At 64.7% G+C, this 54,935-nt stretch carries 61 protein-coding genes (1 of these 61 running past the window's edge); 21 read left to right on the forward strand and 40 right to left on the reverse strand.

The window, feature by feature from the left end; all coding sequences use genetic code 11:
- The coding region (locus BLS91_RS02260) for a hypothetical protein (RefSeq protein WP_139165806.1) at positions 1–331 on the reverse strand (331 nt) is incomplete at its 3' end.
- Between the two features lie 282 nt (positions 332–613).
- Between BLS91_RS02260 and BLS91_RS21105 the strand changes: the two genes are divergently transcribed.
- Positions 614–670 (forward strand): excalibur calcium-binding domain-containing protein, encoded by a 57-nt coding sequence (locus tag BLS91_RS21105; RefSeq protein ID WP_134505180.1) that lies wholly within the window; start codon positions 614–616, stop codon positions 668–670.
- Positions 671–680: 10 nt separating this feature from the next.
- Here the strand turns inward: BLS91_RS21105 and BLS91_RS02265 are convergent, their stop codons facing one another.
- From BLS91_RS02265 to BLS91_RS02285, 5 genes are all read right to left on the reverse strand, one after another.
- Positions 681–2,330 (reverse strand): ABC1 kinase family protein, encoded by a 1,650-nt coding sequence (locus tag BLS91_RS02265; protein ID WP_092338835.1) that lies wholly within the window; start codon positions 2,328–2,330, stop codon positions 681–683.
- A 55-nt stretch (positions 2,331–2,385) separates the two neighbouring features.
- The gene (locus BLS91_RS02270) at positions 2,386–2,928 is read right to left on the reverse strand and encodes a PadR family transcriptional regulator (RefSeq protein WP_092338837.1); all 543 of its coding nucleotides are present in this window, start codon (positions 2,926–2,928) and stop codon (positions 2,386–2,388) included.
- 139 nt (positions 2,929–3,067) lie between these two features.
- Complete coding sequence (locus tag BLS91_RS20280) at positions 3,068–3,508, reverse strand: hypothetical protein (protein WP_198412725.1); 441 nt, start codon at positions 3,506–3,508, stop codon at positions 3,068–3,070.
- Between the two features lie 77 nt (positions 3,509–3,585).
- On the reverse strand, positions 3,586–3,774 hold the full coding sequence (locus tag BLS91_RS19485) for a hypothetical protein (protein ID WP_174774959.1): 189 nt from the start codon (positions 3,772–3,774) through the stop codon (positions 3,586–3,588).
- Positions 3,775–3,799: 25 nt separating this feature from the next.
- The gene (locus BLS91_RS02285; protein ID WP_104089785.1) at positions 3,800–4,318 is read right to left on the reverse strand and encodes a hypothetical protein; all 519 of its coding nucleotides are present in this window, start codon (positions 4,316–4,318) and stop codon (positions 3,800–3,802) included.
- A gap of 393 nt (positions 4,319–4,711) precedes the next feature.
- Between BLS91_RS02285 and BLS91_RS02290 the strand changes: the two genes are divergently transcribed.
- On the forward strand, positions 4,712–5,086 hold the full coding sequence (locus tag BLS91_RS02290) for a YccF domain-containing protein (protein ID WP_092338842.1): 375 nt from the start codon (positions 4,712–4,714) through the stop codon (positions 5,084–5,086).
- A gap of 201 nt (positions 5,087–5,287) precedes the next feature.
- Here BLS91_RS02290 and BLS91_RS02295 read toward each other — a convergent pair whose 3' ends face one another.
- The 12 genes from BLS91_RS02295 to BLS91_RS02340 all read right to left on the reverse strand — a co-directional run bounded on the left by BLS91_RS02295 (position 5,288) and on the right by BLS91_RS02340 (position 16,702).
- On the reverse strand, positions 5,288–5,638 hold the full coding sequence (locus BLS91_RS02295) for a hypothetical protein (RefSeq protein WP_158252725.1): 351 nt from the start codon (positions 5,636–5,638) through the stop codon (positions 5,288–5,290).
- Between the two features lie 217 nt (positions 5,639–5,855).
- Positions 5,856–6,032, reverse strand: coding sequence for a PolC-type DNA polymerase III domain-containing protein (locus BLS91_RS19835; protein WP_159433813.1), 177 nt, complete (start codon positions 6,030–6,032; stop codon positions 5,856–5,858).
- A 3-nt stretch (positions 6,033–6,035) separates the two neighbouring features.
- Positions 6,036–6,293 carry a type II toxin-antitoxin system RelE family toxin gene (locus tag BLS91_RS02300; RefSeq protein WP_092338846.1) on the reverse strand — a complete coding sequence of 86 codons (258 nt, stop codon included), beginning with the start codon at positions 6,291–6,293 and terminating at the stop codon, positions 6,036–6,038.
- Positions 6,290–6,538, reverse strand: coding sequence for a type II toxin-antitoxin system Phd/YefM family antitoxin (locus BLS91_RS02305; RefSeq protein WP_092338848.1), 249 nt, complete (start codon positions 6,536–6,538; stop codon positions 6,290–6,292). Before BLS91_RS02305 ends, BLS91_RS02300 begins: the two co-directional genes overlap by 4 nt.
- A 291-nt stretch (positions 6,539–6,829) precedes the next feature.
- Positions 6,830–7,528 (reverse strand): vWA domain-containing protein, encoded by a 699-nt coding sequence (locus BLS91_RS02310; RefSeq protein WP_092338850.1) that lies wholly within the window; start codon positions 7,526–7,528, stop codon positions 6,830–6,832.
- Positions 7,529–7,676: 148 nt separating this feature from the next.
- Complete coding sequence (locus BLS91_RS02315; protein ID WP_092338852.1) at positions 7,677–8,903, reverse strand: exonuclease domain-containing protein; 1,227 nt, start codon at positions 8,901–8,903, stop codon at positions 7,677–7,679.
- 80 nt (positions 8,904–8,983) lie between these two features.
- Complete coding sequence (locus tag BLS91_RS02320; RefSeq protein WP_092338854.1) at positions 8,984–11,767, reverse strand: UvrD-helicase domain-containing protein; 2,784 nt, start codon at positions 11,765–11,767, stop codon at positions 8,984–8,986.
- On the reverse strand, positions 11,764–12,090 hold the full coding sequence (locus tag BLS91_RS02325) for a hypothetical protein (protein WP_092338855.1): 327 nt from the start codon (positions 12,088–12,090) through the stop codon (positions 11,764–11,766). The genes BLS91_RS02320 and BLS91_RS02325 overlap by 4 nt, the downstream gene beginning before the upstream one ends.
- A 218-nt stretch (positions 12,091–12,308) precedes the next feature.
- Positions 12,309–14,342 (reverse strand): DUF2075 domain-containing protein, encoded by a 2,034-nt coding sequence (locus tag BLS91_RS02330; RefSeq protein ID WP_198412723.1) that lies wholly within the window; start codon positions 14,340–14,342, stop codon positions 12,309–12,311.
- A 52-nt stretch (positions 14,343–14,394) separates the two neighbouring features.
- Positions 14,395–15,102: a hypothetical protein gene (locus BLS91_RS19490; protein ID WP_134505178.1), complete on the reverse strand. Its 708-nt coding sequence runs from the start codon at positions 15,100–15,102 to the stop codon at positions 14,395–14,397.
- A gap of 153 nt (positions 15,103–15,255) precedes the next feature.
- A complete protein-coding gene (locus BLS91_RS02335; RefSeq protein WP_092338859.1) occupies positions 15,256–15,765 on the reverse strand; it encodes a hypothetical protein in 510 nt (169 codons plus the stop codon).
- A gap of 46 nt (positions 15,766–15,811) precedes the next feature.
- Entirely contained in the window at positions 15,812–16,702 is an 891-nt protein-coding gene (locus tag BLS91_RS02340; RefSeq protein ID WP_167552409.1) for a LysR family transcriptional regulator, read from the reverse strand.
- 79 nt (positions 16,703–16,781) lie between these two features.
- Between BLS91_RS02340 and BLS91_RS02345 the strand changes: the two genes are divergently transcribed.
- The 3 genes from BLS91_RS02345 to BLS91_RS02355 are packed head-to-tail and all read left to right on the forward strand — an operon-like array spanning position 16,782 to position 19,851.
- Positions 16,782–18,200 carry a CitMHS family transporter gene (locus tag BLS91_RS02345; RefSeq protein WP_241983033.1) on the forward strand — a complete coding sequence of 473 codons (1,419 nt, stop codon included), beginning with the start codon at positions 16,782–16,784 and terminating at the stop codon, positions 18,198–18,200.
- Positions 18,197–19,552 carry an acyclic terpene utilization AtuA family protein gene (locus tag BLS91_RS02350; protein WP_198412734.1) on the forward strand — a complete coding sequence of 452 codons (1,356 nt, stop codon included), beginning with the start codon at positions 18,197–18,199 and terminating at the stop codon, positions 19,550–19,552. Before BLS91_RS02345 ends, BLS91_RS02350 begins: the two co-directional genes overlap by 4 nt.
- Positions 19,549–19,851, forward strand: coding sequence for an AtuA-related protein (locus tag BLS91_RS02355; protein WP_092338863.1), 303 nt, complete (start codon positions 19,549–19,551; stop codon positions 19,849–19,851). The genes BLS91_RS02350 and BLS91_RS02355 overlap by 4 nt, the downstream gene beginning before the upstream one ends.
- Before the next feature lie 20 nt (positions 19,852–19,871).
- Here BLS91_RS02355 and BLS91_RS02360 read toward each other — a convergent pair whose 3' ends face one another.
- The 3 genes from BLS91_RS02360 to BLS91_RS02370 are packed head-to-tail and all read right to left on the reverse strand — an operon-like array spanning position 19,872 to position 21,730.
- Entirely contained in the window at positions 19,872–20,255 is a 384-nt protein-coding gene (locus BLS91_RS02360; RefSeq protein WP_158252726.1) for a PIN domain-containing protein, read from the reverse strand.
- Positions 20,256–20,263: 8 nt separating this feature from the next.
- Entirely contained in the window at positions 20,264–20,518 is a 255-nt protein-coding gene (locus BLS91_RS02365) for an AbrB/MazE/SpoVT family DNA-binding domain-containing protein (RefSeq protein WP_092338867.1), read from the reverse strand.
- Positions 20,519–20,575: 57 nt separating this feature from the next.
- The gene (locus BLS91_RS02370) at positions 20,576–21,730 is read right to left on the reverse strand and encodes a Fic family protein (RefSeq protein WP_092338869.1); all 1,155 of its coding nucleotides are present in this window, start codon (positions 21,728–21,730) and stop codon (positions 20,576–20,578) included.
- A 169-nt stretch (positions 21,731–21,899) separates the two neighbouring features.
- Between BLS91_RS02370 and BLS91_RS02375 the strand changes: the two genes are divergently transcribed.
- The 4 genes from BLS91_RS02375 to BLS91_RS02390 are packed head-to-tail and all read left to right on the forward strand — an operon-like array spanning position 21,900 to position 24,600.
- Positions 21,900–22,523 carry a LysE family translocator gene (locus tag BLS91_RS02375; protein ID WP_092338871.1) on the forward strand — a complete coding sequence of 208 codons (624 nt, stop codon included), beginning with the start codon at positions 21,900–21,902 and terminating at the stop codon, positions 22,521–22,523.
- 47 nt (positions 22,524–22,570) lie between these two features.
- Positions 22,571–23,074 carry a hypothetical protein gene (locus BLS91_RS02380; protein WP_233197369.1) on the forward strand — a complete coding sequence of 168 codons (504 nt, stop codon included), beginning with the start codon at positions 22,571–22,573 and terminating at the stop codon, positions 23,072–23,074.
- 4 nt (positions 23,075–23,078) lie between these two features.
- The gene (locus BLS91_RS02385; RefSeq protein ID WP_092338873.1) at positions 23,079–23,573 is read left to right on the forward strand and encodes a DNA alkylation repair protein; all 495 of its coding nucleotides are present in this window, start codon (positions 23,079–23,081) and stop codon (positions 23,571–23,573) included.
- Positions 23,574–23,622: 49 nt separating this feature from the next.
- Positions 23,623–24,600: an NAD(P)H-quinone oxidoreductase gene (locus BLS91_RS02390; RefSeq protein WP_092338875.1), complete on the forward strand. Its 978-nt coding sequence runs from the start codon at positions 23,623–23,625 to the stop codon at positions 24,598–24,600.
- 117 nt (positions 24,601–24,717) lie between these two features.
- On the opposite strand, the gene BLS91_RS02395 is transcribed toward BLS91_RS02390, so the two are convergent.
- Positions 24,718–25,926, reverse strand: a complete 1,209-nt coding sequence (locus tag BLS91_RS02395; protein ID WP_092338877.1) for a PucR family transcriptional regulator — start codon at positions 25,924–25,926, stop codon at positions 24,718–24,720.
- A 284-nt stretch (positions 25,927–26,210) separates the two neighbouring features.
- On the opposite strand from BLS91_RS02395, the gene ald reads away from it, so the two are divergent.
- Positions 26,211–27,347 (forward strand): alanine dehydrogenase, encoded by a 1,137-nt coding sequence (ald, locus tag BLS91_RS02400; protein WP_092338879.1) that lies wholly within the window; start codon positions 26,211–26,213, stop codon positions 27,345–27,347.
- A 98-nt stretch (positions 27,348–27,445) separates the two neighbouring features.
- Positions 27,446–28,912 (forward strand): D-serine/D-alanine/glycine transporter, encoded by a 1,467-nt coding sequence (gene cycA, locus BLS91_RS02405; RefSeq protein ID WP_092338881.1) that lies wholly within the window; start codon positions 27,446–27,448, stop codon positions 28,910–28,912.
- 45 nt (positions 28,913–28,957) lie between these two features.
- Here the strand turns inward: cycA and BLS91_RS02410 are convergent, their stop codons facing one another.
- Positions 28,958–30,748 (reverse strand): NAD(P)/FAD-dependent oxidoreductase, encoded by a 1,791-nt coding sequence (locus BLS91_RS02410; RefSeq protein ID WP_092338883.1) that lies wholly within the window; start codon positions 30,746–30,748, stop codon positions 28,958–28,960.
- Positions 30,749–30,891: 143 nt separating this feature from the next.
- Here BLS91_RS02410 and BLS91_RS02415 point away from each other — a divergent pair, with 143 nt between their 5' ends.
- Entirely contained in the window at positions 30,892–32,217 is a 1,326-nt protein-coding gene (locus tag BLS91_RS02415; RefSeq protein ID WP_092338885.1) for a sigma-54-dependent transcriptional regulator family protein, read from the forward strand.
- A gap of 70 nt (positions 32,218–32,287) precedes the next feature.
- Here the strand turns inward: BLS91_RS02415 and BLS91_RS02420 are convergent, their stop codons facing one another.
- From BLS91_RS02420 to BLS91_RS02435, 4 genes are all read right to left on the reverse strand, one after another.
- Positions 32,288–33,847 carry a PTS ascorbate transporter subunit IIC gene (locus tag BLS91_RS02420; RefSeq protein WP_092338887.1) on the reverse strand — a complete coding sequence of 520 codons (1,560 nt, stop codon included), beginning with the start codon at positions 33,845–33,847 and terminating at the stop codon, positions 32,288–32,290.
- A 48-nt stretch (positions 33,848–33,895) separates the two neighbouring features.
- Complete coding sequence (locus BLS91_RS02425; protein ID WP_092338889.1) at positions 33,896–34,168, reverse strand: PTS sugar transporter subunit IIB; 273 nt, start codon at positions 34,166–34,168, stop codon at positions 33,896–33,898.
- Positions 34,165–34,644: a PTS sugar transporter subunit IIA gene (locus BLS91_RS02430; RefSeq protein WP_092338891.1), complete on the reverse strand. Its 480-nt coding sequence runs from the start codon at positions 34,642–34,644 to the stop codon at positions 34,165–34,167. The genes BLS91_RS02425 and BLS91_RS02430 overlap by 4 nt, the downstream gene beginning before the upstream one ends.
- Positions 34,645–34,779: 135 nt before the next feature.
- On the reverse strand, positions 34,780–35,940 hold the full coding sequence (locus BLS91_RS02435; RefSeq protein WP_092338893.1) for an ROK family protein: 1,161 nt from the start codon (positions 35,938–35,940) through the stop codon (positions 34,780–34,782).
- 56 nt (positions 35,941–35,996) lie between these two features.
- Between BLS91_RS02435 and BLS91_RS02440 the strand changes: the two genes are divergently transcribed.
- The gene (locus BLS91_RS02440; RefSeq protein WP_241983031.1) at positions 35,997–38,042 is read left to right on the forward strand and encodes a transketolase family protein; all 2,046 of its coding nucleotides are present in this window, start codon (positions 35,997–35,999) and stop codon (positions 38,040–38,042) included.
- A gap of 334 nt (positions 38,043–38,376) precedes the next feature.
- Here BLS91_RS02440 and BLS91_RS20470 read toward each other — a convergent pair whose 3' ends face one another.
- Entirely contained in the window at positions 38,377–38,811 is a 435-nt protein-coding gene (locus tag BLS91_RS20470) for a hypothetical protein (protein ID WP_241983030.1), read from the reverse strand.
- A 368-nt stretch (positions 38,812–39,179) separates the two neighbouring features.
- Between BLS91_RS20470 and BLS91_RS02450 the strand changes: the two genes are divergently transcribed.
- Complete coding sequence (locus BLS91_RS02450; protein WP_092338897.1) at positions 39,180–39,659, forward strand: 2'-5' RNA ligase family protein; 480 nt, start codon at positions 39,180–39,182, stop codon at positions 39,657–39,659.
- A 54-nt stretch (positions 39,660–39,713) separates the two neighbouring features.
- Positions 39,714–40,376, forward strand: a complete 663-nt coding sequence (locus BLS91_RS02455) for a DUF7002 family protein (RefSeq protein WP_092338899.1) — start codon at positions 39,714–39,716, stop codon at positions 40,374–40,376.
- Here the strand turns inward: BLS91_RS02455 and BLS91_RS02460 are convergent.
- On the reverse strand, positions 40,373–41,194 hold the full coding sequence (locus tag BLS91_RS02460) for a nuclease-related domain-containing protein (protein WP_241983037.1): 822 nt from the start codon (positions 41,192–41,194) through the stop codon (positions 40,373–40,375). The two genes, BLS91_RS02455 and BLS91_RS02460, sit on opposite strands and share 4 nt — an antisense overlap.
- Before the next feature lie 266 nt (positions 41,195–41,460).
- Between BLS91_RS02460 and BLS91_RS02465 the strand changes: the two genes are divergently transcribed.
- Positions 41,461–41,670, forward strand: coding sequence for a hypothetical protein (locus BLS91_RS02465; RefSeq protein WP_092338902.1), 210 nt, complete (start codon positions 41,461–41,463; stop codon positions 41,668–41,670).
- A 4-nt stretch (positions 41,671–41,674) separates the two neighbouring features.
- On the opposite strand, the gene BLS91_RS02470 is transcribed toward BLS91_RS02465, so the two are convergent.
- Positions 41,675–42,148: a heme-degrading domain-containing protein gene (locus BLS91_RS02470; protein WP_092338904.1), complete on the reverse strand. Its 474-nt coding sequence runs from the start codon at positions 42,146–42,148 to the stop codon at positions 41,675–41,677.
- A 52-nt stretch (positions 42,149–42,200) separates the two neighbouring features.
- Entirely contained in the window at positions 42,201–42,881 is a 681-nt protein-coding gene (locus BLS91_RS19840; RefSeq protein WP_092338906.1) for a hypothetical protein, read from the reverse strand.
- 159 nt (positions 42,882–43,040) lie between these two features.
- On the opposite strand from BLS91_RS19840, the gene BLS91_RS02480 reads away from it, so the two are divergent.
- Complete coding sequence (locus BLS91_RS02480) at positions 43,041–43,979, forward strand: GmrSD restriction endonuclease domain-containing protein (protein WP_092338908.1); 939 nt, start codon at positions 43,041–43,043, stop codon at positions 43,977–43,979.
- 11 nt (positions 43,980–43,990) lie between these two features.
- On the opposite strand, the gene BLS91_RS02485 is transcribed toward BLS91_RS02480, so the two are convergent.
- On the reverse strand, positions 43,991–44,974 hold the full coding sequence (locus BLS91_RS02485) for a sensor histidine kinase (protein WP_241983029.1): 984 nt from the start codon (positions 44,972–44,974) through the stop codon (positions 43,991–43,993).
- A gap of 76 nt (positions 44,975–45,050) precedes the next feature.
- Positions 45,051–45,725 carry a response regulator transcription factor gene (locus tag BLS91_RS02490; protein WP_092338912.1) on the reverse strand — a complete coding sequence of 225 codons (675 nt, stop codon included), beginning with the start codon at positions 45,723–45,725 and terminating at the stop codon, positions 45,051–45,053.
- A 157-nt stretch (positions 45,726–45,882) separates the two neighbouring features.
- Between BLS91_RS02490 and BLS91_RS02495 the strand changes: the two genes are divergently transcribed.
- A complete protein-coding gene (locus BLS91_RS02495; protein ID WP_092338914.1) occupies positions 45,883–46,536 on the forward strand; it encodes a hypothetical protein in 654 nt (217 codons plus the stop codon).
- A 35-nt stretch (positions 46,537–46,571) separates the two neighbouring features.
- Here BLS91_RS02495 and BLS91_RS02500 read toward each other — a convergent pair whose 3' ends face one another.
- A complete protein-coding gene (locus tag BLS91_RS02500; RefSeq protein ID WP_159433815.1) occupies positions 46,572–47,372 on the reverse strand; it encodes a nuclease-related domain-containing protein in 801 nt (266 codons plus the stop codon).
- Between the two features lie 265 nt (positions 47,373–47,637).
- Between BLS91_RS02500 and BLS91_RS02505 the strand changes: the two genes are divergently transcribed.
- Together BLS91_RS02505 and BLS91_RS02510 are read left to right on the forward strand one after the other, a co-directional pair.
- Positions 47,638–48,516 carry a hypothetical protein gene (locus BLS91_RS02505; protein WP_092338918.1) on the forward strand — a complete coding sequence of 293 codons (879 nt, stop codon included), beginning with the start codon at positions 47,638–47,640 and terminating at the stop codon, positions 48,514–48,516.
- A gap of 153 nt (positions 48,517–48,669) precedes the next feature.
- Positions 48,670–49,242: a PepSY domain-containing protein gene (locus BLS91_RS02510; RefSeq protein ID WP_092338920.1), complete on the forward strand. Its 573-nt coding sequence runs from the start codon at positions 48,670–48,672 to the stop codon at positions 49,240–49,242.
- Positions 49,243–49,262: 20 nt separating this feature from the next.
- Here BLS91_RS02510 and rraA read toward each other — a convergent pair whose 3' ends face one another.
- From rraA to BLS91_RS02540, 6 genes are read right to left on the reverse strand one after another with little or no spacing between them, the layout of a single operon-like run.
- Positions 49,263–49,730 carry a ribonuclease E activity regulator RraA gene (gene rraA, locus BLS91_RS02515; protein WP_092338922.1) on the reverse strand — a complete coding sequence of 156 codons (468 nt, stop codon included), beginning with the start codon at positions 49,728–49,730 and terminating at the stop codon, positions 49,263–49,265.
- 48 nt (positions 49,731–49,778) lie between these two features.
- Entirely contained in the window at positions 49,779–50,582 is an 804-nt protein-coding gene (locus tag BLS91_RS02520; protein WP_276326778.1) for an amino acid ABC transporter ATP-binding protein, read from the reverse strand.
- Positions 50,579–51,568 (reverse strand): amino acid ABC transporter permease, encoded by a 990-nt coding sequence (locus BLS91_RS02525; RefSeq protein WP_092338925.1) that lies wholly within the window; start codon positions 51,566–51,568, stop codon positions 50,579–50,581. Before BLS91_RS02525 ends, BLS91_RS02520 begins: the two co-directional genes overlap by 4 nt.
- Positions 51,569–51,572: 4 nt before the next feature.
- Entirely contained in the window at positions 51,573–52,508 is a 936-nt protein-coding gene (locus BLS91_RS02530; protein ID WP_092338927.1) for an ABC transporter substrate-binding protein, read from the reverse strand.
- Positions 52,509–52,534: 26 nt separating this feature from the next.
- Positions 52,535–53,644 (reverse strand): o-succinylbenzoate synthase, encoded by a 1,110-nt coding sequence (gene menC / locus BLS91_RS02535; protein ID WP_092338929.1) that lies wholly within the window; start codon positions 53,642–53,644, stop codon positions 52,535–52,537.
- Positions 53,641–54,507, reverse strand: a complete 867-nt coding sequence (locus BLS91_RS02540) for a chorismate synthase (RefSeq protein ID WP_134345745.1) — start codon at positions 54,505–54,507, stop codon at positions 53,641–53,643. Before BLS91_RS02540 ends, menC begins: the two co-directional genes overlap by 4 nt.
- Positions 54,508–54,612: 105 nt before the next feature.
- Between BLS91_RS02540 and BLS91_RS02545 the strand changes: the two genes are divergently transcribed.
- Positions 54,613–54,935 carry the 5' end (the start) of a PucR family transcriptional regulator gene (locus BLS91_RS02545; protein ID WP_092338933.1) on the forward strand. 898 nt of this gene lie beyond the right edge of the window, so only the first 323 of its 1,221 coding nucleotides appear in the window; the start codon lies at positions 54,613–54,615; its stop codon lies off the right edge, out of view.

Here is a 54,935-nt window from a genome sequence, read left to right on the forward strand (position 1 = left end):
CGGCCCGAGATGCAGGCGAGTTGGGTGATGAATTCGACCCGGTTGCGGCATCCGTTTCGGTACGCCAGCGACCCGTTGCCAAGGTCGGTCTCGGCGCGCACACCGATGTCGGTGGTGGCGCGTGCGCGGTTAATTGGTACTGGGCACCATCGACCTTGCGGCCGAGCCCCTCCAACGCCGCGAGAACCGCAACAGCTTCAGCATCGTCGAGGTGACCGAACCGCACATCGTCAAACGCTGCCGCCAGAATGGCACCGGCCTGAGCCACCGCTTCAACGCGAGAACCCTGCGGCATCGAGCCGGCTGTGGCGGGCGGGGCGGTGAGGGTCATGGCGTCGGTGCCTCCTTCACCACAAGTATAGACCAAATCGCCCCTAAACACGAGCAAATCTCATAATTAAATTGACGCAGGTTCAGAATTTTTTCTAAGACGTGCCAGCGAAACGCGACCCCCTGCGTCGTGAGAAATGCCGCGCGGATGGTTGCCACCGATGATGTCGCACCGGTGCGCCTGCGTGGCGCGCCAGATTTCGGGCAACGCAACCTGCGGATTGTGGGCAACGCCAGCGAAGCACGACGCGATGACCCGCATTCTCACGGACTGCCCCGATAAGTGGGCTACGGAGATCACCTTGACGGCGACGGCGACGGCGTCGGCTGCGAAAGCTGACCCCGCCCGCTCAGAACCCGCGACGCCCGGCGAACAGCGCGTGCAACAGGGGCGCGACCGACGCGACTATGAGTACGGTGCCCAGCACCGCGTCATCCGCTCGCAGTAGTACTCCGGCAATGAGCAGTGCGCCGAACAACAGCGCCGACACGGTTTGCCGTGCGGTGCGCTCGAGTCGGGTGATGCGTTTCTCGAGACTCGGCGTAGCGACAGTAATGGAGCCGTCCTCGAACTGGGTGATGAGCTCGTCGAGTCGCTTCGGCAGACGAACGGCAATGCCGACGGTCTCCATGGCCTGCTTCGCGAAGTCCTGCACGAGGTTGCCGCTCTCGTCGCGCAGCAGCTGCGCGGCGTAGGGCTCGACCGAATCCCAGAGGTTGAACGCGGGATTGAGTGCGCTGGACACCCCGGACGTGAGTGACATCGCCCGAATGATGAGCAGAAAGTTCTCGGGCAGCTGGAACGGCAGTGAGCGCACAACGTCGCCGAACTGCACCGCGAAGTCGCGGAACTCCCGCGGGTCGACCTCGCGCAGCTCGGCGAATCCCATGCCGCCGAACCGGGCGAACAGGGTCGTCATCGCCCGCTCGAGCTCGCTGGTCTCGGCCGACGGCAGCAGTACGCCGACGTCGCGCATGGCATTGACCAGGCCGCGGCCGTCACGCGACGCGGCGGCGATCAGCAGCTTGCGCAGGCCGCTGCGGGTGCTGGTGGGTACTTCGCCCATCATGCCGAAGTCGATGAAGGTCAGCTTCCACCCGCCCTCAGCATCAGGCGTTACGAAGATGTTGCCGGGGTGCGGATCGGCGTGAAAAAACCCCTTCGTAAACAGCTGGTCGAACATGACCGCCGCGAAGACCGGGGCCACCTCCACCGGGTCAATGCCCGCAGCCACGAGGGCGTCAACATCGGTGATCTTGATCGCCGTGACGTCTTCGAGGGTGAGCACCCGGCGGGTGGTGCGTTCCCAGACCACGCTGGGCACACCCACCCGGTCGTCGTCGGTGAAGGCCTCGGCGAAGCGCACGGAGCTCGCGGCCTCGTGCAGGTAGTCGATCTCCTCGAGGCTGGTGAGCGCGAACTCCTCCACCAGCGCCGGCATGTCGACCCGCCGGGAGACCAGCTTCACGTGACTGAGCCAGCCACCCACCTTGCGCAGGGCCGCCAGGTCGACGTCGATGATCTCGTCGATGCCCGGTCGCTGAATCTTCACGATGACCGTGTCGAGACCGGTGTCGGCGGCATCGATGGGGTTCAGCCGCGCCCGGTGCGCCTGCCCGAGGGAAGCCGCGGCCACCGGCGTCTCGTCGACCATGGTGAACGCGCGCTCGAGCGGCATACCCAGCTCCGCCTCGGCGGCGGCGCGAATGGCCCCGAATGGCACGGGGGCCACCTCGTCTTGCAGTCCCTCGAGCTCCTTGGTGATCTCGGGCGGCAGCACGTCGAGGCGCGAGGACATGAACTGCCCGACCTTGATCATGAGACCGCCGAGGTCGGCCGCGAGCACGTGGAAACCCTGGGCGAAGCGTCGCATCCGCTTGGAGCGTGTGCGTTCAGCTATTTTCACCAGCCCGATGCGAGGCAGGAACAACTCGAACCACCACGTGATCGCCAGATACCAGCTGGCAAAACGCAGAATGCGGCGGTAGCGGGCGCGCATGTTGCCCGCGCCCGAAGTCGAATCGTAGCTACCTCGCCGAACCAGTGGCACCCCGTCAGTCCTGGGCGAGGATCGAGTAGAGCTTGCGACGCGCGTCGTCGAGCACCGTGACGGCCTCTTTGATCTGCTCCGGCGAGCCGGTGCGCCCGACCTGGGCGGCCGCCTGGGCGAGCTCGATACCGGCTTTGGGCAGGGCCGCATGGCCGTGGCCAGAAGTCGACGTCGTGGCTCCCCACGGTGCGCTCGTATCGGCGTCAGCGACAGCCTCGCGACCCTCGTCGGTGAGCGAGTAGATCTTGCGACCGTTGCTCTCCTCGGCGCTGATCAGGCCTTCGTCGGCCAGCAGCTGCAGGGTCGGGTAGACCGAGCCGGCGCTGGGCTTCCAACTGCCGCCGCTGCGCTCCTCGATCTCGTGAATGATCTGGTAGCCGTGCATCGGCTGCTCGGCGAGCAGCGCGAGCACCGCGGTGCGCACCTCACCGCGGCCGGCTCGGGTGCCCGTTTGCTTCTCGAACCGCGAGCGGAACTGTTCCATGGCCTGCCAGATGCCGTCGATGTTGCCAGCGTTGAACCCGCCGGTGGGGAATGAATTGCCCATGATTTGCCTCCTCGGTATGAAGTGCTAACGATATACAGCGATAGGCCAACGATACCTAGCGATGGCCGCGAGCGATACACCCAAAACGGATGCTCAGGGCTGGCTCCCAGACAGGCCAGCCGTCACGCGCGACCCTGTCTCAGACGCTGCGCGCGTGCGCTCGCGCCAGCATCCGCTGTGCACGTGCGCGTCGAAAGAGCAGGAGAAAGACCACGACGGCTGCGGCACCGACGGCACTGGCCAGCCACATGTACCAGGCCTGCCCGGCCAGGGTGAAGAGCAGCGCACCGATCGTGCCCACCAGGGCCAGGAAGGCCAGGGTGAGATAGCGATCGTCAGCCCGCGCAAACGGATTCCGCACCTCGAGTGCCGGCTCGGTCACCGGCTCCCATACGACGACGAAGAACGTGGCGACGGGCCCGAGAAACAGCGAGACCACGAACCAGTTCCAGCGGGAGCGGTTCTTCTGCTCGGCCAGGCCCGCATTCACCAGGGCCAGCACGAACCAACCGCCGCCACTGAGCCACCAGTTGCCTTGCTGCGGAGCCTGATAGACGATGTCGCTCACGAAGTTATGCATGCGTCATGCTCCCACGAATGGCGGCAGCGCGCTGATGCAATACGACCAGCGGACGCGACCTAGCCGTGCAATACAGTTCAGCGCACCACCCGATAGGTGACGGCGCTGACCTGTTCCAGGGTGAGGTCATCCAGCCCTGTCAACAACGGCTCACCGGCACCCAGCACCGCCGTCGCGATATGCAGGCGCAGTTCGTCGATCGCTCCTGTGCTCGGTCTGCGCTCGTGTCCGTGGCGCGTGAAGGCTGCGGATCGAGCCCTGACCACACTCAGAATGCAGGGGCACACTTACCTATCCCGTGCAAACAGCGTCTTTGAAACGATCCAATTGCACCTGAATGCTCAGGGCATTGCTCTTTCCCCCGAGTTGTTTGAAGGCGGCATCACTCAGTTCTCTCACTTCCAGCATGCTGGCTGTGGTCGGGTCCAGCCCTGCGATATTATTCACCAGGATCAGAAGTGATTTCTCGTCGAGGGGCTCATCCGACGTCGAAAGATCAATCACCGTCTGGCATGAGACTGTCAACGCGTCGTCCCTCAGGGCACCCGGCTCACGCAAAGGCGCGGCCCAACGCCGCAAAATGTCATCGCTGGATTCCGCCGCTGTCGTTTGAGCCTTTACCAGCACGCTGACCTCGGACGGGCTCCGGCCCAAGGCTCTCGCCACGTCGTCGAGCAATTGCGCGCCCGTTCGCGCTCCTCCACATGCGGTAAGCACCGCCACGAGAACAACCGTCATCACCGCTCCGACCGATGTCCGCAACAGCCGCTTTCTGGGCCGCCCGAAATTGACATCCTCGTATGGTTTCATCGGATTGCCTTCCGTGATGTGGTTTGGAACGTCCGTGTTCCGGTACTGCCTGCCAGGCACGTGTGGCGCCGATATTGGCAGCACACAAGCCCAGTGTCAAGGTCACGCCCGCAGTGTTTAGCAAAAATCAGAAAGTTGCCTGCTTGCCCCGCGCCGGAGCTGCACCGAACCCTCGCGATGCAGTAGCGAGTAAATCCGTACGCTGTCGTCCCTCGCCGACTTTCATCTATTGGGTCAAATCGTCTTCGATCCCGGGCCCGCACGACAAGCGGTGCTGTCCGCCGCCGGCAAGGCCGCACCCGAAATCGAGTCGCGATAGGGCGATGTCACGCAGTGGCCCAGGTCGAGAATCTCGGCGACCCGGCAGCAGCTACCTGAGAGAATAGAACCATCATGAAGACCCTCCTCAACATCATCTGGCTCGTGCTTTCGGGCTTCTGGCTGTTCCTCGGCTACATGCTGGCTGCCGTAATCATGTGCATTTTCATCGTGACGATCCCGTGGGGAATCGCGGCGGCGCGCATCGGCGTCTACGCGCTCTGGCCGTTCGGCAAGACTGTGGCGGAGGCGCCGGGCGCTGGCGTCGGGTCTCTTCTGGGCAACGTCGTCTGGGTAATTCTGGCCGGCTGGTGGATCGCCTTAGAGCACCTACTCTCTGGCATCGCTCTCTGCGTGACGATCATCGGCATCCCGTTCGGCATTGCCAACTTCAAGCTGATCCCGGTCGCGCTCATGCCGCTTGGCAAGCAGATCGTCGACACGCCCTAGCAAAGCGGATGCCGCCCGCTCCGGCACGGAATCGCAGGGAGCAGGCGACAGGCACGACTCTGGTCAGTAAGCGATCGGCTCCCGCGCAGCCACCGGGCGCTGTTCCGACGAGTCAACGGCCGCGTTGAACGCATTCTGCACGATGGGCATGCCGAGCTCAAACGGAGCAGTCGAGATCGCCATACGATCGACGCAATCTTTCTACGCAATCCCACCATTGCGCTGATCGAGCCCGCCGAGATCGCCATACGACCGACGCTTCTGTGTCTGCGGGGAATTCTTCGGCAGTGACGTGGCGAAGGCTCGTTCAAACGCGGCAGCGTCCTTCGAGCGGATGCCGTAGAGCCGACTCACCCACTCCCCCACGTGCAGCTCGATCCGGCTCCAGAACAGGCCGCGGGTGACGGCGACAATCTCGACGTCCTCGACCGCGGTCACGATATCGACGCCGCCCAGGGTGACCGTGATGGTGTCGCCGTCGAGTGCGAGTTTCCACTCGCCGGAGCTGGTGAGGACCTTGCCCCAGGCGGATGGCTGCCAAGTCGGCGGCATGCTGGCTGTCCTCTCGCTAGCTCGACGCATTCGATCCCGTTGCAGGGTGAACGGCTGAATGGTCGTGCATTCCAACAATCGTCCTGAATACCCGGGGCGGGCTTTAATCCGCACTCCGCACTCTAGCCAACACGTAGCCGCCCCGCGGCCCTCGGACAGGGCTGATTTAGGGAGGTTCTGGCGCATCAGACCGCCTCGGCTTCGTGGATGGAGAGCTCTAGGCGGCGCAGCCGTCGGCGAGCGCGCGGTGCCGGGGGAAAGTCGCGGGCCAGGTGCAGAGGCTGATCCCCGGAACGGTAATCAGGTAGCCGGCGTGGCCAAGTTCCGCGAGGGGAAAGCGAACGTCGAAGGCGGCGTTGTGGGCCACGATAACGCGGCCGTCGAGCAGCACCACGCGCTACTCGTACACGTCCCGGCGATGGCCGACAGTGACCACGACCACCACAAGGATGTCGTTGCGGATGGTGTAGATAATCCGATAGCTGCCCACGCGCACCCGATAGCCGTCCCGCCCCTGCAACGCTCTCGCCCCGGGCGGCCGAGGGTCTTCGCCCAGCAGGGCGATGGCGCCTTGTACCCGACCGCGGTCCTGCGGATCAATGCGTCGCAGGGCCTTGACCGCTGCCGGGCGCAATTCGATCCGGTATTTGCTCACATCCAGCCTAGATCCGCTTTGACCTGCTCCCAGGGAATGTTGTCGCCCTCGTCGGCCATCGCCACATCAAACGCCGCGACATCCTCAGCATCCTCAAGCGCTTCTTGCATGCGCGCGTACTGCTCGGGGCTCACCAGCACAGCAGCGATTTTTCCGCGACGCTCCAAGAAGACGGCCTCTGAGCTGGCCTGGGCAATCAACTCTGGTAGGCGCGCCCTGGCGTCGGTGACGCTTGACTTCGACATGCCTCAAATGTACATCAGCGTGATCGCGATGTACATGTGCAGTGCAGATCTGCAGCCGGGCGCACGGTGCTCCGTCGGGTGGCCATGAACTCAGGTTCTGGTTCGCCCTCATAGCCATCGGCTGCTGCGGATGACGTCTGACGGATGATGGGTGCGCGATGGTGGGCGCCGGTCAAGCCGAGGGGGCCCGCCAAAGGCCCTAAATCGGTCATGGCGAGCCTCCCGTTCGCGGCGATCGCCGTCCTCGGGCGACCACTCGACCAGCCTTAGCAGCTAGGGCCCCGAGCTTTGCTAGGGCTTCTCGACCTTTTTGCCCCTCGCCGGCTTCGGCGATGTCTCATCCGGTCGGATGGGCGCCTCCGGGGCCGGCATCATGGAGCTGTACCGCTCTTCGTCGTCGAACATGCGCTTGGTCTTGCCGCGCACGTCTTTCACGTAACGCCCCATCGAGGCGCTCATGTTCGACACCGCGTCGGTACTCGCCATGAAAGTCATCGAACTGCCGGCGTCAAAGCCCAGGCGCTCCCCCGACAGCACGGCGTCTTGGTTGGCCCCGAGAAACATGAAGTCCCAGTTGTACTGCTCTTTCTGACGCGTAACCAGAGTGCGCACGGCTTCGAGGCCGAACTCCCGGCTGGAGTTCTCATCGCCGTCGGTGACGACGACGACCTGCACGGTTTCGGGGCGGGCGTGCTCGGGTAACGCCGCGAGAACCCGGCCGAAGCCGGTGACCGACTGACCGATGGCGTCGAAAAGCGCCGTGGCGCCGCGCGGCTCGAGCGAGATCGTGACGTTCTTCGGGTCGGCCAAGGAGCACTGCGTCTCAATCTCGGTGTCGAACGTGACGATATCAACGGTGAGCAGGCCGGGCTCGGCCGCCTGCTCGGCGAGCATCGTGGTGAGGCCGCCCACCATGTCATCACGGATGCCCGCCATCGAGCCGCTGCGATCGATGACCAGCAGCATGGCGGTGTAGTTCGGATCAGTCATGGTGTTCCCCTCAGAAGTTGCTCCCGGCGGGAACAAGTTGAGTGTGGCAGGAGCCACCGACATGGCTCCATGCACAGCGCAGCACAGCAGTGCGGCGGGGCTCGCGCGATAGCAAACTCCGACGCGGTGAATCGATGTCGTTCCGCGATCAGCGCAGCGGAAACACGCCCGCCAACCGCGCCAGGGCGGCCTCTCCCACGATCGGAATTCCGTAGTCGCGGGCCTTGCGCGCCTTGCCCGAGAGGGAGTCCGGGTCGGCGGCCACGAGCAGCGTGACCTTCTTGGTCACGGCACTCTTCGGGGCGAAGCCGCGGGCCAGCAGCTCCGACTCCCAGTCGCTGCGGGGCCGCATCATCTCGCCGGTCAGCACCACCAGATCGCCCAGGTGCAGTTCGAAGTGCGCGCTGGCCACCACCACGACCGCCGGCTCCGGCTGGTCGAGCGCGGCGCCCCGGGCATCCGCGGAAATGTCGAGCAGGTTGGCGACGTCGACGAGGTCGGCCATCTCATCCGTTGTGAGCACGCCGTCGGCCCAGGCGATGCGGGCGAGCGCGGCGAAATACTCGCCGTGCAGCAGCTCGCAGCGGTGGCGGCTGAGGCCGAGTTCCTCGGCAAGCTGCACGAGCGCCTGCGCTTCGTGCACCGAGAGCTTTCGATCGAGCAGGCAACGATCGAGCAGGGCGAGGTAGTCCTGGTGTTCGGCCGGCCCGGTAATTTCGGGCAGGCGCACACTGATGCGTTCCAGAAAAGCGGATGCCGTCTGCTCGGTCGCAAATTTCGGCCGCGCGTACCACGGGCGCTCCGGCACCGGCAGTGTCGGCCAGCGGTAGGCGGCAGCGCGATCCAGGGCATCGGCCCACAAGATCAGGTCGGCAGCACCGAGAATGTAGTTGCTGAGCAATTGGGCGGTGGCGTAGGTATCAACGGACGCACGGTGGGCGCCGACGAGATCGATGTCGTAGGCGGCACAGCAGTCGGCGAGCGACCGACCGGTTCCGGCCAGAAAATCGCGGGCCAGTTGCATGGTGCAGAGGCTGATCACCGGTTCGGTGACGGGGTAGCCGGCGCGGGCAAGTTCGGCGAGCAGAAACCGCAGGTCGAAGGCGGCGTTGTGGGCGACGACGACGCGGCCGTCGAGTAGCGCCACGAGCTGTGGGGCGACCTCGGCGAAGGTGGGTGCGTTCATGACGTCGGCGGCGCGCACGCGGTGGATGTCCTGGCGCCCGAGGTCACGCCCGGGGTTGATGAGCGTCTCCCACTGGCCTTCGATCTGGCCGGCAGCGCTAAGGTGCACGACGGCTACCTCGATGACCCGGTGGTTGCCGCCTGCGAAGAGTCCGGTGGTCTCGAAGTCGATGACGGCGAAACCGGGCATGGTGCTCCTGAGCTGAATGAGGTGGTCTTCTGACTGTACCGAGGGGGTAGACGCGGGCGCGGCCCACGGATGCGGGGGTGTCAGCGGTTGCGGCGGTACGGCGTGAATGGTTTGCGGTACCCGCCGGCCGGCTTCATAACCGGCACCGACGGGCTTCCATCGAGGGCGAGCGTAGTCTTGCAGCGCGGGTAACGCCGACAGCCGAGAAAAGCCCCGCGTTTACTGGTGCGCTCGACCATGAACCCGCGGCCGCAGCGCGGGCAGACGACCGAGTGCAGCACCTCGCCGATCGCATTCGTGCGCAACACGGCCTGATCACGGATGAGTTCCATTACGAAGCGCGATTCGCGTTTGTTGATGGTGACTAAAAGCACACTGCGGCGGGCGCGGGTCAGCGCCACGTAGAACAGGCGGCGTTCCTCAGCCTTCGGAAATTCCTCGGCAGCCGGCATAGCGAGCCGCAACACCGGGTCGTTCGGAATGGTGCTCGGAAATCCCCATTTTCCCGACACCATGCCGGGTATCACGATGTAGTCGGCCTCTCCTCCTTTCGACGCGTGGATCGTCATGAACGAGATGTCGAGCAGGTCCGCGAGGGGCTTGCAGCCCTCCAAGTAACTGCTCTGGTGGCGATACCGGCCGAGTACGAGCACCGACAGCTTGCGCCCCTGGACGCTGGGGACCTCGCCACTCGCCACGCGGGTATGCAAAGTCGTCAATCGATGACGTACGGCTGCTGCCACGGCATTCTCCGTGTCGACCGTCATTATGTCCACCGTTGGGGCATACTCGGCGGTCGACGAAACGACGCTCTTCGCGATCTGCCCAGGGTTCTGCATGACGAAGGCGCTCGAGACATCCGCTACTGATTGTGGAAAACGAAAGGTGCGCTCGAGACGCATGGTCTCACTCGAGCCGAACCAGTTCTCGAAGCCGGTCATGACCGAGACATCAGCGCCAGCGAAGCGATTGATGCTCTGCCAGTCGTCGCCGACGGCGAACAGATAGCGCCCAGGTGCATTCACGAGCGCACGAGCCAGTCGGGCGCGGGCAAAGCTTGCGTCTTGAAACTCGTCGACCATTACGAGGTCATACGGGCTTAGCCAGTCGCCATCTTCAAGGTGCTGCGCTGACAGCGTCAGCATGTCCTCGAAGTCGATGCAGTCGTCAGCCGTCAGCTGCTCATTCCATTCCCGACGGATGGCCGTAAACAGTCTCAAGAACGACGCGTCGCGGTAGCGCACGGGACCGTGGGCGAGCGCTGCGAGGTTCTCGCTCAGCTGCTCTTCGGTGAGGCAATTGCTTTTGGCGTGGATGAGGAAGGTACGAAATGTGCCCAGCAGGAGTGCGTTCTCGACCGGCTTCTGGCCGACGGCGAGCCGATCGGCGTCGGGCTGCAGGGAGATACCCCGTTCGGTGAGCTCGCCGCCCAGGCGGGTAAGGTCTCGTCCACCCCACAGCTCCGACGTCGTGGTCTCGAGGAGAGTGGTGCCATTTTTGCGGTGGATTTTGCGCTTCCATGCAACGCCCTCGAGATAGCCTTCGAAGGGCGACGAGCCATCCGCATCAATCGCCCAATGCTCGTGGTAAACGTTGATCGCCGGGTAGAAGAAATCAGGGTGGTACTGCCCGTGCGTGGGGTCAGCGGTCTCAACTTCATAGCGCTTCTCGTAGATGTAGTCGACGCCGTTGAAGAACAGCCAGTCAGCGATCATCCGCTCGCCAGCGCTCTTGACGGTTTCGCCGCGCGATGTCTGAAACCCCTCGCTCGCGTCGACCTTCTCCCCGTTATCGTCAGGGTAGTCACGAGCTAGCACCGCGCGAAAGAAGTCCCACTCCGAGCGGAACATGACATCAGTAGCCCGAAGTCGGTCAACGATCCGACCGAGTTGCTGAATGTCCTTGCCACCCTCAAGCCACGGCGCCAGCGACGGCTTCTTACCGGTGGCCTGACCGATGATGTCGAGGCCGAAGGCGTGAAATGTGCGAGCAACAACCTTGTCTGCGTCAAGCCCCAGCAGGGTGAGGCGATCGCGGGTGCGCTGCTGCAACTGTTTGGCTGCCGCCGAGTTGAAGGCGAGCATGAGTATCTTGTCGGCCGGGATGAGATTGCGGTGCAGCGCATATCCGGCTTTGGCGACCATCGTGGAGGTCTTGCCCGACCCCGCAGAGGCGACAACGAGCATCCGGTTGTCGAAGCAGACAACGGCCCGGGTCTGCTCTGGGGTCAGAGGCGACGATTCCACGCTGTCGAAGAATTCCCGACACTCATCCGTTTCACGCTCGAGATGGTTCTGATTTTCACGCGCGATGACGGCAAACACGTCTTCTGACCAGTGAGCAATCGTGTCAGCGATGTCGGCTGGCTGGGCTGCTATATGCGGTCGCAAGGACTTCTCGTCGAGCAGGTGACTGAAGCCGACGGCAGATTTGCGCGCGGCCCATTCGGTGCTGAATTCCCTGGTGATCCAGCCCATAGTGCGCAGGTGTTCGGTGAGCGCAGCAGTGAAGCTGTCGAGCCAGAGTGTCGCCTGGCGGGCTGCCGCTTCGAACTCGGCGGCGAGCTGCCGAAGCTGTAACGACTGCCGTGCTGCGGTGAAAGCGTGCTCAAACGCGGCGGCATCTTTCGAGCGGATGCCGCGGAGCCGGTCTACCCGCTCCCCCACCTGCAGCTCGATCTGGCTCCAGAACATGCCGCGGGTGACGACCACCGTCTCGATGTCCTCGACGGCGGTCGCGATGGAGGCACCGGCAACGGTCACCGTGACGATGTCGTCGTGGAAGGCGAGTTGCCAGTCACCGGATCCGGTGAGCGCCTTGCCCCAGGCGGAGGGCTGCCAGGTTTCGAGGTCGTGTTTGGTCATCGGGTTTTGCGCATGAGCTTGATCGTGCGCCCAATGAATGCGATGAGTGAAATCGGAATCGTGAAAATGAGAAAGGTCTGGGCCAGGGAACTCATAGCTGAAATCGAGGCTGCAGAAACGTCCGAAGCACCCAACCCGTATTGCCGGGCGAGGTACCCCGCGCCCGCCACAACAATGGTGAAGCCAAGAGCCATCCAGAACAATTTCAGGCCGTTGTGCCGAAGTACCTGAACGATGCCGTCAAGCATCCACGAGGCAGCAAATGGCAAGACACCCGCCCACAGCATTACGGCAGCGATCCCAGCAAACTGGGACACAATCACGGAAGAAATAATGGTCGACCCCCTAAAACCATATTCACGTCTACTTTCCCAGTCGGGCAACGTTTGTGAAGCAAGCGGACCTGGCCGCTTCGGGCTTTGACACATGCTTCGAACTGTAACTACTCATCGGCCTCAGGCTTGGCCAAGGGATGGGTACCTCATCCAATGAACACGCACATCTGTGGAGCAGCCCCATTCCTACTGGCATAGTGATTTGCTCATTCGCCGTCGCCGTCGCCGACAACAAGTGCAGTAATCGTTTCGCGGCTAGTCAAGCCCTCCAGCCCGCATCTACGCAGGTACTCGTAGGTTCCGTCGTAGAACTCGGATGCACGCGTAGGGTCGCTCGCATCTCCCATTGGCACAAAAATGACCATTCCTTGGCGAGCTCTGGTAAGGAGTACGCGATAGGCGTTCTCTAAAAATCGTTGGCTGCTGGCACTACGGCGGGCCTGCCAAGCCGTTCCCTTGAACTGCCAGTGTTTAAACTCTTTCCCGGTATGACGCAGGTCCGCGTCCCAACCGATGAGGGACCAGTCGAGCTCCAAACCCTGAATGTCGAACTCTGTTGCGACGAGCTCCATAGCATCGCTCGAACGGACATCCAATGGTTCGTTGAGGAACCACTGCGCCGGTTCAAGGCGATTCGACGCGTGAATTCCATAAGGTCGCAGCCGCATTCCGCCCGAGGAGGCGAGAACGCCGCGCGATTCTGTTCCGCGATTCTGGTGAACTAGCCAGGCGCGAGCATCGCCAATGTCTCGAGTAATATATATGGGATAGTCCGCCTGGAATTTCCGATATTCAATTTGAGCCAAGCCTGGCTCATTGTTAATCAAATAATGAACCATGCGTGAAAGGTATTCGGCCCGAAAGGACCGCATCGACGTCGATAGATGAAGCCCCGGCCTTGATTCTGCGACTCGTACGTCTGACGCAAGCTCAGCAAAGTCAAGGTCCCCTCCATCGTAGGCATCGTCTGACAATTGGGAAGAGAAGTACACATCCCATTCGGGATACTTCAGCTTAAGGGCGTCGAACCAGCCCGGCAGACCGACCTCGCCAGTGTTGATTTCTTGTCCACCCCCAATCAGAGCAACAACAACGCACCAATCGACGTGCCGATCCATTACTCCTATCAGGAATTCCGGCTCGGACATATCGAAGTCCACAATGCCCTTCTTCTGCGACATGAATTTGACGGTCTGAGCCTTGTCCCAGGCCCTTTGCGCTTCATCGAAAACTACGACGCGCTCACGTGGCGCCTTTGGGTCGCGCATCGTTTCATCCCGGAAGTGGTGAACATTTTGAATGAATCGTTCAGTTTCTCGCCGCGCACTGGTAATGGATGCCTCAGGGTTACGGATCTTAGTATCGCGGGCCAGCGCCTCCCGAAGTACCGTCACTAACGGCCCGTTGCCTGACAGAAAAACCGCCAAGTCCTGTTCAAGTTGTTGGTCCTCACTGTCGAGAACCGTTGCAATATTCAGGCCAGCGAGGGTTTTGCCCGATCCCGGCACTCCAGTGACAAAGCAGATACTCTTCCTGCCCCGTTTGCGAGAGCTTCGCACTACTTCCTGAATTGTTTCAGTTGTCAGCGACAGATTTTCAGCCGTCGCTCCACTCCGGCTAATTTCGACAACGCTGTGGTTTGCATACAAATATTGCGCCGCTTCAATAATCGTCGGGGTGGGGTTATATGTTCCACCCGCCCATTGCGTGGCGTCAATAGGCGCTAGGTTGGCTTCTCCTGTAACACTCGAAAGAATCCACCCGAGATTGTGGCCGTTTGAGAGAATTGGCGCCGCTACTTTGTCTTCGTTGAAGACGAGTTCCACTTCCCGTACCTGCGCACGCGTGCAAATCAGCACAGGAATAATAGGCACGTTTTCGCTGGTGCTATGGAAATTCTTTAGATCAATTGCGTAACCCTCCGCCTGTCGTATGTCAGCGGCGTCAAAATTCTCTGCCCCGACCTTGAATTCAAGTACGAAGATTGCCGAGTCCTTAACAACAACGACGTCGGCTCGCCGGCCAACTCGCGGAATTGAGAACTCAAAATACACATCGCCCAGCGGATCCACTGCGAGCTCTCGTTTGAGGATTTCGATCTGCTGCTGCCATGCCACAAGCTGCGTTTGCTCGACATTTCTTGCGTCCGCAATCAATCGCCCGAGAACAGTGCTTGAGGCCTCTCGAAGATACTCATGGACAGGCGCTGAATAGTAGGCGCGTGCAATTGTTCGGCTCAAGCGGTCCCCCATTTATTCGCATCAAGCAGTGATTTAGCTTTGCACACCCTACTTAGTCACCAAGGTGCCACGTATATGACCCGTCATTCCAATTCACTGTCGCAGAAAATCTGTAACCGCTAGCTGTTCCGTCAGCATTTTCCGTGCTAATCGCTATGCAGGAATATGTTGTAGTGAGCGCCGTGAGATCGTCCGTGGAGCCACCTCCGAGTGGCGTGCAAGACGACCGCAGGATAGGGCCTTCGAGAGTCTCCTCACTGACCTTTTTCTGGGCGTCCGTGGTGATTGAACCTTCGACTTCACCCACCATCGATAGACGAACTGCCCGCTCGGCATCATCGGCCACTTCTTGGGCTTTTACCGATGCGGCCAATCGCGCTGCCGCACTCTCCTTTTCGACTTTTGCTGCTTTCGCAGACGCTTCGGCGGCTACGACTTCATCATTGTGCGCGATAGTCATTGCAATCGCCGCGCTGGCCCCACCGAGCAGCACCACGGCAGCAATGACGATTGCTGTCACCCGCACTCTTCGGTTTTTCCACGCATTCACTTTGAGAAAGCCCTTGCCGCAATTAGGACAGAATTCCCCCTGGGTCTGAGACTGAACGCTGCAGGAGGAACAAACTCTTGTTAGGGAGGACTCGCTACCGACGCGTCCCTCGGGCACTTCCAGGTCTGGCTGGTCAGCCAGAGAATTGTGATTGTCGTCAGGCGATTTCAACAGTTCATCAGGCACTTGAGCAGTTTCTTGTTCGGGCATATTTTTACCCTATAAGTACGGAAATTGGTCCCACGGCGATTGCCACATGCTTCTGCACCCAGTTCGGGGCGTAATGCTTCTAACGAGCAACGCTAGTCGAATGTTGAGGAGTTCAGATAGAGCCATCGTTCTTCACGATGCCGGGCAGCCGATTTAGACGTCGTCGGCCGTGGCCACGATTGCCCGCATGTCTGTCCACGCCGACTGCAGCATCGGTGTGACATCGGTGCCGTTCACCATCACTGTCCCAACCTGCACCACGACGGAGTTCGTGTGCGCCTGATACCGTCCATGCACTTTGACATCAGCCGGCGACCATTCCTTGGCCAGGGTCACCCAGTTATCTATGACGAGCACGAATAGACATACGTCATATCCATCAGACCTGATCGCGGAGAAGATCTGCGATGGGCTGGTATCCGCGACGACGTTCCGCACTTTCACCTGCACGCGACGACCGTCACCGGCGAGCAGATCATACGACTTGGCGGAGTCCTTCTCCAGGATGCCGTCGTAGGCGATCGAGGCCGCGTACTCGGCGAGGTCAACAACCGGGGCGTTCTTCGTGCGAATAAGTCCGCGCTGGCGGAGTTCGTCAAGGATGCCGGAATAGGTGTCGATCAGTTCCCCGACACTCAAACTGTGCAGCTCAGAGTTGGTCATTTTGAGATCTTGTCAGACATTCTCAGCTGCGGTTGAAGACACACGCTCAGGCCCGAGCAGCCCGCAGAACCTCGATGAACGCCCGCGTGCAGGCTGTCTGGCGCTGCCCAGGCAGGTAAGCGATGGAAATATTGCGGGTCACCGTAGGCGTGAGTGGAATGTGCGCGAGGTCGGCGAATTGCATCATCGGCAGCACCATGCCGGGAACAGCCGTGATGCCGAGGCCGGCGGCCACCAGTCCGGCCACAGCACCCACATTCTCCGCGGGAATGATCGAGCCGAGTTGTGCGCCGGCATCGGCAAGGGCGCGCCGGGCGATGCTCTCAATGCTGCTGTCGGGGCCGAATGCAATGAAGGCCTCGCCGGCCAGCTCCTGCCAGCCGACCGAGGCACGCAACGCGAAACGGTGGGTACGCGGAACAGAGCAATAAAACGAGTCTGTGCCGATGGGTTCCTGATTCAGTCCTGCCAGCGGACCGGTGGTGGCGACCACCGCCATGTCAACCGTGCCGGCGCGCACCTCAGCGAGTGTGTTCGCGAGCAGACCGTCTTTGATTGAGACCCGCACGCCCGGGTTCGCCTGCCGAAATGCCAGAACGTGCGGCGGGAGAAAGGTCGCGGCGATGGAGGGAAGGCACGCGATGGAGACCGAACCGCGATCGCCGGTGAGAAAACTCTCGATGTCGCGCATTCCCGCGTCGAACCCGAGCAGAATACGGCGGGCGTGTTCGGCGACCTCCCGCCCATCGGCGGTGGCGTGCACGCTGCGTGTTGTGCGCACGAACAGGCTCACGTTCAGACGTTGTTCCGCATCGGCGATCGTGCGACTGAGTGCGGATTGCGCGAGGCCGAGCGACCGTGCAGCGGCCGTGAAGCTACCGCAGTCGGCAAGGGCGACGACGCCACGCAGATGCGAGACCGTCAGATTTATGCTCATTTGCATGAGTTTATGCCCAACTGATGTTGGCCCGCATAGGTAGTCGTGACGCAGACTCGGAGAGAACCTAAGGGGATCAATGATGCTTTCCATTTTGGGCTATGCCACCATAGCCATCATTCTGGCGCTGCTGCTCAAGCAATACGTGGCCGCCGTCATCGCACTCGCGGTGGTGCCGATTCTCGCCGCCCTCGTGGCCGGTAACTCACCGCTCGAAATCGCCGGATTCATTCAGGACGGTTTCTCCGGAGTGGTCGGCGTCACCGCCATGTTTGTGTTCGCCATTCTGTTCTTCGGCGTGATGCGCGACGCCGGGCTGTTCGACCCTGTGATCAACCGCATCGTGAAACTCGCTGGCAGCGCGCCCGCCACCGTGACCGTGGCGACCACTGCCCTGGCCATCGTGGCGCACCTCGACGGCGCCGGCGCTACCACGTTTCTGATCGCGATCCCCGCCATGCTGCCACTCTACGAGCGACTCGGCATGAGTCGTCTCGTCCTCACGACCTGCGTCGGTCTCGGCGCCGGCGTCATGAACCTGATGCCCTGGGCCGGACCGACCGCCCGCGCCGCGGCCACCATCAACGTGGACGCCAACGAGATTTGGGTGCCGCTCATTCCGGCGCAGATCGCGGGCATCCTGATGTCCCTCGGTGTGGCCTACCTGCTGGGTCGTCGAGAAGCACGCCGCCTGGAACGTGTCGCACTCGGCGATTTCTCCCCCGCACCGCGTTGGTTCGGGTGGTCTGGCGCACGCGGCGGGGACGCTGCAGGCATCCGTTCTCGGCCAATGGCGACTGAGCTGTTTACTGAACCCACCTCGGGCGGCGTGGCGACCGATCAGGCGACACTGCAGTCGACCCTGCTTCGCCCGAAGCTCATGTGGGTGAACACCATTCTGCTCGTGGCCACGCTGGCCACACTCATCTCGGCCGTCGCCTCCCCCGCGATGGTATTCATGGTCGCCGCAAGCCTCGCCCTGGTGATCAACTACCCCGGACTCAAGATTCAAAGCGAGCGCTTCGACGCGCACGCCAAGGGCGCGATGCTTATGGCGAGCACCCTGCTCGCCGCTGGCGTGCTGCTCGGCGTGCTCGAGGGCAGCGGCATGATCGACGCGATGGCCACGAGCACGGCGTTGCTCATTCCCGACGCGATCATGCCGGCGCTCCCGCTCATCGTGGGCATCATCGGCGTTCCGCTCAGCCTCGTCTTCGGGCCGGACGCCTACTACTTCGGCTTTCTGCCGGTGCTCGTCGGCGTCGGCGACCAGTTCGGCATCAGCGCACTGCACCTCGCGCAGGCCTCAGTCATTGGAGAAGAAACAATGGGATTCCCCATCAGCCCGCTCACCGGAGCGTTCTACCTGCTCGTGGGCCTCGGCCAGGTCGACATCGGCCGGCATATTCGCCACATGATCGGCTGGGCCTGGCTGGTCAGCCTCGGCATGCTCGCCGTCGCCATCGCCACGGGTGTCATCCCCCTGTGGGCCGCGTGAGCACCGCGCGCAGCACGCTGCGGCTCGGCGCCGGCGCGGGATTCTCGGGTGACCGCATCGACCCGGCCCGCGACCTCGCCGAACGCGGCGAGCTCGACTACCTCATCTTTGAGTGTCTCGGTGAGCGCACTGTCGCCACCGGCCAGGCCCGTCGCCTGATCGACTCGAACGCAGGCTTTGACCCGCTGCTCGACAAGCGGATGCGCGCGGTACTGCCCCACACGACGGCCAACGGCACGACCGTGGTCACCAACGCCGGCGCAGCGAACCCCGTCGCCGCCGCAGAGCTCGTGGCTCGCACCGCCGCCGAGGTCGCGGCCGGGCCGGTACGTGTCGCCGCCGTCACCGGCGACGACGTGCTCGAGCAGGTGCGTCGCCACAACCCCGTTGTCTGGGAAACCGGTCGGCATCTGTCGGAGCACGCCGAAGAACTCGTCTCGGCAAATGCCTATATCGGTGCTGGTGCGGTGATTCCCGCGCTCGAACTCGGCGCCAACGTTGTGATCACCGGTCGCCTCGCTGATCCTTCGCTCTATCTCGCGCCCCTCGCGTTCGAATTCGGGTGGCAGGCTTCCGACTACGCAACGCTCGGGGCGGGAACTGCGGTCGGGCATCTTCTCGAATGCGCCGGGCAACTCACGGGCGGCTACTATGCGGATCCGGTGACCAAGCCGGTGCCAAACCTGGCCTACCTGGGGTTTCCGTTCGCCGACGTGCGGGCCGACGGCTCGGCCGTCTTCGGCAAGCTCGACGGCTCCGGCGGCACGCTCACCACCCGCACCTGCGCGGAACAGCTGCTCTACGAAGTGGGCGACCCGGTCGCGTACCTCACACCCGACGTCACCGCAGATTTCACCGGAGTGTCGTTCTCGCAGGTAGCGACCGACCGGGTCGCCGTCGAGGGCGCGACCGGCGGCATCCGCCCCGACGAACTGAAAGTAACCCTCGGCTTTCGCGGCGGCTGGCTCGGCGAGGGGCAGATCAGCTATGCCGGCCCGAGAGCGCTGCAGCGCGCCGAGCTCGCCGGCGACATCGTGCGACAGCGGCTGCGCGAGGTGCACGGCCTTGCCGCCGAGAACATCTTCGTCGAGTTCATCGGCGCCGGCGCCGCATTCCGTGGATTGGACGCCCGCAGCGACCCCCATGAAGTGCGCCTGCGCGTCACCGCCCAAGCCGCCAGCTTTGACGCAGCGGATGCCGTGGGCTGGGAAGTCGAGGCCCTCTACACGAACGGCCCAGCCGCTGGTGGCGGGGCCCGTCGCTCAACCACCGAGGTGCTGTCGATCAGGTCGTGCCTGATTCCGCGGCATTTGGTGCCCACCGACGTGCACCTACTGGAGGTGACAAAATGACCGCGCTCGATCTGTTGGCGGATGTTCGCACCGGCGACAAAGGGTCGACGCTGATTCTGGCGGTGTTCCCCCGCGACGACGAGTCGTTTCGGTATTTACTGCATCGTCTGACCGGCGCGGTGGTTGCAGCGCACTTCGGCGATCTGGTCACCGGCGACGTGCGACGCACAGCCCTGCCACAGCTGCCGGGTTTCGTGTTCGAGCTGCCGGGCGTGCTCGGCGGCGGTGTGACGGGGTCGCCCACCCTCGACGGACACGGGAAGACGCTGAGCTACCACCTGCTGAGTTTGGACCTGTAGCGAGTCTGACGCGCGGGTCGCTAGGCGGTCACCAGCAGGCGAGCATCCGTTTGGCTGGCCAATTTGCGGTCGAAGGTGTACAGCGGCTGATTCGATGTCAGCTCTGCCGACGTCACGAGGTAGCAGTCCTCAAACGACAGGTTGGGATGCCCGACGAACAAAGCCAGTACGCGATCGAACAGGGCGGCATTGGCGACGATTTGGGGCAGATTCACGAGACCATGAATGGCTTCTCGCTGCTGCTCACGATTGAGCCCGTACGTGTGCCCCAACACGAACGCTGTCTCGACGAGTGCGATATCGGACACGACAAAGGTGCCGCCCGTGTGAAGCAGCGCCACAGCGGCGTCGTGCTGTTCGGGCACATCGTTCAGCAGCAATCGAAGAACGACATTTGCGTCCAAGGATGCGCTCAATGTGCGCTCTCGTCGTGACGGTGTTCCTGGTAGTAGGCGTCGACGTCTGTGACGGGCTCGACGATCGTCGCGTAGCTGGAGATTCGTGCACTGAGGGCTTCGATGTGCGCCACCGGCGCTATGTTGATCGTGCCGCTGGCTTCGTCGATCGAGATTTCCAGTCGATCACCGCGTTCAAGCTGTAGGGCTTTGCGCACTGCTGCGGGAAGCGTTAGTTGGCCTTTGCTGCTCAGGGTGACGATGGCCTTCATGACTTACATTTTAGGTGGCGTAAGGCGAAAGCGCGAGTGACAGAAGCATGGTCCGGCTCACAGCTCGTGATCCTTCAGGATCGTTGGAAGCAAGTCGGCCATATCCAGGCGACGAACGAGATGGACCGTGAGGTCGTTCGGTACGAATGCGAGTCGATAGGACCGCGCCCCTGACTCGACCGGGACGAGCAGACCACGATCGATCAACCGCTTGATGGCATGGCTGCGGCTGGACGCGGAACCCGGAAAGGCGCTCTCGAGATCGGCCGCCTTGACAGTCGTTTGCGCCGCAGCGATGCTCAGTGCTTCAGCCTCCCTGAGCGTCAGACCGCCGGCAGCGCGGAGTCGTTCGACAGCGGGCACAAGAACCTGATGAATGACGAATTCGGCGTCACTGAGTCTCGCCAAGTTCGCCAAGTCAGAGTTCAAACCTCGAAGAACATAGGTACACCAAGCAACAACTCCATCATTTTCAAGCGTGTCAGCAAGTTCCAAATTGTCGTAATATGCCTGTCGGTCTGCACCGAAAACGGCGGTGGGGTTCACAGCCCCGTAGCCGGCCGAGGAGGAGAACCCGTGCTGAATCAACATTGCGTAGGTGATCAATCGAGCGACGCGACCGTTCCCGTTTCCGAAGGGGTGGATCCAGAGAAATCGATGGTGCACGATCGCTGTTTGGAGCAGCTGATTGTGCGGAGCTTGTGGTTGGGCGATGAATGCGACCAAAACGGACATGTAATCCGGTACGTCAGATGGCCACGGCGGATGATGCGCAGAATGCCCTCTGGAGACCTCTCCCAGGCGATATGCACCGGGCGTGTGGTCGCCCTCCCGTGACAGACCATCGACGACAATTCGATGAAGTTCGCGGATAAAGAGATGGTCGACGGGCGACGACCCGACGTTGGCGTCGATAAACGTGATCGCACGCTGAATGTTGAGGATCTCCCGGACACCCTCATTCTGAGGCCGGAGGCTGTTACCGAGCCTACTTTCGGCCGCGCCGGTGACGGCGTCCAAGATGGATGTTCGGTTTCCCTCGATGCGGGCGGACATGATGCTGGTCAGTAGTTGGAACAGCTCTTTGAGTTGAGAGTAGATGATCGACGGAGTGGTTCCCCGACTCAAATTTGCTCGGGCACGCTCAAATGCGATGATTTCCCGCGTGAGGTCGCTGTCGAACGCGAACGCCGGGTATTCGATGTCATGCACCGTTCTATTTTACCGCAGCGTGACAACAATTGAACTGTTTCCTCTTTTCGCACCGAAATCACGGTGTTCTTGACAGTCTTCACTGTGGGTCTATTTGATTTCAGACGAAACCTATTTGCACGATGCGCCGATTGGAATTCGATCTCCGGCTCCCGCGCTACGCTGGCGTGTGCAACTTTCCCTCTGGCTGGCCCTCGTCGGCGCAGGCGTGCTGATCAGCTTCACCCCGGGCGCGGGAGCGATCAACACCATGAACAACTCGCTGACCAGCGGGTTTCGTCGCTCGATCTGGGGAATCCTCGGGCAGCAGGCGGCACTCGTGGTGCACGTGGCCGTGGTGGCGCTCGGCGTGGGCGTGCTCGTGGCCAATTCTCCCGTGCTATTCAATGTGATTCGGTATGCCGGGGCCGCCTACCTGGTGTTTCTGGGCATCCGTCTGTTGGTGCAGAAGCCTGACCCGACGAGGGACCTGGCTGCACCGCGCACGCGCGAACCGGCCGGGTCGATGTTTCGCCGCGGTCTGTGGGTGAACCTGCTGAACCCCAAGGCGCTCGTGTTCTTTCTCGCGTTCATGCCGCAGTTCATTCGGCCCGAGCAGCCGCTGCTGCCGCAGTACCTTGTGCTGACGGTCACCGTGGTGCTGATCGACGTGATGGTGATGTGGCTGTTCTTCGCGGTGGCGGCGAAATCGTTTCAGCGCTTCACGAACACCGCTCGTGGTCAGCTAATTCTCAACCGCACGTTCGGCGTGCTGTTCGTGGCCGTCGCGCTGCTGCTGGCGCTGGTGCATTGAGATGCCGGCAGCAGCTTCTCAGAACGGATGCTCGATACGCTTACTTGATGAGTACCACCGAAACACGACCACCGCGTCCGGCCGTACTAGCGGGGATCGTGGGCTTCGCGGTCGTTATGCTGTATGCAATTTCCGGGGCGCTGCAGATTCTGGTGTGGAATCCGCTCGCGGCGGTGCCGGGCGCAACGCTCGGGCAGATTCGTGCCGACATGGCCCTCGCCGGTGAAAGCCTGAGCGCAAACGGGGTCCTCGCCTGGGCTGGCATCGGGCTGCTGCTGGCCGGGGTGATCCTGCTGGTCGCGACCATGCGCCGCACCAGTCGGGTGTGGCCGGTCGTCGCGGCCTATCTTGTGCTGCTGGTTTTTGCCGCCCCCGGGCATTTCTTCGTCTCGTTCGGCCCCGGTATGTCGCTCGCCGACACGTTCCTGATTTCGGGTGCCGATCACACTACGTGGGGCATGGTCTTGTACCTGGTGAGTGCGGCTGCCCTGCTTACCCTGATCGTGGTGATCATTCGGGCCGCTCGCGCAGTCTCGGCCGGCGCAGAATAGACGAATGAGCGACGCCGGCGACTTCGTAGATCGTACGCTGCAGTACGAAGCGACCTGGGAGCGGGCAGCCGAGTGGCAGGCGCAGCTGGGCGCCGAGCTCGAGGTCTACGGGTCGTCGGTGGGGGCCGTGCGTGGCACCATTCGCGACCTGGCCCGTCGACATAGGAGCATGACCCACGACGAGGTGACCGCGCTCAGTTCCGAACTCTGGAACGTGCCGGTGTTCGAGCGCCGCTTCGCCGCGATCGTGCTGCTGCAGGCGAACGTGACCCGGCTCGACAACAACGACCTCACCCGCATCGAAGGGTTTCTGCGCGGTGCGGCTGTGCCCGAGCTCGCGGATCCGCTCACGGTCGACGTGGTGCTGCCGCTCGTGCAGCGACTGACCGGCGCGAATCGCGCCAGAGCGGATACAGCGCTGGCGCGGTGGGCGCGAGACGGCGACCCCTGGCTGCTCCGCGCTGCACGCGGTGTGCACGCAAGGATCGCGAGCGAGTAGCGGGGCGGGCGGCGGCATCCGCCGTGAGGGCGTCGCGTAGGCTGCGGGCATGCGCGCAATCATCGTGAACTCTCCCGGCGGGCCCGAAGCCCTGGCCATGCAAACCGTGCCCGACCTCGAGGTCGGCGCCCACGACATTCGGGTGGAGGTGGCCGCAGCGGGCGTCAACCGCGCCGACATCATGCAACGCGAGGGCCGCTACCCGTCACCTCCCGGCGCCCCGGAATGGCCGGGGCTCGAGGTGTCGGGCGTGGTCACCGAGGTAGGCGATGACGTGACCCGCTTCGGCGTGGGCGACCGGGTCTGCGCGCTGCTTCCCGGCGGTGGGTATGCCACCGAAGTGGTGGTGCACGAAGGCCTGGCGCTGCTGGTGCCGCTCTCGATGGACCTCGTAGACGCCGCCGCCCTGCCCGAAGCCCTAGCCACGGTGTGGTCTAACGTGTTCATGAGCGCAGAACTCGCGCCCGGCGAGACCCTGCTCGTGCACGGTGGCGGCAGCGGAATCGGCACCACCGCCATTCAGTTGGCCCGCCTCCTGGACGCCCGCGTGGCCGTGACGGCCGGCTCCGCCGAGAAGCTCGCCATGTGCGCAAGCCTCGGGGCCGAGACGCTCATCAACTATCGCGAGCAGGACTTTGTGACCGAGATCAAGGCCGCTACCGATGGGCGCGGTGCCAACGTGATTCTCGACATCATGGGCGGCGCCTACGCGGCGCGCAACATCGAGGCGGTCGCGATCAACGGTCGCATCATGGTGATTGCCAACCAGAGCAACGAACCGGCCACCTTCGATCCGGCCCGCCTCATGCAAAAACGTGCACGCTACTGGGCCACCACGCTACGTGCCCGCTCGCTCGCCGAACGAATTGCCATCGTGCGCTCGCTGGAAGCGGCGGTCTGGACCTGGATCGCATCGGGCGAGTTTCGACCGGTCATCGACGGCCGATTCTCTTTCGAGAACGCAGCGGATGCCCATAGCCGGCTGGAATCATCCGCTCACGTCGGCAAGATCGTGCTGGTGCCCTGACCGGGCACGACACGGGTCACAAACGGTGCGACCGCCGCACACTGCCGTGGGTCATTCGGTCAGTGCAAGTTGCGCAGCCAAGTCGCCGAGTTCGCGGGCCTGCTCGCTCGCATGGCACTAGAGCCGGGGGCGCCCGGCCCAGCGTTCGGCCTTGAGGGCCAGATGCAGCTCAAGGCGAGCCTGACCGCCCAGCGGATCGACGCCGATGAGCGAACGGATGCGCCCGAGCCGGTTGTAAATACTTGTGCGGTGCAGGTGCAACTGCTCGGCGACCTCGGCCACCGAACCGTCCTTGTCGTACATCAGCTCGAGTACCGGCAGCAGCTCCCCGTTGGGGTCGAGTTCGCGCAGCTCGGTGTAGAGGGTCGACTCCCCCGGCGACACGTCCCGCCCCTCAACCGCCAGGAACTGGTACACCCCGATGGCGCGAAACGACACCAGAGCCCCCAACTGGGCGTCCACCCACGCTGCCTGCACGGCGCTACGCGCCTCGGCGTAGGCTCCGGGCAGCCGGCGCAGGTCGGCAAAGGGCTCGCTCAGGCCGAGCAGGGCCGGCGCGGCCGGCTGCCCACCGCGGCGCGAGACTTCCAGCCCGAACCGACGCAGAATCTCGGACTCGTCGATGCAGTCGATCACATCTTGCAGCAGCAAAACAGCGTGCGTTTCGGTGCCTGCGGAGAACAGCACTGTGTTGATTCCGAGCGTGGCATACAGGGCAGAGAGCCGCTGCAGCAGGTTGCTCTCGGCGGAAGTGCGCCGGGCGTTGTTGCCCCGGTCGAGCAGGGTGGCCAGTCGCCACGGCCCGCGCCCGTGCACTCCCGGCCAGCCGCCCACGGACACGACGGCGTCGCGGTCGCCGAAGCAGGCGGCGAGAAATTGCGCCTCGCGGGCACGACGGCCATCGGAATCCGCGCTCGTGCGATTGAGCAGCATCTCGGCGAGTACGTCCAGCTCGGGGCGAATGATCCGCAGTTCCTGCACGATGGAATCGGGTTCGAGTTCGTCATCCTGCTGCAACACCCAGAGATACCCCACTCGGAATCCCCGGGCAAGCAGCGGCACGCACACCCGGCCCAACATGCCGAGCTCGGCATTCGCCGGAATCGGAACAGGCTTGACGGCCCTGGCGATGCCGTGGCTGAGCTGCCAGGCGCTGACATCGGGCGGAACGAGCTTGCTCAGCAGAAAGTTCGTGCGCACGCGGTCGGCCGTAGCCTGATGCGCGCTGTACGCGAGCAGGCCGCCGTCGAGGTCTTCCAGGGAGAGGGCGCGGCCAAGGCGCGCCGCGATGAAGGCCACCGCTCGGTCGATATCGGCCGCGTTCATGGGTTTAATCTTACGCAAGCGTGTGAACGCCAGGCGACAATCGACGCGGCGTGGCGCTACAGATGTCGAACCAGGCCCGCCCGAGGCTCGGGCCATGCTGCGCATCTCCGGGAATAAAACTCCCGGACAAGTGCTAATTCCGGGGCGGTGAGACGTGCGGGGGCCAGCCCACGGCATCCGCTATCAGCAGGGCCCTGCCGCGACAGCCCTCAAAACGCGGGCTTATCGTTTCTACGCTGACCAAAGTCGATCGGCGACGCGCCCTGAAGAAGTAGGAGTTCCCCATGATCATTGGTGTTCCGACCGAAGTGAAGAACAACGAATACCGTGTGGCGATCACCGCCGCCGGAGTACACGAAGCCAAGCTGCACGGCCACACCGTGCTCGTGCAGGCCGGAGCCGGAATCGCCTCCGGGTTCTCCGACGCTGATTACGCGGCCGCCGGCGCCGCGATCGTCGAAACCGCCTTCGAGGTGTGGGCGAGCGCCGACATGATCCTTAAGGTGAAAGAGCCGATCACCGCCGAGTACGTGCACTTTCGTCAGGGCCTGATTCTCTTCACCTATCTGCACCTGGCCGCTGAGCCCGAACTCGCCACCGCCCTACTCGATGCCGGCGTCACCGCCATCGCCTACGAGACCGTGCAGAAAGCCGATCGCTCGCTGCCGTTACTCGCCCCGATGAGCGAGGTCGCCGGACGCCTCGCCGTTCAGGTCGGCTCCGCGTCGATGACCCGCCCCGGCGGCGGCCCCGGAATTCTGATGGGCGGCGTACCCGGAGTACGTGCCGCCAAGGTGACCGTGATCGGCGCCGGTGTGGCCGGCTCCAACGCCGCCGCAATGGCCATCGGCATGGGCGCGGACGTCACGATTCTCGACATCAACATCGACCGCCTGCGCGAACTCGACGCCCAGTACGCCGGACGCCTCAAGACCATAGCCTCGAACGCCTACGAGATCGACCGTTCGGTCACCGAAGCCGACCTCGTGATCGGCTCAGTGCTGATTCCGGGTGCCAAGGCCCCCAAGCTCGTCACCGACGAGCTCGTCTCCCGCATGAAGCCGGGCTCCGTGCTCGTCGACATCGCGGTTGACCAGGGCGGCTGCTTCGAAGGCACCCACGCCACCACGCACGAGAACCCCACCTTCGCCGTGCACGGCTCGATCTTCTACTGCGTGGCCAACATGCCCGGCGCCGTGCCGCAGACGTCGACCCTCGCGCTGACCAACGTCACGCTGCCCTACGCCCTGTCGATCGCCGACCGTGGCGTGCGAGCAGCGTTCGAGCGTGACGCCGCCCTCGCCGGCGGGCTCAACATCGCCGCGGGCAAGATCGCGAACCGTTCGGTCAGCGTGGCTCTCGACCTGCCGCTCGCGGACTGGACCGACCTCGTGACCGAGGCCGAGCTCACCCTCGTGTAGTCGTTGGTAACGGATGCCGGGGTCGGCCGATTTCACCCCGGCATCCCTTACCGTGTTCTCCCCGTGCCAATCGCCTGGACTACAAGGAAGTATCTCCGATGTCGCAATTGAAACCCAGCACTCGATCCGCGCCCAGCGCGCAGCCGCACCTGGCACGCTCACTGTCGAATCGTCATATCCAGCTCATCGCCATCGGCGGGGCGATCGGAACGGGCCTGTTCATGGGATCCGGCAAGACCATCTCGCTGGCAGGACCGTCGGTGATCTTCGTCTATATGATCATCGGCTTCATGCTGTTCTTCGTGATGCGGGCCATGGGCGAGTTGCTGCTCTCCAACCTCGAATACAAGTCGTTCAGCGACTTCGCCGGTGACCTGCTGGGGCCGTGGGCCGGCTTCTTCACGAGCTGGACGTATTGGCTCTGCTGGATCGTCACGGCCATCGCCGAACTGATCGCTATCGCGTTGTACACGAGCTTTTGGTGGCCCGACCTGCCCCTGTGGATTCCCGCTCTCGTGGCGGTCTTGGTTCTGCTGGGCTTCAACCTCACCAGTGTCAAGGCGTTTGGGGAGACCGAGTTCTGGTTCGCCCTCATCAAGATCGTGGCCATTGTCACGCTGATCGTCGTGGGTCTCGTGATGGTGTTCACGCAGTTTCAGTCCCCCGGTGGCTCCCCGGCGCGTTTCAGCAACCTGTGGAATGACGGCGGTATGTTTCCGACTGGCCCGATGGGGTTCATCGCCGGTTTCCAGCTCTCTGTGTTCGCGTTTCTCGGGGTCGAGCTCGTGGGCACCACGGCCGCCGAAGCGCAGAATCCGCAGAAGAACCTGCCCAAGGCGATCAACTCGATCCCCATTCGCATCATGCTGTTCTACGTTCTGGCCCTGATCGTGATCATGGCGGTCACTCCGTGGCGTGAGGTCACGGCCGATGTGAGTCCGTTCGTAGCCATGTTTTCTCTCGCCGGGCTCGGCGCCGCCGCGGCCGTCATCAACTTCGTCGTGCTCACCAGCGCGACATCCTCGGCGAACTCCGGGCTATATTCCACATCGAGAATGCTCTTCGGGCTGTCGGCGGAAGGCACAGCCCCGGGGCGCTTTCATCGTCTGAGTCGCCACAAGGTGCCGGCTAACGCGCTGCTGTTCTCCTGCATGTTTCTGCTGGTATCCGCTGTGCTGCTATATGCGAACCCGTCGATCCTGGCCGTGTTCACCGTGGTGACGACCATGTCGTCGGTGCTGTTCATCTTCGTCTGGGCGATCATCGTCGTGAGCTACATCGTGTACCGCAAGCGCCGCCCGGCGCTGCACGCGGCCTCCAAGTTCAAAATGCCCGGCGGTGTGTTCATGTGCTACTTTCTGCTGGCCTTCTTCGTCTTCTTGATCTGGGCACTCACGCAGAAGACCGACACGCTGCAGGCGCTGCTCGTGACGCCAGTGTGGTTCATTGGGCTCGCCACGGTGTGGTTCATCATTCGCCGCCGCCCGGAACTGGCCGCCCACCACGAACTTCACCGGGCGAATGTGGAGGCCGACCGGGCGTCGGCACTCGCCTTCCGCCGCTGATATCCGTGACCGGCCGCCAGTAAGCCGCTTTCGGGCTCAGCCCCTTCAGCGCGTGTAGTGAGACTCCTGCAGCTCGTACACCGGGGTATTAAGCCCCTCCATGCGGGCTTTGATCTGCAGCGCAAGGTAGTTGGAGTAGTGCCGGCTCTGGTGCAGGTTGCCGCCGTGAATCCAGAGTTGCGGAACGTTCGTGGGCTTCCACATGTTGCGTAGTTCACCCTCCCACGGCCCCGGATCCTTTGGTGTGTCGGACCCGTATCCCCAGCAGCGCCCCACCTGGTCGGCGACCTCCGGTGAGACCAGATCGGCAAGCCATCCGTTCATGGAGCCATACCCGGTGGCATACACGATGAGATCAGCTTCGAGTTCGGCACCGTCGGCGAGCACCACCGACTCGGGCGTGATGCGGTCGACCTGCCCCGACTTCACCGCGACGCGACCGTCGATAAGCAGCTGCGAGGCTCCCACATCGATGTAATAGCCGGAGCCGCGTCGCAGGTATTTCAGGAACAGGCCCGAACCATCCGTGCCAAAGTCGAGGTCGAAGCCTGCGGCGGTGAGTTGGGAGTAGAACTCGGCGTCGCGCTGCGCCATCTGTTCGAACACCGGAATCTGCGCGGCGGGCAGGAGACGGTAAGGCAACGACGCGAAGAGCAGGTCAGCCTTTTCGGTGGTCACCCCGTTGGCGAGCGCCTGCTCGGAGTAAAGCCCACCGAGTGCGAGCTCCATGAGCGAATCGCTGCGTGAAATGTGCGTCGACGAGCGCTGCACCATGGTGACGTCTGCTCCGTGCTCCCACAGGTCGGCGCAGATATCGTGGGCCGAGTTGTTCGACCCGATCACGACGGCCTTTTTGCCGGTGTAGTCACCGCCGCCGCCGTGCTGCGATGAGTGATGCTGCTCCCCTGCGAACGACTCCGCGCCGGCGAAGACCGGCGTATTCGGATACCCGGAGACGCCGAGTGCGAAGACCAGCTGCTTGGGTCTCAGGGTGACCGGTGTGCCGTCGCGCACGACCTGTACCAGCCACTCCTGGGCGTCGTCGTCGAAAGTCGCTTTGGTGCATTCAGTGCTCGACCAATAGTTGAGTTCCATGATGCTGGTGTAGTGCTCGAGCCAGTCACCGATCTTGTCTTTCGAGGCAAAGACGGGCCAGTCCTCGGGAAACTTGAGGTACGGCAGGTGGTCGTACCAGACCGGGTCGTGCAGGTGCAGGGATTTGTAGCGATTTCGCCAGGAGTCACCCGCCTTGGCGTTCTTCTCGATCACGATCGTGGGAACACCGAGCCGCTTCATGCGGGCTGCCAGGCCGATGCCGCCCTGGCCCCCGCCCACGATCACGCAATACGGCTGCTCCTCATAACCGAGCCGGGCCTCCTGGGCCGTCTTCTTCTCGAGCCACGAGGTGCGTCCTTTCGTGATTTCGTGCGACACGCCCTGCTCCCGGGTGCGCCCCTTCTTCTCTTCAAAACCCTTGAGCTCCTGCATCGTGGTGAGCAGGGTGTAGCACAATCCGTCGTTCAACCGGAGGTGGGCGTATCCGCGAGCACTACCGGTTTCGAACGTAACCCAGGCCTCCACGGCACCGGCTACACCGGTTGCCGGTTCGGCGAGCGCCCAGCTATGCGGATTTACCTGGTCGAGGGTGGCGGCGAGCATCCGTTCTATGTCGTTCTTACCCTCAAGGGTTTTCAAATTCCACGTGAACGAGATGAAATCCCGCCAGTAGCAGTCGTCAGCGAAGAGCGCGAGGGCGCCCTCGAGGTCACGGTGCTGCAGGGCGGTATCGAACCGGGCGAGCCAGTTCTCGACGATAGTAATTGGTGTATCGGGCATGTCACTCCTTTGTGAACCAGCGAAGAATCGGCCCATTGTCGGGCGCGACCTGTATGTTCAAGTACACGGCCGCAGGGGTTGCACAGGCGTTACACCTGGTCTCTGCTCGGCCTCATCGTCGAATCCAATGAGGGAGACAGCGCATGTCCACAGAGCCCAGCGGCGTGGTTCTCGCTGCTGGCCTGCGTTTTTCTTCGCCCCGCAAATACGAGCGGATGCTCCGCGCTGCCCACGATCACACCCGCGACGGTGCACCACCGCCCGCGATCACCGGCGACGTGTGGAACTCCTGGCAGCGCTCACTCGCCGCCGGCATTGACCCCGACCGCCATCTGCCCCGGCACCTGCATGAGGTGGCGGATGCCGTGGCGCTCCGCCGCGGGCATGCGCTGCAGACGGTGATGCCGGCCCTCAGTGAGCTTCTCGCTGATGAGAGCTCTCAGGGTCAGCATCTGCTCGTGCTGGCCGATGCCCACGGTGAGGTTTTGTGGCGAGTCGGCAGCCGGGCGGCCTTGCGGCAGGCCGATCGGCTGGAGTTCGTGGAGGGGGCCGACTGGTCCGAGGCGGGTGTGGGCACGAACGCCATCAGCGAAGCTGTCCTCAGCGGCCGAGCGTCCCAGCTGTTCTCGGCGGAGCACCTCGTGCGCTCGCATCATGCCTGGGCGTGCACGGCCTCGCCGATCCGAGACCCGCAGACCGGAGTGGTGCTGGGGGTACTCACCGTGTCCGGGCCTCTCCATACGGTCACGGCAGACAGCGTGCGCATGGTCAAGTGTGGGGTGCGCGTTGCCGAGGAGTTGTTGCGGACCGCACAACGGGTGAACGACCGCACAACCAGAACCGTGGGTGCGGTCACGGTTAATCCGACAGCCGGGCACTCGTCAGCGGTCTCCCTCGACTTATTGGGTGAGCACCCGGCGGTTCTCACCGCCGACGGCCGCCGAGTACTCCTCTCGCCGCGGCGCGCGGAAATTCTGGCCCTGTTGGAGTCGCGGGATCGCGGCTGGACGGCCGACGAACTCGCCTACTCCATTCACGGTGAGACCGGTTCTGCGGCAACCATCCGCATCGAAATGCACCGTATTCGGCAGGTTCTCGGCGATGCGCTGCAGTCAACGCCGTATCGCCTGGCCCCCGGCCTGCGCGGCACGTCTGACGCGGCGCGGGTCTTGCACCTGGTGCGCCAGGGACAGGTATCGGCAGCACTCGCCGCCTATACGGCCCCGTTCCTCTCCCGCTCAACCGCCCGGGCGATTGAACCTCTGCGGGCCGAGATCACGAGCGCGGTCGGGGCATCCGTTCGGGCCAGCGGAGATGCCGAGCTGCTGCGCCGGTGGTGCGCGACCGAGATGGGCAGCGATGATCGCGCCGCCGTACACGCCCTCGGGCGGCTAGCCGGCCAGGCCGATGCCGCCTATGTGTCGTCACTGGCTAGCCTCAGCCGCATCGACAGCGCGCTCGGCCTCTAACCGGGGCGCCTGCGCTGAGCGTTGTGCCCGCAGGGGCCGCACCGACCGGCGCGGCCCCTGCGTGCCGAAGTTACGCCGGTTTGTCGGCCGGCTCGGCGGTCTTCGCGGTCTCGGCTGCGGCCAGGCGTGCTGCCCTGGCCTCGGCCTTTGCTGCCGCAGCGGCCGCCTTGACGTCGGCTTCGATAGCGTCGACGAAGGCGGTGTGCTTGGCGCCGGGCATCCAGCCCTTGTTGGTGACCTTGACCTGGAAGATGATCGCAGCGACGACCAACACCACGCCGATGAGCACGGTGAGCATCACGCCGATGGCGGTGTTGTCGCCGAGCAGGCTCACGCCGATGAGCGTGCCAAACCAGCCGAAGTCCGCGTCACCGAAGGTGCTGTTGGCGAAGCCGAAGTTGCCGAGTACGAGCAGCAGAATGGCCGGCAGGATGGTGATCAGGATTCCGTTGACGAAACCACCGACCATGGCACCGATACGACCACCGGTGGCGTTGCCGTAGACACCGGCGCCACCGCCCGTGAAGAAGTGCGGCACCATGCCGGGCAGAATCAGGGCGAGACCAAACACCGGTCCGAGCCAGATGGCCAGCACACCGAGGCTGATCAGGCCGCCGGCGAAGGACGCCAGGAATCCGATGAGCACGGCGTTGGCCGCGAACGGAAAGACGATCGGAATGTCGAGCGCGGGGCGGGCACCAGGCACGACCTTTTCGGCGATGCCCTGGAACGCTGGGACGAGCTCGCCGAGGATGGTGCGCACACCGTAGAGGATGATGGCCACACCCACGCCGAACTGCAGCGCCTGGGCGAAGGCGGCCATGATGAACGCGCCGCCGTCGACGGAGCCGAAAATAGCGAGGGCATCCGCTCGGGGAAGCGCGATGAGGCCCCAGATGGCGAAGACCATGTAGATGGCGACCATCGAGACCGAGGTAGCCACCATGGAGTCGCGCAGAAAGCGCAGGTTCTGCGGAAAGTTGATGTGCTCGGTGCTCTTGCTGCGCTTGCCGACGGCCTGGCCGACGGCGCCGGCAGCGATGTAGCCGAGGGTTCCGAAGTGGCCGATGGCGATCGTGTCGTCGCCGGTGATGCGCTTGGTCCACGGCTGGGCGAAGGCCGGCATGACGACCATGATCACGCCGAGCAGGCCACCGCCAATGACGACGACGAGCCAGCTGAGCTCGGATCCGAAGCCGACCGAGAGCACGACCGCGAGCATCATGGCCATGAAGACCATGTGGTGCCCGGTGAGGAACACGTACTTGAGTGGGGTGAATCGTGCCAGAAGCAGCATGACGATGAATCCGACGACGAGCACGTAGGCGCTGGTCGCTCCGAATTCCTCGGCGGCGAGGGCTGTGATGACCTCGTTGGTCGGAATCACGCCCTGCGCGCCGGTGACCTTGAGAATCAGGTCGCCGAGCGGGGTGAGTGAGGCGACAACCACACCGGCACCGGCACCGAGAATGAGAAAGCCGAGGGCTGCCTTGAGGCTGCCGCCGATGATGGTTCCGACCGGGCGGCGCAGGGCGATGAGTCCGACGGCCGTGATGATGCCCACCAGGTAGGCCGGCACATTCAAAATCTGCTGGCCGATGAAATCCAGAATGACTAAGAACCACTCCATGTCGGGGTGCTCCCTCTCTTACTCAGACGTGCGGTTGATGAAACAGGATTATTCGAGTGCGTCGGTGAGTTTCTGGGAGATTTCTTCAAGGTCGAAGAAGTTGTCGATGACGATGACCTGGGCCTCGACGTCGCCGATCTCCTCGGCGAGCTCTTCGCTCGTCAGCACGATCTCGGCGTCGCGCGCCATGCCGCGAGCCACGCCGATGTCGGCGGCCTCAACGTCGGCGTCGATGCCGAGTGTGCGCAGCACCTTCTCGGTGTTCATTTTCAAGAGAACGGATGTGCCGATCCCCATTCCGCAGACCGCGATGATCTTCATGAGAGTGCCTTTTCTGTGAGCAGTTGGGGGTTGGACATGATCGCGAGAACCTCGGCCGGCGAATCGGCCGCCTTGAGCGCGGCGAGCAGGTCGGCGTTCATCAGCACCCCGGCGAGGGCCTGCATCATCTCGAGGTGGCCTTCGTGGTCGGGGGCGGCCAGGCCGATAACGAGCGACACCGGGTCGTTTTTCTTGTGGCCGAACTTCACTGGCTCGTCGAGGGTGACCCAGCTGAGCCCGGCGCGCAGCACGGCGGGCGATGGGCGGGAGTGGGCGATGGCCAGACCGGGTGCGATGACGATGTAGGGGCCGAGCTTGTCAACCGCAGCGATCATCTCGGCCGTGTAGTCGTCGGTCGTGACGCCACCGGCCACGAGCGCGTCGCCGGCCAGGGTGATCGCGGCTTGCCAGTCGGCGGCGACGACGTGGGTGCGAATGGATGCCTGGTCGAGTTCGTCGGCGAGATTGACTGCCATGCCTGACTCCTTGGTTCTGGCCCTCAAACTGCAAGACCACGTCGTCTGCCCCAAAATGTTTGGTGCCGTGTCTCCGAGCCTAATGCGCATTAGGAACTTTTGTCTACAAGTGATCCAAAGTCGGGGTGAAAGTCCTTAGCGCGTGAGGTGACTGATGCGGTCGGCCTCGAACAGGGCGTCCTGCGCGATGAGCGAGGCACCGAGAACGCCGGCCTTGTTGCCGAGCCGGCTCGGCTCCACGGTGAGGCCGGTGCCGGAGAAGGCGCGCACGTGCGCGAGGAGTGCCTCGCGCACCGACGACAGGTAGGGGTCGCCGGCCTCGGCGAGCTGGCCGCCGATGACGATCATGGCGGGGTTCAGCAGCCCGGCGACATCGACGAGGGCGTTCCCGATCTCGGCGCCGGCGGCAGCGAGCAGCCGCACGGCATCGGGTGACCCCATGCGCGACAAGGCAACGATGTCGCCGGTGGTGCGAATGCGGTAGCCGAGAGCGTTGAGCTCGCGGCGAATGGCGTAACCGCTCGCGACGGCCTCGAGGCAGCCGCGCTGCCCGCAGCTGCATAGCTCGTCGCCGTAGCGAAAGCTGTGGGAGAAGTCGCCGGCACCGCCGCGGGCACCGCGGTAGACCCGGCCGTCGAGCACGAGCGCGCAGCCGATGCCGAGGCCAACCTTGAGCACGGTGAGGTCCCGATGCTCCGGCCAGCCGAGCCGGGATTCCGCGACCGCCATGATGTTCACGTCACGGTCGACGGCGAAAATGGCGGTGTAGTCGGCCGAAAAATAGTCCTGCACGAGCACGTCGTTCCACTGCGCGTCGATCTGGGGGGCGGCGAGCCGGCCGGTCGCGGCATCCACTGGACCGGGAACGCCCACGCCGATCCCCCGCACGTCGGCGCGGGTCTTGCCGAGCTGGCGCAATAGGTAGTCGAACACCTGGTTGGCCCAGGTGAAGACGGTGTCCGGGCCTTCCCAGAGGCCGATATCAGCCTGGTCTTCGATGAGAATCGTGGAGACCAGATCTGTCACCGCCACGCGGGTGTGCGAGCCGCCGATGTCGACGCTGAGCAGCAGGCCGGCGTCTGTGTTGATCGCGAAGCTTTCGGCGGGGCGGCCACCACGGGAATCACTCTGGCCGGCGACAATGATGATGCCGGCCGCGAGCAGTTCGTCGAGCCGGCGGGCGAGGGTGATGCGCGACCAGCCGAGCTCGTCGATCAGTGCCGGGCGAGTGGTCGCCAAGCCCGCGCGAATGAGATCGAGCACGACACCCGACCCGGTCGACATGGCGTGGGCCACCGCAGCTCCTTCGATTGACTTAAGTATATTTATATACCAATGTGTAAAGTATGACTGTGAATTCTCGTTCTGTCACCATCGATGCCGATGTTGATCGCTCCGCTGAAGCTCGGGCGGTTGCTGCTGCCACTGCTATTCCTGCCCACGTGGTGCAGTCGAAAGGCCACGGCCACGGCGGCACCGCGATGGCGCTCGCCCCACTCTCGCACGTGCTGTACTCCCGCGTGATGCGGCACAGCCCGAGCAACCCGCACTGGGTGGCCCGCGACCGGTTCGTGCTGAGCGCCGGGCACGCGAGCCTGCTGCTCTACGTGCAGCTGTTTCTCACCGGCTACGGCCTGACCCTCGACGATATTGCGGCCAGCCGCACGCTCGGTTCGCGTACCCCGGGGCATCCGGAACACGGCCATACCGTGGGTGTCGAGATGAGCACCGGCCCGCTCGGGCAGGGGGTGGCATCCGCTGTGGGAATGGCGATCGCCGCCCGCAAGGAGGCCGCCACCTTTACGCCTGGCTCGGCTTTGCTCGACCACACCGTTTGGGCGGTGGCCGGCGACGGTTGCCTGCAGGAGGGCGTCTCGGCCGAGGCGTCGAGCCTGGCCGGCACCCTCGGCCTCGAGAATCTTGTGCTGATCTGGGACGACAACGGCGTGACCATCGACGGGCCAACCACGGATGCCTTCGCCGAAGACGTGCGCGCCCGCTACCGCGCCTACGGCTGGCGAGTGCTGGAGATCTCCGACGCCACCGACCTCGACGGCATCGAACGGATGCTGCGCCTCGCCGCCACCCGCACCGGTCGCCCCACCCTCGTGGCCGTGTCCACCACCATCGGAGCCCCCTCGGCCGTGTTCGGCGGGCAGCCGGCCGCGCACTCTGGCGGATTCGGGGCCGACGAACTCGCCGCCATCAAACGCTCCCTCGGGTTCGAGGCGCACGCCACACTCGCGCAGCTCGTTTCGCCCGAGGCACTCGCCTTCTGCCGCCGCGCCGTACAGCGCGGACTCGACCTGGAGGCGGGCTGGGGCGCGGACTTCGCCGCGTGGGCCGGTTCACACCCCTTAGCGGCGCAGGCCTGGCTCGCCTTTCACTCCGGCACCGACCAGGCGGCCGCCACGGCGGCGCTCGACGCCGTCGTTATTGCCGCGCCGGGCACGCCGGTGGCCACCCGCAAGACCAACGGCCAGGTCATTCAGGCGTTGACGCCAGCGCTGGCGCTCTGGGGCGGATCGGCCGACCTGAGCGGCTCCACCAACGTGACCGTTCCGGGCACGGCCGTTTCGGCGACCAACCCCGGCGGGGATTCCATCCACTTCGGTATTCGCGAGCACGCCATGGCCGCGATTCTCAACGGCATCGCCCTGGCCGGTCCGTGGCGGCCGTTCGGCTCGACCTATCTCGTGTTCAGCGATTACCTGCGCCCGGCGATGCGACTCGCGGCGCTCATGCGCCTGCCCGTGCTCTACGTCTTCACCCACGATTCGGTCGCGGTCGGCGAGGACGGCCCCACCCACCAGCCGGTTGAGCAGATCGCCTCGCTTCGCACCGTGCCTCGCCTGGCCGTCATTCGCCCAGCGGATGCCGCCGAAACCGTGGCCGCCTGGCGTCGCCTCGTTGCCCGCCCCGACGGGCCAGCGGCACTCCTACTGTCGCGTCAGGACGTGCCGGTCCTCGGCGTTCGCAGCGGGCTCGACGCGGGCGTTGCCGCCGGCGGATATGTAACCTGGCAGAGCGGAACCGGCCTCGACTTAGCGCTGATCGCGACCGGCAGTGAGGTCTCCGTGGCCATTGCTGCGGCCGAACAGCTCAGCGCTGACGGCCTCGCGGTGCGCGTAGTGTCGATGCCGTGCGTGGAGTGGTTTGCCGACGCATCCCCGGCCTACCGCGACGAGGTTTTGCCTTTAGCGGTGCACGCTCGGGTGGCCGTGGAGGCCGGGCGCAGTGACGGCTGGTGGCGCTGGGTCGGCCCTGACGGCGAGGTCGTCGGCATCGACGACTTCGGCGAATCGGGCAGCGGGCCTGAGATCATGGCGCTTAGCGGTGTGACCGTGGAGCACGTGGCGGCGGCGGCGCGGCGGGCGCTGGCGCGCGGCATCCGCTAACACCGACCTCGACCGGGAGACCCGGTCCGTGCAGGCATCTGCCACGATCGCCACGGCGGGCGGGTTGCGCATCGCCGTCGTGCGGGTGCTCGACGGCTTCGGCCCTCATCACTTTCGCGGCGCCACGGTGACCGTGGCGACCTGACCCCGGCAGATCGGGCCAGCAGCGCGGTCAGCCTTGTGGCGATGGTGTAGGCGAGCACGGCGGAGAACGAGCGCATGATGATGGGCAGCGGATTGCGGATCGGCGAGCAGACGGCCTGCACGATGCGGCTCCCCGTCGCGCGCTGCACCTCGGAGGCCGTTGAGTAGTGCACGTCGCCTGACAGGAATGTCACGGTCTGCGGAGCCGGGCCGCGGCGGCCGTCGGCCACCTCGGTGGCCATTCGTGCCAGCTGGCGAAAACTGCGCTCAAACGCGGCCCAATGCTCCAGATCGACGAGCCGGCGCAGGCGCTCGCCCACCCGGCCGCGGGCCTGCCCGACGCTCCTGTGGAGACTGCTTCATCCCACGATTCGAGGTGGTGAAGGCCGGGCGGCAGGAGAAAGGGCAGTGAGGTGCCGACCAGCAGGTGCCGAAAGCCGCCGCGCATCCGCTCGCCGAGCCGGGCGGTGAGATCGAGTTCGGTCTCACCGGTGTGGGCCGCGATCTCCCGCCAGATCTCGTCGGCGGCGCGTTCCGCCGGCGACATGTTGCCGAGATGCTGGTATACCCAGTAGGAGGCCAGCCCCGCCACGATGCGGCCGTGCCACCATGACGTCGCCTCCATGTCGCGCTTCCAGGCCAGGGACGTGTTCCAGTCGTCGCGAATGTCGTGGTCATCGAAGATCTTCCCCGCATATCATCACGGCGACCCTCAACGGAGTGAGCACGTCGATCAATATCGAAGTCATTCCGACCCCGCGCTGCCACTAGCCGGCGCACTCCTGGCTCTTCTGGCGGGCATGACTGCCGTCATCGCGCTGGCTCGGCGGGCATCCGCTTAGGCGAACCGCTTCCCGAAGCTGGGCCGGCGTGCAGAACTGCGGATGGATCACCAGAATCAGGCAAAATTTTCACTGCAGCACGTGGGTCTGGTCGAGATCTCCGCAGTTGTGAACGACGAGTCGACCACATCGGCCCGTTTAGACTCGGCGCATGCCCCGCCTTGTTGTCGTTCTGCCGCTTACGCCGCTCGAAACCGGATCGAGCTTCTTCGTCGCCGCCTGGCCGCTGCACATCACCGTGCTCGCGCCCTTTGAAACGGATGCCTCCCCAGACGAGATCGCACGCGCCACCGCCGCCGCGCTGGCCGGATTCCCTGCTATCACCGTGGTCGCCGGGCAGGACGAGCTGTTTGGTCGGCACCATGACATTGCCGTGACGCTGATCGACGAGAACGCCGCGTTGACCAGGCTGCACGACCTGCTCGTTGCCGTGCTGCGGCCACTCGCCACGTCTCCGGCCGGGCCGGCGTTTTCCGGGCCGGATTTTCGGGCGCACGTCACCGTGAAGTCGCAGGGTCGAGTGCACGCGGGCGACGCGCTCAGGCTGACCCAGATCGCGCTTGTGGACATGGTGCCGCGCGCGTCATCGAGCGGCCGCACGGTGCTCGCGACGCTCAAGCTCGGCAGCTGATCTGAACGGGCGGTCTGGCTCGCGGCCACTCCAGCGGCGAGTACGCTCGAAACCGTGCTGTCCCGCGATCTGATTCGTCTGTACCCCGAGCTCTACCACGTGGCCGCCGACGGCAGCTGGCCCGCCATCGAGCGGCACGGGCTGCTCAGTCCGGCCGCGCTCGTGACCCGCTGGGGCGTCAAGCAGGGCGCACCTCAGGCCGCCATTCTCGGCAAGCGACGAGGTGAGTCACGCGTGCTGGAGCATGCGGAATTCGGAACCGCGGTCATCCGTCATCAGAAGGCCATTCATGAGCCGTCGCTCGAGGACGCCCTCGACGATATGACCCTCGCCGAATGGTACGCAGCCCTGAACGACCGGGTGTTCTTTCACCTGCAGCCACGGCTGCTGCGCGACCTGCTGAACGCCCGCTCCTATCGGGACGACGCCCACACCGTGATCACCCTCAGCACCAAGAGTCTGGTCGCCGCGCACGAAAACGAGATCGAGCTGAGCGCGCTCAACTCCGGCTTCGCTCAGCGGCACAGCAAGGAGCCGCGGGGGCGCGACACCTTCCAGTCGATCGAGGACTACAAGCATCCGACCCGGTCGCACGCGGTGACCAAGGGGCAGGATATCGCCGAACTCGCCATTCCGCGCGGGGTGCGCGACCTGCGCGACCACGTCGTACGCGTCGAGCGGATGCGCGAGGGCACGGTTCTCGAGCGCCTCGCCTAGCGCACCGCGAGATACTCGACGGCGGCGACGATCAGGGGTGAGGTGGCGACAGCCAGCACCGTCGCAGCAGCCGCACCGGCGAGCACCGCGAACGTGGTGCGTCGGGTGCGGGCTGCGGCGACCTGCTGTTCGAGTGCGGTGAATCGTGCGTGCAGGTGCGCCGGAGCGAGCGGCTGGGCCGCTGCGCGCCAGGTCGCCGGGTCGTCGATGGCGGCGGTGAGCGCGGCCTGCTGCTCGGCGCTGAACACCCGCGGGCGAGCCACGAGCCACCGGCGCAAGCGCGGGGAGTCGATGACCGTCACGGCATCCGGCTTGCGAGCCAGCAGAATTTTGTGCGGATTGACCAGCACAATAACGGACTGAACCACGGTCGTGGCCGGCAGCACAGCACCGAGCAGTGCGGTGATCTGGGCCGATTCAAACCGGGCATCGCGCAGGTACGGCATGGCGTGATCATTGATCGGAATCGAGCGCAACGCCCCGGTCAGGTCGCGATCCCAGTGCGTCTTGGAATTGATCGAGAAGATTCCACCGGGGCCCACGACGAGGTGGTCGACCCAGAACGCGGTATTGCGAATGGGCAGGGAATGGTAAACGCTGTAGCCCTCAGGGAGCCGACCGAGAATATCGCCGACGATCATCTCGGCCTGCGCGGCGCGCAACCAGCTGAGCTCGTTCGCGTCAAGCGGCGAGGCTCCCAGGGTGCGCGCGATCCGAGAACGTGCCGGCCGATCGGCGTGCTGGCGGAGCAGTTCTTCGACGACGGACTGCCCGGCAAACCCACCGGGAGCAGACGGGACCAGAGTTGCGATGGGCATCACCGAGGCAGCCGGCTCGTGATCACGAGACGGTAGTCCAGGCCTAAGACTTGTCATAGCCACGTTCACTTGCCTCACCACGGGTTCGCACCCCGTACTATCGTGCCACCGGCACCTGCCGATTCAGTGTTAACAATCGGCAGGGCCGCAACATTGGTTAGCAATTAATAAGTAATGCTCATTCGAGTTGCGGAGGCGACGGCCTCCCCCACTCAGCCGGGCAACGTCGGCTAACCTGAAAGCCACCCCACTGATTGGAATTACTCGTGTTACACCTGACGTTCAACGTTTGCGCGATCTCAGGGCTCGCGTTCAGCGGCCTGGCCGTTCTGTTGCTACTGGCCAACTTGCTCTCGGGCAACCAGTTCGTCGACGTCATTCTGCCGGCGGCCGTGGTGTCGCTCGTGATCGGCGGCGCGTTCTCGGTGCGGGCCCGACTGCTCTCGGCCAAGGGTCACCGGCCAGCCAAACGTTAACGGGTCAGGCCGCCGCCAACTGCGCCCGCAGCGCCTCGACGACGAGGGCATGATCGTCGAGCTGTGGCAGCCCGGAGACGCCGACCACGCCCACCATCGACCCACGCACGAACAGTGGGAACGCTCCCCCGTGCGCCGCGAAACGCGTGGGATCAAGTCGGGCATCAACGTCGAAGTCGACACCGCGGCTGCGAAATTCCACGCCGACGGCGAGCGATGAGTGCCCGTAGCGGCGCACGACGGCGAACTTGCGCTCCAGCCAGCCGTCATTATCAGCGGATGCTCCCGCCAGGCCCACCTGGAACACCCGCTGGTCACCCAGCACGATCGAGATCGCGACCGGCAACGCCTGGGCGGCGGCGGTCGTGCGGAGGCGGGTGCCGAGCGCCCACGCATCGTCGTGACTGAACGCGTCGAACTGCAGGGTGCGTTCCTGGTCGAGCAGAATCTGCAGCTGGGCGAGGTCGTCGGTGTGCATCGAGGGTCCAATCCGGGGGCGTCATTGCCGTGCCACCGCGGTCGCCGGGTGGCTAGTCCCCCACGCTACCGGGCCGGGGCAGAATAGTCGGGCGACGACCCCAGGTGAGCGGGTTGTCGATCACGGCGGCGAGTTCCATGCGTTCGATCGGGCGCAACACCTGCGGGCGCGCGGCCAGCCAGTCGCCGAGCGTCGCCGCCCCGAGCACCGGCACTGTGGTCATTCTTCCCGAACGGCCGGTGACCCACAGTACGCGGGCGCCCAGCAGCACCAGCGCCGGCTGCACCGCGGTGCGTAGCGGCAGCCGCCCGCGAATCTGCGTGGTGAGCTGATTCGCGTCGGCCTGTGCCGCCGCGAGATCCGGCGAGCGCCGCCCGGCGACGAGCACGCTCTGGCAATGCACCCAGGCAATCTGACCGTCGCAGAGCTGCGCGTGCAGGGCGAGAACCCCGCCGGGGCCGACCAGCAGGCGCATCGCGCTCGGACCATCAGCATCGAGTGTGGGCAACGTGAATGCGGCCCAATGTTCGGGCAGCGTCGCGAGCAGCCTGTCGACGGCGGATTCAACCTGCGCACGAGCCAGCGCCAAGTCGGTCGGCGTCGCCGCGGGGCGGGACGCGCGGCCGAGCAGCCAGGTTGGGCCGGTTGATAATCGAGGCGCTCCGGTGCGCGTCGATTCGGGCAATACCGGGGGCGTCGACAGGCGCCGCCGCGTGGAGAGTATGTGAGTCATCGGGCTCCTCGCCGGGTTCTATATCTTGCCAGTGCCGCCCCCGCCGCAAGACCCCCAGAATGGGTTACTTTTCACCAAGCGGATGCCGCCACGTCTCGAGGCGACCGGGTCGCACCACGTATATTCGAAGGGTCGTGCCGCGCGGCCAGAAGGAGCCCCATGACCGTTCGACGCCCGACCCGATCGTTCCTGCTAATTGGGTTGATCGTGGGGGTGCTCGCGGCGATCCTGGTGGGAACGTCGGTGGCGGGGTCATCCGTTTCGTCGAATCTGGCCGACCCAACCAGCAGCGGGGCACCGACGGCGACCATCGAGCCCAGGCCGACGGTAACGGCAAAAACCGCGCCGCCGCCCGGGCCCGACAACGCGGCCTTGGCCGTGCTGGCGACCCTGCCGGTGAAGGGGCGCGCGCCCAAGACCGGCTACGACCGTGAGGGAAGCTTCGGTTCGGCCTGGCAGGACCTGGACCAAAACGGATGCGACACCCGAAACGATATCCTGGCCCGCGACCTGACCGTGCTCGTAGTGGCCACTGATTGTGAGGTGCAGAGCGGCATCCTGCTCGGCCCGTACACCGGACTGACCATCGACTTCGTGCGCGGCCAGACGACCTCGTCGCTCGTGCAGATCGACCACGTCGTCGCTCTGTCGAACGCCTGGCAGACCGGAGCGCAGCAGCTGTCGCAGGAGCAGCGGGTGGCGCTGGCCAACGATCCGCTCAACCTGCTCGCCGTCGACGGCGTCACCAACTCGCGCAAGGGGGATGGCGACACGGCCACCTGGCTGCCGCCGCTGAAAAGCTATCGGTGTGCCTATGTAGCTCGGCAGATTTCGGTGAAGGCGACCTATGCGCTGTGGGTGACGACAGCCGAACACGATGCGATGACGCGCATCCTGTCGGACTGCCCGAACGAGGTCGCGACGGCCACCGACCCCGTCGTCGCACCGGCGCCGGCACCGGTGGCCGACCCGCCGAGCGACGTCTTCTTTCAGAACTGCACCGCCGCGCGGGAGGCCGGCGCGGCCCCGGTGCACGTTGGCGAGCCCGGCTACGGCCGCCATCTTGACCGCGACGGCGACGGAACCGGCTGCGAATAGGCCGAGTCTGTTCAGTCGGCGCGCGGCAGCGTCAATGCGAAACGAGCACCGGCCAGCGCGCCAGGGGTCGCGATCGGGCCCAGGCACTCGAGGGTTCCGCCGTGCGCCCTGGCGAGAGCTCGGGCAATCGACAGACCGAGGCCGGAACCACCGCGGTTACTCGCCCGCGACGGGTCGAGGCGCACAAAACGTTCGAAGATGCGCTCGCGGTCGGCCTCGGGCACACCGGCTCCAGAGTCGCTCACCGTCAGCTGCACCGCGCCGTCAACAACGGCCAGATCGGTGCGGATGCTGCCGCCCACCTCGGTGGCGTTGCGCGCGTTCCCGAGCAGGTTGGTCGCAACCTGCGCCAACCGTGAGGCTTTCCCGCTCGGCGCGAGGCGGGTTGTCACGCAGCAGGGTCTCCGCGCTGGCCTGTAGACCGGCGGCGGGGGTGCGCAGCTCGTGCGAGACGTCATGCGGGTGAGTGGACGCAGCGCGACTCCGACCACACCGGTCAGCAACAGCCAGGTCACGACGATGGTGAGCAGGCCGGCCACGACCTCGATCGTGCGCAGCTGCACCAGCACCGCGTCGATGCCGGCCTCACTCGAGCTGAGGGTGAGGGTTCCGCCGGCGACGGTCTGGGTGACCGAGAGGCGGTCGCCGCTCTGGGTGACGACGGCGCCCGGCACTGATTCGGCGTGCGGCGGCATGCCAGGGCCACGGTCGGCGCCGGGAGTGGGGTCGGCCCGCCCGTAGACCGTGTCGCCGCCGACCGAGTAGGTCACGGTGACGTCGTCGCCGGTGAGCCGGTTCGCCAGGCTCTGCGCCTCCAGGCCCTGCTCGGCCAGAATCTGCGCGTACCCGGCCCGGTCGATCAGCCACTGCTGCAGGTCGGCGCGCAGCTGACCGCCGAGCACGAGGTTGATCAGAATACCGACCGCCACCAGCACAATCGTGAGCATCGCCAGAACTGCGGCGACGACTCGCAGTCGCAGTGAGGTGGTGCGCATCGGGCGTACTTTCGTAGAAGGGAAACGGATGCCGCGTGCGCGGCGAGCGGACGGCATCCGCTGGTATCGGTGCCGGTCAGGCGGTGAGGCGGTAGCCGATCCCCCGCACGGTGTGGATGAGGCGCGGACCGTTGGCGTCGAGTTTTCGGCGGAGGGTGCTCACGTAGGCCTCGACCAGGTTGGGGTCGTAGTCGTCGTAACCCCAGACCTGGGTGAGGATCTGGGTCTTGGAGAGGGTAAGTCCGCGGTTGTGGGCGAGGTAGGTGAGCAGGCGGCGCTCCGTGGCGGTCAGGTCGACCAGCACACCCGCCCGTGTGGCGGTCGCGGCCTCTTCGTCAATGACGAGGTCGCCGACCTGCATGGTCGGGGAGACCAGGCGTCCGGTGCGGCGGAGCACGGCGGTCACCCGTGCCGCGAGCTCGGCCAGTACGAAGGGCTTCATGATGTAGTCGTCGGCACCGGCCTGAAACGCCGCAAGCCGATCGTCGACCGCGTCACGCGCGGTCACGAAGAGCACGGGTGTGTTGCCGGCAGCCCGCAGCCGCTGGGCCAGGTGCAGCCCATTCTCGCCGGGCAGCATAATGTCGAGCACCGCGGCATCGGGCCGGAATCTGGCGATGCGCTCGGCGAAGTTCTCACCGTCGGGCGCGGTATCGACGACGAAACCGGCCTGAACGAGCGCCTGGCCGATCGCTCTGCGCAGCGTCTCCTCGTCTTCGACGACGAGAACGCGGGCAGGTTCGGTGGGCACGCTCTAACAGTGCGGGGCCAAGCTGAGCGTTTGCTATGCGCCTGCTGACCGTTTGGCGACCCCCGGCAAGATTCAGTTCGTCTTCAGATTCGCCCCCGAGGCTGAAAAAGAGAGAAGCCCCGAGTGGGCATCCACTAGCTCACGCGTAGGAGAAATTATGACCCGCACCAACGATTCCCAGCCCACCGACCCGAACGACCCGAACCCGTCGTCCAGCGCCTGGGAGGGTTCAACGCCCGAAACAGCTGCGGCCGCACAGGACGAAACGGCCGCGACCGAAGCCGTCGACTCGCAGTCGAGCCTGCCCTATGACGCTCAGGCCACCCTGCCGTTTGATTCGAACGCGACGGTTCCGCTGCACGATGTGCCGAACGCCGGGCAGCCGCTGGCCAGCGAGGCGCACGCGACCGTTCCGTTCGCGGCCGCCCCGAACGGCTACGCCATGCCGAACGCGCCGTACGACCCGGCCGCCCCGAAGAAGAAGACGGGAGGCTCCCGGTACCGCAAGCCCGTTCTCATCGGAAGTGCCGCCGCGGCTGCGCTGCTTCTCGTTGGCGCCGGGATCGGTTTCGGCATTGGCACCAGCGTGGGTTCGAACGCCGAATTGGCCTCGAATAACTCCAGCATCTCCAACGGTCCCGGCGCCGAAGCCGATGGCGACTCGGCCACGGAGCCCGGAGCGGGCCGCCCCGGCGGCGAGGACGGTCCCGGAAGCGGCCCGGCCCAGGGCGGCCCGCGGGGAACCGATGACGGCACCGCACCCGTCGCACCGCACCCGTCGACGGATGCCCCGACCGCACCGACCTCCTAACCAGCACGAGCAGAAGCCGTACCGCGCCACGCGGGTTAGAGCGCGCTGACGAGCCGCGGCAACGTCAGCAGCATTTCCAGGGCCCCGAGCGTCGTGAGAACCATTCCGAGCGGCAACCACAGCAGGCGGGTACGACGCGCCCGCGCCACTTCTGACTCAAGCTCGCCGAAGCGCTGCAGAATCTCAGCCGGTTCCAACGCTACGAGGGCCTGCCAGAGCGCGGGGTTCTCGACGAACCCGGCAATTTCCAAGCGGTCGAGGGGGGCAAGCACCGGAGGGAGCCCCTGCAGCCAGGCGCACAGATCGGCCGCCTCGATCACTTTTACCCGCGACGGTTGGGCCTTCACCGTCACGCTCTTCGTATCGACGAGCACGACCACTCCGTGCACCGACGCGGCGCGCGGCATCCGCTCGGACAGCAGAGTGGTGAGGCTGACCGCCTCGAATTCGGCCTCCCTTATATAGGGAATCTTGCGGGCACCGACCAGCACGCTGCGCCCAGCGACCAGTACCGACTTGCGCGCCTGACGGTCGGAGTGCAGGGCAAATACCCCGCCCGGCCCGATCACGAGGTGATCGACGTCGGCGCCGCGCTCACCCACCGGCAGGGAGTGGAAGACGATCCATTCCCGGGGCAGTTCGGCCAGAGCCAGCCCCACGGCAATTTCAGCGCGAGCGGCGTCGAAGCAGCGCGCGCTGTCCGCGCCGAGCGGCGACCGACCGACCAGGCGTTGCACCGGGCTGCGGGGCGCAACCAGGCGTTGCTCCAGCAGGAGCACTTCTATGATCGACTGCGCAGGGCAACGCTGTCGCATTATGGAAGCATCGATGGTCACGGTTCTCCTCTTCGGGTTTTTGAACTTAGCCGTCGGACGGCCAGCCCCAGCAGCCCCCGATCGGGAGCTTGCGCGCGGGTCAGATGCCTGATTTATCGCACGAGGACGACTTTGTTCACCCCAGTACGGGGGCGGCATCGGCTCGGCTGGACTTTTACCGAATGAGTTGTGTCACGATGACATTGCCCGGTTGTTCGACAGCAACCCCACGGCACGACCAGCCCGGCATGTTGCCGTTGGTCGTAGAAATGACCGGGGGAAATTCATGATCGACAATGATCTGTCGCGCGCGGTCACCAATACGCAGGCCGCGGCGACGGCCGCCGTCGCCGCATTCAATGCCAGCACCTCCCCGGAACAGCCGGAGGGACTCCAAACTTCGTTTACAACGACTGCTCGGGCGACCGCAGCGGCTTCGGCAACGTCCTATGCCACCTGGCAAGGTGTCAGTGAGCAACGCCACATCAACTATCGGTTGTGGGTGCAATCACCAGACGGTCAGAGATACTGCGATTGGGCCCCGCGGGCGTCCCTGCTGAGCCAGGCTATCGCAGCTCGCGACGAGGCCATCCTGGCCGCCTGGCGGTTTGATGCCAGCCAAGTTATCTCGCCGGCAGAGCAGGAGGCCTTCGCCGCCAGCCAGGCCGGCACAACCACGCTCCGGTCGAAGCGCTCGCGATCCATTCGTCGAGGCGGAATTGCCCTCATGTTGCTGTCGCCCGTGGTCTGGGTCTTCGCCTACTTCTTTGTTCTGCTCACCGGCGGTGAAGTCAGCATGCAGGCTATTCTGCCCGTCGCCTGGCTCCTGCTCGGTGCCGGAGTGGTCTTCGCGGGAGCACGAATGGCTCGCCCGCTACCCACCGACGACTCCGACCTAACAGCCGGATTCGCTAACCGGGTGGCCCTGCTCGGGTTCGATCCCCTCACCGAGCCGGCCCGGCTGCCACGGTTGTGGACCGAGGATCCGAAGGTGGGCGAGCGCCTCGACCAGTTCATGCGCGACTCCTACACGAATTTTCCGACGCCGAGCGAGCTGCCGGCTCTGCGCATTCCCGACGTACGATCGGGGCGCACCGAGGCGTCGATCCAGGTGCGGGCCGTTCTCGAACAGTTTGCCGCAACGGATGCCTTGAATCGCCTCTGACCGATCAGTCGCTCCCTCAACCAGTGAATTACCTGAGCTTGCACGCGACCATTAGGGGGCGTATATTTCTTCGATTATGCTGAAGCTAAGCAACTTAGGCATGGCCTTTTCGGTCCCCTTCGCCTGGGGGCACCGACGTAAGGCACCTGCACCATGAACAAGAAGAATATTCTCATCGCCAGCGCCATCGGTGTCGTACTCGTGTTGGGCGGCGCCGGTATTGCCCTGGCCGTCAGCGATATCGGCGATAACGATGGCCCCCTCTCCGGCGAGACGCTCGATCGTGCGAGTAACGCAGCCCTGGCCGAAGTTGGCCCCGGCACCGTGACGAGCGCGGAGCGCAACGATGACGGCGGCAGCGCCTACGACCTCGAGGTGCACCTCGAGAACGGCACCACGGTCGACGTGGAACTCAACGACGCCTTCGACGTGGTCTGGGTCGGCGACTTCGACAATGACAACTCGAACAACTCGTCGAACAACAGCTCGTCGACACCGAGCGCGGCGACCGACACGAGCGCCGCCGACCAGGCTGCCGGCGAGCGCGCGAGCGCCGAAGCCGCAGCCCTCGCTGCGATCGGCAGCGGGCGCGTGACCGACTTCGACCGGGACGACGACTGGGACCACGTCTACGAGGTTGAGGTCACCCTCGACAACGGCAGTGACCGCGACGTCGAGCTCGACGCCAACTTCGTCGTCGTGCGCATCGACGACGTTCAGCAGTAACAGCCACACTCGATCAACGGCTAGCGTTCGACCAGAATCCCGTCTTCGTCGCAGTAGACGGTGCGCCCGGGCGTGAAGGTCACACCGGCGAACTCGACCACGGTATCCGCTGTGCCCGAGCCGGTCTTGGAACTCTTGCGCGGATTGCTGCCGAGGGCTTTCACGCCGAGGTCGAGGGCGCCGATGGCGACCCGGTCACGCACCGCGCCGTTGATGATGGCGCCGGACCAGCCGTTCGCGACCGCGAGGTCGGCGATCAAGTCACCCATGAGGGCCGATTTGAGGGAGCCGCCGCCATCGATGACGAGCACGGCACCGTCACCGGGCGTGGACAGGATGGACTTGAGCAGGGCGTTGTCTTCGAAGCAGGTGACCGTGCGGATCGGGCCGCTGAAGCGGGCTCGCCCGCCGATTGTCTGAAACTGCAGGGGTACGGATTGCAGCTCGTCGCCACGCTCGTCGTACAAATCGGCGGTCAATACGGTCATTGTTCCTCCAGGGTTTCGTTGCTTCCAGAGTAGGCCCGGGCGCGCGGCTTATATGACGCTGTCGAGAAAGGCCTGGGTGCGCGGGTTCTGTGGATTGTCGAGCACCCTGGCCGGAGGGCCGCTCTCCACAACGATTCCGGCGTCCATGAAGACGACCTCGTCGGCGGCGCCGCGGGCGAAGCCGATCTCGTGGGTGACCACGACCATCGTCATGCCGTCGGCCGCGAGGGCGCGCATGACGTCGAGCACATCACCGACCAGTTCGGGGTCGAGGGCGCTGGTCGGCTCGTCGAACAAGAGCAGCTGCGGATCCATCGCGAGGGCCCGAGCGATCGCGACCCGCTGCTGCTGACCACCCGACAGCTGCGCGGGATAGGACTGTGCCAGATCGGCCAGGCCGACCCGGTCGAGCAGTTCCCGTCCACGGTCACGGGCAGCGGGCTTGGGCAACCCGCGCACTCCAATCGGTGCCGCCGTGATGTTCTCGAGGGCGGTCATGTGCGGAAACAGGTTGAAGCGTTGAAAGACCATGCCAATACCCCGGCGTTGTTTGGCGACCTCGCGGCGGTTCATCTCGAAGATGCGGCCGTGCCGAGCGGCATAACCGACGAGTTCGCCGTCGACGGAGATGCGACCGCCGTCGATACGTTCCAGGTGGTTGATGCAGCGCAGAAACGTGCTCTTGCCTGAGCCCGACGGCCCGAGCAGACACATCACCTGACCGGCCGCAACGTCGAGGGAGATGCCCTTGAGCACCTCGACGCCGCCAAAGCTCTTACGCACTTTGCGGGCACTCAGCAACGGTTGATGAGCGGATGCCGTCGGGTCAGGTACGCGCTCGCGGTCGGTCACGGGGCATCCGCTCTGTTGGTGGTGGGACGAGGAACTGGACGCAGTATCTTCCACACCCGTGCGAGTGGCGTCGGCGGCAGGCTGCGGGCGTTGCCGCGACCGTAGTGGCGTTCCAAGTAATACTGCGGAATCGACAGCATCGAGGTGAGAAACAGGTACCAACAGCTGACCACGACGAGCAGTTCCACCTGGCGCAGGTTCTGCGAGGAGATCTGGGTGGCGACCGTGTACAGCTCAAGCACAGCGATCACCGAAAGCAGCGAGGTGTTTTTGAGCATCGAGATGGTCTCGTTGCCCATCGGCGGGATGATCACCCGCATGGCCTGTGGAAGCACCACCTTGAATAGGGTGAAGGTGGGGCTCATTCCCACCGAGTATGCGGCCTCATACTGGCCTTCGTCGACCGACAGCATGCCGGCCCGAACGATTTCGGCCGAATACGCAGCCTGGTTCAGGGTGAGGGCGAGCAGTCCCGCGGTGAATGCCGGAATGAGTGTGTTGGTGTCCATGGAGAACAGGCTGAAATCGGTGAATGGAACGCCGAGGGTGATCTGCGCGTAGAGCAGCCCGAGGTAGCCCCAGACGACAATCTGGATCAGCAGCGGCGTGCCGCGAAAGGCCCAGATGTAGAGCCAGGACAGGGCGTTCATCACCGGGTTGTTGGAGAGGCGCATGACCGCCAGCAGCACCGCGAGCACGGTCGACACGGCCATCGACACGATCGTGAGCACGAGGGTGAGCACGACGCCGTCGAGAATGCGCCGGTCGAAGATGAACTCGCTGATCGTGGGATGGTTCACGTTGTCGTTCTGCCAGAGCGAGACGGCCACTCCGGCGAAAACGAGCAACAGCACAACGGCGATCACCCAGCGCCACGGATGTCGCAGCGGGACGGCGTCGATGTCGTCGGCGCGCCTATTGCGCGGATCCGGATCGTCGATCGGCGGCGCGTCCGGACCGGGCCGGGCGAGCGGCAGGTTGGGCATCAGATCACGACCCCAGGTTGAAGCCGGCCTCGTCGAGCCCGTAATTGCTGAGGTCGTACGTGGCCAGGATCTTGGCATAGGTGCCGTCGGCGATAGTCGCGACGAGGGCGAGGCGGATGGCTTCGCCCAGTTCGCTGTTCTCCTTGAGAATGCCGATTCCGCTGTAGACCGGGCTGTACCCGTTCGGGTTGGCGTCGTCGGTGACCACCTCGAACATCGTTCCGTCACCGGCGGTCTGTGCGGTGTGCGCCGCGACGGCCGAGTCGACGACTTCAGCGACCGCGCGGCCGGACCGCACCGCGGTCTGCACCTCGGTTTCACCGGGAAGTTCGGAGATGACCACCGGGCCGGGGCCTGCCGCCGTGCATTCCTCGTCGTAACTGCGCAGAATATCGGCCTGCACGGTGGCTTTGGGCACGGCGACGTCCTTGCCGCACAGGTCGAGCACCCCGGTGATGCCTTCGGGGTTGCCGGCCAGCACGAGAATCGAGAAGCCGGCGCGGAAGTAGTCGACGAAATCGAGGGTGCCCTGGCGCTCCTTGGTGTCGTTCATGCCCGACATGATCACGTCATTCTTGCCGGCCTGCAGCGACGGAATCGCGGTGGCGAAGGCCTGCTTCTGCAGTTCGAACCGCACGCCGAGTTTCACGCCGAGGGCGGCGGCGAGGTCGTGGTCGAAGCCGGTGATGTTCTGTTCGGCATCGTACATTTCCATCGGCGGGTAGGGAATGTCCGAGGCGGCCTTGATGATTCCGGCCGATTTGATCGACTCGGGCAGTGCGGCGGCCGCGGCCGGGTCGACGTCGCCGGTCACCGCGGCGGGTTCTTCGCTGTCAACGGCGGCGGAGCATCCGCTCAGCGCCAGACCGGCGACGAGGCCGACCGACGCGAGCAGCTGCCAACGCGGGCGGGGCGAAACTGTGTTCAGGTGCAGGGTCATGGCGGTCTCCTCTGGTTGCGGAAAGGCTAGAAACGGATGCTGTCGGTGCTGGCGGTGACGCTGGCCAAGACGTCGGGCAGCACCTCGACGCCGATGCCGGGGCCGGTGGGCACCCGCAGGTGACCGTTCTCGAGCTCGAACGGTGCGGTGAGGTCCTGGTCGAAGTACCGGCTGGAGGCCGAGGTATCGCCAGGCAGCACGAAGTTTGGCAGGGCGGCGAGGGCCACATTCGCGGCCCGGCCGATGCCGGTTTCGAGCATGCCGCCGCACCAGACCGGAACACCGTGGGCGGCAGCGACATCGTGGATGCGCCGGGCCTCGAGGTAGCCGCCGACCCGGGCCGGTTTCACGTTGATGATGCTGCAGGCACCGAGGGTGATCGCGGTCGCGGCGTCGCGGGCCGATTCAATCGATTCATCGAGACAGATCGGGGTCTTGATGAGCTTGGCTAGGTTGGCGTGGCCGAGTATGTCGTCTTCCTTCATCGGCTGCTCCATCAGGAGCAGGTCGAAGGGGTCGAGCAGCGCGAGGTGACGGGCATCCGCAAGGGTATATGCGGTGTTGGCGTCGACCTGCAGCAGCAGGTCAGGTCCGAACTTCTCGCGCACGGCCCGCACCGGTTCGACGTCCCAGCCGGGTTCGATCTTCAGTTTGATGCGCAGGTAGCCCTCGGCGAGGTAGCCGGCGACAGCGTCGAGCAGTTCGGAGATCGAGTCCATGATGCCGACCGAGACACCGGCCGGTACGGTGTCGCGCACAGCGCCGAGGTGGCTGCCGAAGGAGACGCCGGTGGTTTTGAGCTGCGCGTCGAGGATAGCCGTTTCGAGCACGGCCTTGCTCATCATGTGGCCCTTGACCGGTTCGAGCGCGGTCGCGACCAGTTCGGCGCTGAGCCGGTCGCCGAGTGCCTGCAGCCGGGGCACGAGGTGGTCGCGAATGACCAGGTCGCTCGCGTCCAGAAATTCGGAGCTGTAGAGCGGGTGAGCGTCGGCGGCGCACTCGGCCCAGCCCTCGGCATCCGCTGTGATCACTCGCACCACGGTGACTTCCCGCTCGGTGGACGTGCCAAACGAGGTGCGGAACGGCCGCACCAGCGGCATGTGCACGCGGCGTAGCTCGATGGTCTCGATTTTCATGCTGTTCCTCCTGGTGGAAGTCGGTACCAGCCGTCACGGCTGACCCCGCGGGCTATATGCCCGGAAGCGAATATGTCGGTAAAAATAGAGCGGATGCTACGCCGCCACTCGGCCGCGAGCTGCGGGTTCTGCCCGCGCAATGCCACGATGTCGGCGGGAACCCGGCACCACAGGTCGCCGTCGGCTGCCACGAGCACGGGGTCACCGTCTGGGCCGAGTTTCAGCACGTCGTTCGGGGCGAAGTCAGGACGTTCGACCGCGATCGGGCGGTCTTCGCTGCAGGCCGCTGACTCGTCGCTGGTGAGCGGCCAGACGGCCACCAGGCGGTCACTCTCATCGTTGGCATTCATCTCGCCCTGCATAGGGCCGTAGAAATCGACGGCGTACCCGCTGGCGTAAGCGCCGAGTTTGGTGAGGTTGAAGCGGGCGTTGCGGCTGACCAGGGGGTCGAAGGTCCAGGTCATCTCGGTGAGGTCGCGGGCCAGGCCCCAGGCACGCTGGTGCTGTTTGAGGGCGAACCCAACGCCGCGGTCGCTGATTCCAGGGAGCACACCGGCGATCAGGGAATACATCGATGTCGACTGCGGCGTGACGATGGCCGCGGCGGCACCGACTAGCCGGCCGGCCGGGTCGCGGGCAGCGGTCACGTTACAGCCAGCGTGGCTGATGCTGCGCAGCAGTTCGGAGGGGATTGCGCTCTCGCCGGGCGGCAGGAGCCAGACCCGGTTGAACAGGGCCTCAATCTCGAGAAAGCCGGCGAGGCTGTTTTCGTCGCTCACCCGCACGCCGGCTGATTCGGCCGCCACCCGGGCTGCGCCCTGAGCCTGTTCCGTGACGGCGGCGAGGGTGAGTGAGGGCGACATCTGCCCAGTGTGGCCGGGTCGCAGGCCGCGATCTTTAGCGCTCAGCACGAATAATTCAGTAAATCATGGTTGTCCAGCACAGTGCGGGTTCGCTACCGTGGACGGATGACTTCCCTCGGCCTGCCGGTCGGCGACCTGTTCGCGCTGGCCAACGCGATCGCGGCGATGGTCGGCGGAGCGACCGCGATCGAAGACGTGCAGACCCGCGTGCTGGCCTATTCGACATTGCCCGACCAGCCGATCGACGACACCCGACGCGACGGAATTCTGGGCCGCCAGGTGCCGGACCTGCCCGACAATGCCGAGGCCTACGCCTCGCTGTTTCGGGCGCGCGGCGCCGTACGGCTGCCCGGAGCCATGACACCGAATCTGCCCGGTGAACCGGCAGTACCGGTGGGATTGGCTCGGCTGGCGGTTGCCGTGCGGGC

The sequence above is a fragment of the Cryobacterium flavum genome (assembly GCF_900103805.1).
GTDB lineage: Bacteria > Actinomycetota > Actinomycetes > Actinomycetales > Microbacteriaceae > Cryobacterium > Cryobacterium flavum.

Coding starts and splice junctions, on each gene's coding strand:
- BLS91_RS02265 (WP_092338835.1), bottom strand. CDS start 2,330: ATGCGCGCCCGCTACCGCCGCATTCTGCGTTTTGCCAGCTGGTATCTG.
- BLS91_RS02270 (WP_092338837.1), bottom strand. CDS start 2,928: ATGGGCAATTCATTCCCCACCGGCGGGTTCAACGCTGGCAACATCGAC.
- BLS91_RS20280 (WP_198412725.1), bottom strand. CDS start 3,508: ATGCATAACTTCGTGAGCGACATCGTCTATCAGGCTCCGCAGCAAGGC.
- BLS91_RS02285 (WP_104089785.1), bottom strand. CDS start 4,318: ATGAAACCATACGAGGATGTCAATTTCGGGCGGCCCAGAAAGCGGCTG.
- BLS91_RS02290 (WP_092338842.1), top strand. CDS start 4,712: ATGAAGACCCTCCTCAACATCATCTGGCTCGTGCTTTCGGGCTTCTGG.
- BLS91_RS02295 (WP_158252725.1), bottom strand. CDS start 5,638: ATGCCGCCGACTTGGCAGCCATCCGCCTGGGGCAAGGTCCTCACCAGC.
- BLS91_RS02305 (WP_092338848.1), bottom strand. CDS start 6,538: ATGTCGAAGTCAAGCGTCACCGACGCCAGGGCGCGCCTACCAGAGTTG.
- BLS91_RS02310 (WP_092338850.1), bottom strand. CDS start 7,528: ATGACTGATCCGAACTACACCGCCATGCTGCTGGTCATCGATCGCAGC.
- BLS91_RS02315 (WP_092338852.1), bottom strand. CDS start 8,903: ATGCCCGGTTTCGCCGTCATCGACTTCGAGACCACCGGACTCTTCGCA.
- BLS91_RS02320 (WP_092338854.1), bottom strand. CDS start 11,767: ATGACCAAACACGACCTCGAAACCTGGCAGCCCTCCGCCTGGGGCAAG.
- BLS91_RS19490 (WP_134505178.1), bottom strand. CDS start 15,102: ATGCCCGAACAAGAAACTGCTCAAGTGCCTGATGAACTGTTGAAATCG.
- BLS91_RS02335 (WP_092338859.1), bottom strand. CDS start 15,765: ATGACCAACTCTGAGCTGCACAGTTTGAGTGTCGGGGAACTGATCGAC.
- BLS91_RS02340 (WP_167552409.1), bottom strand. CDS start 16,702: ATGAGCATAAATCTGACGGTCTCGCATCTGCGTGGCGTCGTCGCCCTT.
- BLS91_RS02345 (WP_241983033.1), top strand. CDS start 16,782: ATGATGCTTTCCATTTTGGGCTATGCCACCATAGCCATCATTCTGGCG.
- BLS91_RS02355 (WP_092338863.1), top strand. CDS start 19,549: ATGACCGCGCTCGATCTGTTGGCGGATGTTCGCACCGGCGACAAAGGG.
- BLS91_RS02365 (WP_092338867.1), bottom strand. CDS start 20,518: ATGAAGGCCATCGTCACCCTGAGCAGCAAAGGCCAACTAACGCTTCCC.
- BLS91_RS02380 (WP_233197369.1), top strand. CDS start 22,571: ATGAGTACCACCGAAACACGACCACCGCGTCCGGCCGTACTAGCGGGG.
- BLS91_RS02385 (WP_092338873.1), top strand. CDS start 23,079: ATGAGCGACGCCGGCGACTTCGTAGATCGTACGCTGCAGTACGAAGCG.
- BLS91_RS02390 (WP_092338875.1), top strand. CDS start 23,623: ATGCGCGCAATCATCGTGAACTCTCCCGGCGGGCCCGAAGCCCTGGCC.
- BLS91_RS02395 (WP_092338877.1), bottom strand. CDS start 25,926: ATGAACGCGGCCGATATCGACCGAGCGGTGGCCTTCATCGCGGCGCGC.
- ald (WP_092338879.1), top strand. CDS start 26,211: ATGATCATTGGTGTTCCGACCGAAGTGAAGAACAACGAATACCGTGTG.
- cycA (WP_092338881.1), top strand. CDS start 27,446: ATGTCGCAATTGAAACCCAGCACTCGATCCGCGCCCAGCGCGCAGCCG.
- BLS91_RS02410 (WP_092338883.1), bottom strand. CDS start 30,748: ATGCCCGATACACCAATTACTATCGTCGAGAACTGGCTCGCCCGGTTC.
- BLS91_RS02415 (WP_092338885.1), top strand. CDS start 30,892: ATGTCCACAGAGCCCAGCGGCGTGGTTCTCGCTGCTGGCCTGCGTTTT.
- BLS91_RS02420 (WP_092338887.1), bottom strand. CDS start 33,847: ATGGAGTGGTTCTTAGTCATTCTGGATTTCATCGGCCAGCAGATTTTG.
- BLS91_RS02425 (WP_092338889.1), bottom strand. CDS start 34,168: ATGAAGATCATCGCGGTCTGCGGAATGGGGATCGGCACATCCGTTCTC.
- BLS91_RS02430 (WP_092338891.1), bottom strand. CDS start 34,644: ATGGCAGTCAATCTCGCCGACGAACTCGACCAGGCATCCATTCGCACC.
- BLS91_RS20470 (WP_241983030.1), bottom strand. CDS start 38,811: ATGGAGGCGACGTCATGGTGGCACGGCCGCATCGTGGCGGGGCTGGCC.
- BLS91_RS02450 (WP_092338897.1), top strand. CDS start 39,180: ATGCCCCGCCTTGTTGTCGTTCTGCCGCTTACGCCGCTCGAAACCGGA.
- BLS91_RS02460 (WP_241983037.1), bottom strand. CDS start 41,194: ATGCCCATCGCAACTCTGGTCCCGTCTGCTCCCGGTGGGTTTGCCGGG.
- BLS91_RS02470 (WP_092338904.1), bottom strand. CDS start 42,148: ATGCACACCGACGACCTCGCCCAGCTGCAGATTCTGCTCGACCAGGAA.
- BLS91_RS19840 (WP_092338906.1), bottom strand. CDS start 42,881: ATGACTCACATACTCTCCACGCGGCGGCGCCTGTCGACGCCCCCGGTA.
- BLS91_RS02480 (WP_092338908.1), top strand. CDS start 43,041: ATGACCGTTCGACGCCCGACCCGATCGTTCCTGCTAATTGGGTTGATC.
- BLS91_RS02485 (WP_241983029.1), bottom strand. CDS start 44,974: ATGCGCACCACCTCACTGCGACTGCGAGTCGTCGCCGCAGTTCTGGCG.
- BLS91_RS02495 (WP_092338914.1), top strand. CDS start 45,883: ATGACCCGCACCAACGATTCCCAGCCCACCGACCCGAACGACCCGAAC.
- BLS91_RS02505 (WP_092338918.1), top strand. CDS start 47,638: ATGATCGACAATGATCTGTCGCGCGCGGTCACCAATACGCAGGCCGCG.
- BLS91_RS02510 (WP_092338920.1), top strand. CDS start 48,670: ATGAACAAGAAGAATATTCTCATCGCCAGCGCCATCGGTGTCGTACTC.
- rraA (WP_092338922.1), bottom strand. CDS start 49,730: ATGACCGTATTGACCGCCGATTTGTACGACGAGCGTGGCGACGAGCTG.
- BLS91_RS02525 (WP_092338925.1), bottom strand. CDS start 51,568: ATGCCCAACCTGCCGCTCGCCCGGCCCGGTCCGGACGCGCCGCCGATC.
- BLS91_RS02530 (WP_092338927.1), bottom strand. CDS start 52,508: ATGACCCTGCACCTGAACACAGTTTCGCCCCGCCCGCGTTGGCAGCTG.
- menC (WP_092338929.1), bottom strand. CDS start 53,644: ATGAAAATCGAGACCATCGAGCTACGCCGCGTGCACATGCCGCTGGTG.
- BLS91_RS02540 (WP_134345745.1), bottom strand. CDS start 54,507: ATGTCGCCCTCACTCACCCTCGCCGCCGTCACGGAACAGGCTCAGGGC.